A 56,720-nucleotide genomic window follows, 5' to 3' on the forward strand; every position below is an offset into this window, starting at 1 on the left:
AGATCCTTATCCGCGGTGCGCGCGTCCTCGGCGGCGACCCTCAGGACGTCCTGGTCGACGGCGGGACGATCGCCGAGGTGGGCGCCGGCGTCGAGGCCCCCGACGCCACCGTGATCGAGGCCGCCGGCCAGGTCCTGCTGCCCGGACTGGTCGACCTGCACACCCACCTGCGCGAGCCCGGCCGCGAGGACTCCGAGACCGTTCTCACCGGCACCCGCGCCGCCGCGGCCGGCGGTTTCACCGCCGTGCACGCCATGGCCAACACCTTCCCGGTGGCCGACACCGCGGGCGTCGTCGAGCAGGTCTGGCGGCTCGGCCGGGAGTCCGGCTACTGCGACGTGCAGCCCGTCGGCGCCGTCACCGTCGGCCTGGAGGGCAAACAGCTCGCCGAGCTCGGCGCGATGCACGACTCCGCCGCCGGGGTGAAGGTCTTCTCCGACGACGGCAAGTGCGTCGACGACGCGGTGATCATGCGTCGCGCCCTCGAGTACGTGAAGGCGTTCGACGGCGTCGTCGCCCAGCACGCCCAGGAGCCCCGCCTCACCGAGGGTGCGCAGATGAACGAGGGCGCCGTCTCCGCGGAACTGGGCCTCGGGGGCTGGCCCGCCGTCGCGGAGGAGTCGATCATCGCCCGCGACGTCCTCCTCGCCGCCCACGTCGGCTCCCGCGTCCACATCTGCCACCTCTCCACCGCCGGCTCCGTGGAGATCGTCCGCTGGGCCAAGTCCAAGGGCTGGAACGTCACCGCAGAGGTCACCCCGCACCACCTGCTCCTCACCGACGAGCTGGTCCGCTCCTACAACCCGGTCTACAAGGTGAACCCGCCGCTGCGCACGGAGGCCGACGTGATGGCCCTGCGCGAGGCGCTCGCCGACGGCACCATCGACTGCGTCGCCACCGACCACGCCCCCCACCCGCACGAGGACAAGGACTGCGAGTGGGCCGCGGCCGCCATGGGCATGGTGGGCCTGGAGACCGCGCTCTCGGTCGTCCAGCAGACCATGGTGGAGACCGGGCTGATCGACTGGGCGGGCGTCGCCGACCGCATGTCCTTCCGCCCCGCGGCCATCGGCCGACTCGAAGGACACGGCCGCCCCGTCTCGGCGGGTGAGCCCGCCAACCTCACGCTGGTCGATCCGGCATACCGTGGAGCAGTGGACCCCGCGGGCTTCGCGTCCCGCAGCCGCAACACCCCCTACGAGGGCCGTGAGCTGCCGGGCCGCGTCACCCACACCTTCCTGCGGGGCCGTGCCACGGTCGTCGACGGGAAGCTCGCGTGACAACTCTGACCCCCCTGTACCACCTGGCCGCCGAGCAGAAGTCGGCGGAAGTGACGGACTGGTCCGCCCGCATCAGCTGGGTGATCGGCCTCCTGGTCTTCATCGCCCTCGTCTACTGGCTGATGCGCCAGGGCTGGAAATGGCGCGGCAGCCTCCAATCCGGCCTGCCGGAACTCGCGACGACCCCCGAGGGCTTCGCCGCCGACGAGGCGCTGCTGAGGCTGGAGGGGCGCTACCACGCCTCCACCACCGCCGGGCAGTGGCTCGACCGGATCGTCGCCCACGGCCTCGGCGCCCGCAGCCGCGCCGAGCTCACGCTCACCGCCCGGGGCCTGGAGGTCGTACGCCCCGGAGCGGCCGACTTCTTCATCCCGGCCGCCGCCCTGCGCGAGGCCCGTCTCGACCAGGCGCTCGCGGGCAAGGTCCTCCCCGAGGGCGGCCTGCTGGTCATCACCTGGGCCCACGGCGAGACGCTGATCGACTCCGGCTTCCGCTCCGACCACGCGGCCGAGCACCAGGCCTGGGTCGACGCCGTCTCCCGCCTCGTCGGCGCCACCGCCGACGACGACCTCACCAGTACCTCTACGGAAGGCACCGCACGATGACGATCTCCACCCGGGGGGCCCAGGCTCCCGCCGTACTCGTCCTGGAGGACGGCCGCATCTTCCGCGGCCGTGCCTACGGGGCCCTGGGGGAGACCTTCGGCGAGGCGGTGTTCTCCACCGGCATGACCGGCTACCAGGAAACCCTCACCGACCCCTCGTACCACCGCCAGGTCGTCGTCATGACGGCCCCGCACGTCGGCAACACCGGCGTGAACGACGAGGACCCCGAGTCGCGGCGGATCTGGGTCTCCGGCTACGTCGTCCGCGACCCCGCCCGCAAGCCCTCCAACTGGCGCTCGCAGCGCTCACTGGACGAGGAACTGGAGCGCCAGGGGGTCGTCGGCATCAGCGGCGTCGACACCCGCGCCCTCACCCGCCACCTGCGCGAGCGCGGCGCGATGCGCGTCGGGATCTTCTCCGGGAACGCCGTGGAGGACGAGGGCACGCTGCTCGCCAAGGTCCGCCAGGCCCCCGAGATGAGCGGCGCCGACCTCTCCGCCGAGGTCGCCACCGGCGAGAGCTACGTCGTCCCGGCCATCGGCGACAAGAAGTTCACCGTCGCCGCGGTCGACCTCGGCATCAAGGGCATGACCCCGCACCGGATGGCCGAGCGGGGCGTCGAGGTCCACGTACTGCCCGCCACCGCCACCCTGGAGGAGGTGTACGCCGTCAACCCCGACGGCGTCTTCTTCTCCAACGGCCCCGGCGACCCGTCCACCGCCGACCACCCGGTCGCCCTCATGCGGGGCGTGCTGGAGCGGTCCACCCCGCTCTTCGGCATCTGCTTCGGCAACCAGATCCTCGGCCGCGCCCTCGGCTTCGGCACCTACAAGCTGAAGTACGGCCACCGCGGCATCAACCAGCCGGTGCAGGACCGGACCACGGGCAAGGTCGAGGTCACCGCGCACAACCACGGCTTCGCCGTCGACGCGCCGCTCGACCAGGTCTCCGAGACCGCCTTCGGGCGGGCCGAGGTCTCCCACGTCTGCCTGAACGACCAGGTCGTCGAGGGGCTCCAGCTCCTGGACCGGCCCGCCTTCAGCGTCCAGTACCACCCAGAGGCGGCCGCCGGCCCGCACGACGCCGCCTACCTCTTCGACCGCTTCGTTTCCCTGATGGAGGGCCAGCGTGCCTAAGCGCTCCGATATCCAGTCCGTCCTGGTCATCGGCTCCGGTCCGATCGTCATCGGACAGGCGGCCGAGTTCGACTACTCCGGCACCCAGGCCTGCCGCGTCCTCAAGGCCGAGGGCCTGCGCGTCATCCTGGTGAACTCCAACCCGGCGACGATCATGACCGACCCGGAGATCGCCGACGCCACCTACGTCGAGCCGATCACCCCGGAGTTCGTCGAGAAGATCATCGCCAAGGAGCGCCCCGACGCGCTCCTGCCGACCCTCGGCGGCCAGACCGCGCTGAACACCGCCATCTCCATGCACGACAACGGCGTCCTGGAGAAGTACGGCGTCGAGCTGATCGGCGCCAACGTCGAGGCCATCAACAAGGGCGAGGACCGCGACCTGTTCAAGGGCGTCGTCGAGGCCGTCAAGGCGAAGATCGGATACGGCGAGTCCGCCCGCTCCGTCATCTGCCACTCGATGGACGACGTCCTCGCGGGCGTCGACACCCTCGGCGGATACCCCGTCGTCGTCCGGCCCTCCTTCACCATGGGCGGCGCCGGCTCCGGCTTCGCCCACGACGAGGAGGAGCTGCGCCGCATCGCCGGCCAGGGCCTCACGCTCTCCCCGACCACCGAGGTGCTCCTGGAGGAGTCCATCCTCGGCTGGAAGGAGTACGAGCTGGAGCTGATGCGCGACAAGAACGACAACGTCGTGGTCGTCTGCTCCATCGAGAACTTCGACCCGATGGGCGTCCACACCGGCGACTCCATCACCGTCGCCCCGGCGATGACCCTCACCGACCGCGAGTACCAGCGGCTGCGCGACGTCGGCATCGCGATCATCCGCGAGGTCGGCGTCGACACCGGCGGCTGCAACATCCAGTTCGCCATCGACCCCGCCGACGGCCGGGTCATCGTGATCGAGATGAACCCGCGCGTCTCCCGCTCCTCTGCGCTCGCCTCCAAGGCCACCGGCTTCCCGATCGCCAAGATCGCGGCGAAGCTGGCCGTGGGCTACACGCTCGACGAGATCCCCAACGACATCACCGAGAAGACCCCGGCCTCCTTCGAGCCGACCCTCGACTACGTCGTCGTCAAGGCCCCGCGCTTCGCCTTCGAGAAGTTCCCCTCCGCCGACTCCACCCTCACCACCACGATGAAGTCGGTGGGCGAGGCCATGGCGATCGGCCGCAACTTCACCGAGGCGCTCCAGAAGGCCCTGCGCTCCCTGGAGAAGAAGGGCTCGCAGTTCACCTTCGCCGGCGAGAGCGGCGACAAGGACGCCCTGCTCGCGGAGGCGGTCCGGCCGACCGACGGCCGTATCAACACGGTCATGGGGGCCATCCGGGCCGGAGCCACTCCGGAGGAGGTCTTCGAGGCGACGAAGATCGACCCCTGGTTCGTCGACCAGCTCTTCCTGATCAAGGAGATCGCCGACGAGCTGGCCGCCGCCGACCGACTGGACGCCGACCTGATCGGCCAGGCCAAGCGGCACGGCTTCTCCGACGCCCAGATCGGGGAGATCCGGGGCCTGCGCGAGGACGTCGTGCGGGAGGTCCGGCATGCGCTGGGCATCCGCCCGGTCTACAAGACGGTCGACACCTGCGCCGCCGAGTTCGCCGCGAACACGCCGTACTTCTACTCCAGTTACGACGAGGAGAACGAGGTCGCCGGCCGTACCAGGCCCGCGGTGATCATCCTCGGCTCCGGGCCCAACCGCATCGGCCAGGGCATCGAGTTCGACTACTCCTGCGTGCACGCCTCCTTCGCGCTGAGCGACGCCGGCTACGAGACCGTCATGGTCAACTGCAACCCGGAGACCGTCTCCACCGACTACGACACCTCCGACCGGCTCTACTTCGAGCCGCTCACCCTGGAGGACGTCCTGGAGGTCGTCCACGCCGAGTCGCTGGCGGGCCCGATCGCCGGAGTCATCGTCCAGCTCGGCGGCCAGACCCCGCTGGGCCTCGCGCAGGCGCTCAAGGACAACGGCGTGCCGATCGTCGGCACGCCCCCGGAGGCGATCCACGCCGCGGAGGACCGCGGCGCCTTCGGCCGCGTCCTCGCCGAGGCCGGGCTGCCCGCGCCCAAGCACGGCACCGCCACTGCCTTCGGCGAGGCCAAGACCATCGCCGATGAGATCGGCTACCCGGTCCTGGTGCGCCCGAGCTACGTGCTCGGCGGGCGCGGCATGGAGATCGTGTACGACGAGACGCGCCTCGCCTCGTACATCGCCGAGTCCACCGAGATCAGCCCCACCCGGCCGGTCCTGGTCGACCGCTTCCTCGACGACGCCATCGAGATCGACGTGGACGCCCTCTACGACGGCGCCGAGCTTTACCTCGGCGGCGTCATGGAGCACATCGAGGAGGCCGGCATCCACTCCGGCGACTCGGCCTGCGCCCTGCCCCCGATCACGCTCGGCGGCTTCGACATCAAGCGGCTGCGCGCCTCCACCGAGGGCATCGCCAAGGGCGTCGGCGTCCGCGGACTGATCAACATCCAGTTCGCGCTCTCCGGCGACATCCTCTACGTCCTCGAAGCCAACCCGCGCGCCTCCCGCACGGTCCCCTTCACCTCGAAGGCGACCGCGGTACCGCTGGCCAAGGCCGCCGCCCGCATCTCGCTGGGGGCGACCATCGCCGAGCTGCGCGAGGAGGGCCTGCTGCCGAAGACCGGGGACGGCGGCACGCTGCCGCTGGACGCGCCGATCTCCGTCAAGGAGGCCGTGATGCCGTGGTCGCGCTTCCGCGACATCCACGGCCGGGGCGTCGACACGGTCCTCGGCCCGGAGATGCGCTCCACCGGAGAGGTCATGGGCATCGACTCGGTCTTCGGCACGGCGTACGCCAAGTCGCAGGCCGGCGCCTACGGCCCGCTGCCCACCACGGGCCGCGCGTTCATCTCGGTCGCCAACCGGGACAAGCGCTCGATGATCTTCCCGGCCCGCGAGCTGGTCGCCCATGGCTTCGAGCTGATGGCCACCTCCGGCACCGCCGAGGTCCTCAAGCGCAACGGCATCAACGCCACCGTCGTCCGCAAGCAGTCCGAGGGCCCCGGCCCGAACGGTGAGAAGACGATCGTCCAGCTCATCCACGACGGCGAGGTCGACCTCATCGTCAACACGCCTTACGGCACCGGCGGCCGGCTCGACGGCTACGAGATCCGCACGGCCGCGGTCGCCCGCTCCGTACCGTGCCTGACCACGGTCCAGGCGCTCGCCGCCGCCGTCCAGGGCATCGACGCGCTCCACCACGGCGACGTGGGCGTGCGTTCCCTCCAGGAGCACGCGGAACACCTGACCGCGGCCCGCGACTGAGCGGGCGCCCGGCAGCCCGGGAGGGGGACACCGGAAACGGTGTCCCCCTCCCGTCTGCCGCGCCCGGCGCCCTGAGCCCCTGAGCACCTGAGGACACTTCTCCATGTACACGTTCTTCTTCCGGTTGGTCTTCTCCCGGATGGACCCCGAGCGGGCCCACTACGCCGCCTTCCGCTGGCTCCGCCTCGCCGCCCGCGTCCCCGTCCTGCGGACCTTCGCCGCCGCCCTCCTCGCCCCCCGCCACAAGGAGCTGCGGACCGAGGCGCTCGGCCTGCGGATGCACGGCCCCTTCGGGCTCGCCGCCGGCTTCGACAAGAACGCGGTCGCGATCGACGGCATGGCGATGCTCGGCTTCGACCACGTCGAGATCGGCACCGTCACCGGAGAACCGCAGCCGGGCAACCCCAAGAAGCGCCTCTTCCGCCTCGTCGCGGACCGCGCGCTCATCAACCGCATGGGCTTCAACAACGAGGGCTCCGCCGCCGTCGCCGCACGCCTCGCCGCCCGAAAGCCCGTCTTCCGCACCACGGTCGGCGTCAACATCGGCAAGACCAAGGTCGTCCCGGAGGCCGAGGCCGCCGCCGACTACGTGAAGTCCACCGAGGCCCTCGCCGCCCACGCCGACTACCTGATCGTCAACGTCTCCTCGCCCAACACCCCCGGCCTGCGCAACCTCCAGGCCACCGCGTCGCTGCGCCCGCTGCTCAGCGCCGTCCGCGAGGCCGCCGACCGCACCGTCACCGCCCGACGGGTCCCCCTGCTGGTCAAGATCGCCCCGGACCTCGCGGACGAGGACGTCGACGCGGTCGCCGACCTCGCCGTCGAGCTGGGTCTAGACGGCATCATCGCGACCAACACCACCATCGCCCGCGAGGGTCTCGGCCTGAAGTCCGCCCCGGACCTGGCGGGGGAGACCGGAGGCCTCTCCGGCGCCCCCCTCAAGGAGCGCTCCCTGGAGGTCCTGAGCCGCCTGTACGCCCGGGTGGGCGACCGGATCACCCTGGTGGGCGTCGGGGGCGTCGAAAACGCCGAGGACGCCTGGCAGCGCATCCTGGCCGGCGCGACCCTCGTCCAGGGCTACAGCGCCTTCGTCTACGAGGGGCCCTTCTACGCCCGCCGCATCCACCAGGGCCTCGCCGCCCGGCTGGCCGCGTCGCCGTACGCCACCCTCGCCGAGGCCGTCGGCGCCGAGACCCGGAAGAAGGGGGCCCTGTGAAGCCCGAGCCCTTCGGCGCCCGCCTGCGCCGCTCCATGGACGCCCGCGGTCCGCTCTGCGTCGGCATCGACCCGCACGCCTCGCTGCTGACCTCCTGGGGGCTGAACGACGACATCGCGGGCCTGGAGCGCTTCACCCGCACCGTCGTCGAGGCGCTGGCCGACCGGGTCGCCGTGCTCAAGCCGCAGTCCGCGTTCTTCGAGCGCTTCGGCTCGCGCGGCCTCGCCGTTCTGGAGAAGGCCGTCGCTGAGGCGCGGGCAGCCGGCGCGCTGGTGCTGATGGACGCCAAGCGCGGCGACATCGGTTCCACCATGGCCGCCTACGCGGCGACCTACCTGGACCCGGAATCCCCGCTCTTCTCCGACGCGGTCACCGTCTCCCCGTACCTGGGCTTCGGCTCGCTGCGACCGGCTCTGGACGCGGCCGCGGCGTCCGGAGCGGGCGTCTTCGTCCTCGCCCTCACCTCCAACCCGGAAGGGGCGGAGGTCCAGCGGGCCACGGCGGCCGACGGCCGTTCGCTCGCGCAGCTCATGCTCGACCACATGGCGGCGGAGAACGCCGGAGCCGTCCCGCTCGGCTCGGTCGGCGCGGTGGTCGGCGCCACGCTCGGCGACGCGGGGGTCGACCTGGCGATCAACGGGCCGCTCCTGGCCCCCGGCATCGGCGCGCAGGGCGCGACCCCCGCGGACCTGCCGGCGGTGTTCGGCGACGCGGTGGGCAACGTGGTCCCGAGCGTGAGCCGGGGCGTGCTGAGCCATGGGCCTAACGCGTCCGGGCTGCGCGAAGCCGCGGAGCGGTTCGCCGACGAGGTCCGCCGCGCCGTCTCCGGCAACTGACCCTGGCACGTTCACAGCGTGTTGACGAATTACTGACCGGAAACCTGGTCGATATGTCGGGAAAGTCCTGGTCGGCCACAGCTGACCAGGACTTTTCGTCTGTTCTCGCTGACTACAGCGGTCCAGGCCGCTAGTCTCCGTCGAGAGCAGCCGAGCACTCCGTGCCCGGCGCTCACCGGGTGGGTGGCGTCCAGCTTCCCCGCCGGTCCGTATCCGACAGATCGACATCCGAGGTGACGTAGGCGTGGCTCTTCCGCCCCTTACCCCTGAACAGCGCGCAGCCGCGCTCGAAAAGGCCGCCGCGGCTCGCCGGGAGCGGGCCGAGGTCAAGAATCGACTCAAGCACTCCGGCGCCTCCCTCCACGAGGTCATCAAGCAGGGCCAGGAGAACGACGTCATCGGGAAGATGAAGGTCTCCGCGCTCCTGGAATCCCTGCCGGGCGTCGGCAAGGTCCGCGCCAAGCAGATCATGGAGCGTCTCGGCATCTCCGAGAGCCGCCGGGTCAGGGGACTTGGCTCCAACCAGATCGCATCCCTGGAGCGTGAGTTCGGCGGTGGCGCCGCCTGACGTTCTCAGGCACTCCTGAGAACCTGGATAATCGCCCCATGGCTGCAACATCCCGGGGGACGACCCCCGTACCCCCGGACGTACGTCCGCGGCTGACCGTGCTCTCCGGCCCCTCGGGCGTCGGCAAGAGCACGGTCGTCGCTCATATGCGCACCGTGCACCCCGAGGTCTGGCTCTCCGTGTCGGCCACGACGCGCAAGCCGCGCCCCGGGGAGCGCAACGGTGTCCACTACTTCTTCGTGGACGACGAGGAGTTCGACAAGCTCGTCGCCAACGGCGAACTGCTGGAGTGGGCCGAGTTCGCGGGCAACCGCTACGGCACGCCGCGCCGGGCCGTGGTGGACCGGCTGGAGGCCGGTGAGCCGGTCCTGCTGGAGATCGACCTCCAGGGCGCCCGGCTGGTCCGCCAGTCCATGCCGGAGGCGCGCCTGGTCTTCCTGGCTCCGCCGAGCTGGGACGAGCTGGTGCGGCGGCTCACCGGACGGGGCACAGAGGCGCCCGACGTCATCGAGCGACGGCTCTCCGCGGCCAGGGTCGAGCTGGCCGCGGAGGCGGAGTTCGACACGACCCTCGTCAACACCTCCGTCGAGGACGTCGCCCGTGAGCTGCTAACGTTGATGCTGCAGGCTTCCGACCACCCTGACAGCAGCGGCTGAACGTCCGTCGCTGCCGGCCCCGGGTCCGACGCACCGTCCGACTCACCGGAATCCGCACTATCAAAGATTTCTTTGATCTTTACCCCCTTCGGAAGGCAGAGAGTGTCCTCTTCCATCACCACGCCCGAGGGCATCATCAACCCGCCGATTGATGAGCTCCTCGAGGCCACCGACTCGAAGTACAGCCTGGTGATCTACGCGGCCAAGCGCGCCCGCCAGATCAACGCGTACTACTCGCAGCTCGGCGAAGGCCTCCTTGAGTACGTCGGTCCGCTCGTCGACACCCACGTGCACGAGAAGCCGCTGTCGATCGCGCTCCGCGAGATCAACGCGGGCCTGTTGACCTCCGAGGCCATCGAGGGCCCCGCGCAGTAACGCAGGAGAAAGCACCCTCACTCTCAGGCCCGGCGGCCCGCCCGCCGGGCCTGAGGTGCGTCCGGGGCCGGGTGAACGCGCCCGGCGCGGTGAGGCAGCATGGGGCGGACACGTTGTCGATACGTTGCCGAGTGCGGGGAGACGCAGTGCACAAGCCGAAGGTGGTCCTGGGGGTCAGCGGGGGCATCGCCGCCTACAAGGCGTGCGAGCTGCTGCGCAGGCTGACCGAGTCCGGCCACGACGTACGGGTCGTCCCGACCGCCTCCTCGCTGCACTTCGTGGGCGCCGCCACCTGGTCGGCGCTCTCCGGCCACCCCGTCTCCGACGAGGTCTGGCAGGACGTGCACGAGGTCCCCCACGTACGGATCGGGCAGGGCGCCGACCTCGTGGTGGTCGCCCCGGCCACCGCGGACATGCTGGCCAGGGCCGCGCACGGGCTCGCCGACGACCTGCTCACCAACACCCTGCTGACGGCCCGCTGCCCGGTGGTCTTCGCCCCGGCCATGCACACCGAGATGTGGGAGCACCCGGCCACCCAGGAGAACGTCGCCACCCTGCGCCGACGCGGGGCGGTCGTCATCGAGCCCGCCGTCGGCCGGCTCACCGGCGTCGACACCGGCAAGGGCCGGCTGCCGGACCCGGGTGAGATCTTCGAGGTCTGTCGACGGGTGCTCGCGCGCGGCGTCACCGGACCGGACCTGGCGGGCCGCCATGTGGTGATCAGCGCCGGCGGCACCCGCGAGCCCCTCGACCCCGTGCGCTTCCTGGGCAACCGCTCGTCCGGCAAGCAGGGGTACGCGCTGGCGCGGACCGCGGTCGCCCGTGGCGCGCGGGTCACCCTGATCGAGGCCAACACCGGCCTGCCCGACCCGGCCGGGGCCGACGTCCTGCGGGTCGGCACCGCCGTGCAACTGCGGGAGGCCGTCATCGAGGCCGCCGCCGACGCGGACGTGGTGGTGATGGCGGCCGCGGTGGCTGACTTCCGCCCCTCCGACTACGCCCCGGGCAAGATCAAGAAGAAGGACGGCCAGGACGCTCCCGTCGTCTCCCTCGTCCGGAACCCCGACATCCTCGCCGAGGTCGCCGCCGAGCGCTCCCGGCCGGGCCAGATCGTCGTGGGCTTCGCAGCCGAGACCGACGACGTGCTGGTCAACGGCCGGGAGAAGCTCCGTCGCAAGGGCTGCGACCTGCTCGTGGTGAACGAGGTGGGCGAGCGCAAGACCTTCGGCTCCGAGGAGAACGAAGCGGTCGTCCTCGCCGCCGACGGCCAGGAGACACCCGTGCCGTACGGCCCCAAGGAGGCGCTCGCCGACACGGTTTGGGACCTGGTCTCCGGACGGTTCCAGCCGAATTCATCATCAGCCCACCGAGCGAACAAAACCGACCATAAGGACTAAATCGGCAACCGCGGAGGGTGGATTGTCCTACTGGTTCCCCCTGTGGCGCAGGTCACGGGGCCGCCAAAGGGCGAGACACCTGACCCGGCCGCCGCACGCGACCGATAAACTGGCCGACGGTACGTGCCGAGCGCAGCTCTCGGCTGTGCCACCCATGATCAGCCAGCAGCCGCTGCAACCCCAGGGAGCGATGTGTCCCGCCGTCTCTTCACCTCGGAATCCGTCACCGAGGGTCACCCCGACAAGATCGCTGACCAGATCAGCGACACGATTCTCGACGCCCTTCTGCGTGAGGACCCCACCTCGCGCGTCGCCGTCGAGACCTTGATCACGACTGGTCTGGTGCATGTCGCGGGCGAGGTCACCACCAAGGCCTACGCCGACATTCCCAACATCGTGCGCAACAAGGTCCTGGAGATCGGCTACGACTCCTCCAAGAAGGGCTTCGACGGTGCTTCCTGCGGCGTCTCGGTCTCCATCGGAGCGCAGTCCCCGGACATCGCGCAGGGCGTCGACACCGCGTACGAGAAGCGGGTCGAGGGCGATGAGGACGAGCTCGACAAGCAGGGCGCGGGCGACCAGGGCCTGATGTTCGGCTACGCCTGCGACGAGACCCCCGAGCTGATGCCGCTCCCCATCCACCTCGCCCACCGCCTCTCCCGGCGGCTGTCCGAGGTGCGCAAGAACGGGACCATCCCCTACCTGCGCCCCGACGGCAAGACCCAGGTCACCATCGAGTACGACGGTGACAAGGCGGTCCGGCTGGACACGGTGGTCGTCTCCTCGCAGCACGCGAGCGACATCGACCTCGACTCGCTGCTCGCGCCCGACATCCGCGAGTTCGTCGTCGAGCACGTGCTCGGACAGCTCGTGGAGGACGGCATCAAGCTCGACACCGGGGGGTACCGTCTCCTGGTGAACCCCACCGGTCGTTTCGAGATCGGCGGGCCGATGGGCGACGCCGGCCTGACGGGCCGCAAGATCATCATCGACACCTACGGCGGCATGGCCCGCCACGGCGGTGGCGCCTTCTCGGGCAAGGACCCGTCCAAGGTGGACCGCTCCGCGGCGTACGCGATGCGCTGGGTCGCCAAGAACGTGGTGGCGGCCGGTCTCGCGACGCGCTGCGAGGTCCAGGTCGCGTACGCGATCGGCAAGGCCGAGCCCGTCGGACTCTTCGTCGAGACCTTCGGCACCGCGGCCGTCGAGACCGAGAAGATCGAGAACGCCATCGGCGAGGTCTTCGACCTCCGCCCGGCCGCGATCATCCGCGACCTCGACCTGCTCCGCCCGATCTACGCCCAGACCGCCGCCTACGGCCACTTCGGCCGCGAGCTCCCCGACTTCACCTGGGAGCGCACCGACCGCGTGGACGCGCTGCGCGCGGCCGCCGGTCTGTAGAAATCCCGGCCCCGGGGCGGGCCGGACCCCGCCGCGGACACGGCAGGGCACGAGGCTCCACGGGTACGACCACGGGGCGGGGCCGCCCCGCTGCCGTGCCCCCGCCGCTGTCAGTGGTCTCTGGTAGGAATTCAGCTGTGAGCAGCGACGACGAGCAGTCCGCCGAGCCCGGCGCCGGGGCGCCGGAACAGCTTGCGCTGATCCGGGAGACGGTGCGCAGGGCGAAGATCCCGCGCGCCAAGCCACGGACCTGGCGCGGCGCCGCGCTCGCCGAGGAGCTGCCCGTCGCCCGCGTACTGGTGAACAAGGGCGTCCTCCACCTCGACCAGTACTTCGACTACGCGGTCCCCGAGGAGCTCGACGCCGACGCGCAGCCGGGCGTGCGGGTGCGGGTGCGCTTCGGAGCCGGTGGGCGCAACGTCCAGAGCGGACGGCGCGAGGGCGGCGGACTGATCGACGGCTTCATCGTCGAGCGCCGCGCCGACTCCGACTACCAGGGCGCGCTCGCCGCCCTGGCCTACGTCGTCTCCCCGGAGCCGGTGCTCGGCCCCGAGCTGCTCGCCCTCTCCCGTGCCGTCGCCGACCGGTACGCCGGCAGCCTCGCCGACGTCCTCCAGCTCGCCGTCCCGCCGCGCAACGGCCGCGCCGAGTCCAAGCCCTCCCCGGAGCCGTTGCCGCCGCCCCCGCCGCCCGGCCCGGGCACCTGGGAGCGGTACGGCCAGGGGCCGGCCTTCCTGCGCGCCCTGGCCGAGGGCGGCGCACCCCGCGCGGTGTGGACGGCCCTGCCCGGCCCGCACTGGCCCGCCGAGATCGCCAGGGCCGTGGCGGCGGCGCTCTCCTCCGGGCGCGGCGCGCTCGTCGTCGTCCCGGACGGCCGGGCCGCCGGACGGGTCGACGCCGCACTGACCGAGGTGCTCGGCGCGGGCCGGCACGCCGTGCTGACCGCCGACTCCGGCCCGGAGAAGCGCTATCGCCAGTGGCTGGCCGTGCGCCGGGGCTCGGTCCGGGCGGTGGTGGGCACCCGCGCCGCCATGTTCGCCCCGGTGCAGGACCTCGGGCTGGTCGCCGTCTGGGACGACGGCGACTCCAGCCACAGCGACGAGAACGCCCCCTTCCCGCATGTCCGCGAGGTCCTGGAGCTGCGGGCCGCCCAGGGACGCTGCGGTTTCCTGCTCGGCTCGACGAGCTGCACCGTGGAGGCCGCCCAGCTCGTCGAGAGCGGCTGGGCGCTGCCGCTGACCGCCGACCGGGAACAGCTGCGCCGGGCCGCGCCCCTCATCCGGACGGTCGGCGACGGAGAGCTGGCCCGGGACGGCGCCGCCCGGTCGGCCCGGCTGCCCAGTCTGGCCTGGCAGACCGTGCGCGACGGGCTGCGCAGCGGCCCGGTGCTGGTCCAGGTGCCCCGCCGGGGGTACGCCCCCCGCCTGGCCTGCGAACGCTGCCGCGCCCCCGCCCGCTGCCGGCAGTGCGCGGGGCCCCTCCAGGCGCCGAACCAGCAGGACCTGGACTGCGCCTGGTGCGGGCGGACCGAGCGGGCCTGGCACTGCGCGGAGTGCGGCGGGCCCCGGTTGCGTGCCCAGATCGTCGGTGCGCGCCGCACCGCAGAGGAGCTGGGCCGGGCCTTCCCCGCCGTGCCGGTCCGCGCCTCGGGGCGCGACCACGTCCTGGACGCGGTGCCCAACGCCCCCGCCCTGGTGGTCAGCACGCCCGGCGCGGAGCCCGTCGCCGAGGGCGGGTACGCGGCGGCGCTGCTGCTGGACGGCTGGGCCATGCTCGGCCGGCCCGACCTGCGGGCGGGGGAGGAGGCCCTGCGCCGCTGGACGGCCGCGGGCGCGCTGGTGCGGGGCCAGGACGAGGGGGGCACGGTGGTGATCGTGGCCGAGCCGACGCTGCGGGCGGTACAGGCGCTGGTCCGCTGGGACCCGGCGGGTTTCGCCCGGCGGGAGCTGTCGGAGCGGGCAGAGCTGGGATTCCCGCCGGTCTCCCGGATGGCTTCGGTGACGGGGCCGGCCCAGGCCCTGGCGGAGTTCCTGCCGACCGCGGACCTGCCGCCGGAGGCCGAGATCCTGGGGCCGCTGCCTGTCCCGCCGGCCGAGCCCGGAAGGCCCCGCAGGCCTGGTGACGCGCCCCCGGGCGAGACCTGGGAGCGGGCCCTGATCCGGGTGGTTCCGGGACGCGGCGCCGCACTGGCCCGCGCCCTGAAGACAGCGCGGGCGGCGCGTACGGCCAAGGGCGGGGGCGACCAGGTGCGCATCCGGATCGATCCCCCGGACATCGGCTGAGGCGGCAGGGGCACGCGGGGGCCGGGCGCCTCAGTGAGGCGGGCCGGTGCGGCTGCCGTCGCGAACTGACCGCGGCCCAGCCGCCGAGCCGGAGCAGCCGGAGACGGGCCTGCCCCGCCGTGCCGCCGCACGGTGGGGCAGAGAGGGCGGTCGTGCGTCAGCCGTTGCGGGGGCCGGGGAACGCGCCGGGGCGAAGGTCCTCGCGGGTCGGCTGCTGGCCCGCGGAGGGCTGCGGGGGCATGGAGCGGGCCGCGGGGACCTTCGCCGCGGGCGAGCTCGCGGCGGGTGACGCGGCCAGCCCGGTGCCCACGGGCACCGGGCGCGACACGGCCGTTTTCTCTGCGCCCGCTTCCGCGGTCGGCTGGGGGGCGGCCCGGCGCGTTCCGTAGCGGCGGTGCACGGCCTGCTTGGTGACGCCGAGGGCGGAGCCCACCGCGTCCCAGGAGAAGCCCAGCGAGCGGTCGAAGTCCACCGCGGCCGTGACCAGGGTCTCGACGCTGTCCCGCAGCTCCTGGGCGAGGCGGACGGTGGGGGCCGGGGCCCTGCCGTAGACGACGAAGCCCGCGGAGGGGCCGGAGCGGCGTGGACGGTAGACGTTGCCCAGCTGGGCGGTGAGGGTGCGCAGCGCGTCCACCTGCCGCCGGACCCGCTCGATGTCCCGCACCAGAAGATGCAGGCTGGCCCGCGCTTGGGCGTCGTGGGTTGCGTGGTCGGCCATGAAGAAGCCTCTCGAACCGGCGTTGAAAGGGATCGGGCCGCATCGGGGCGGCCCGCTTCGGTCAATCTCCTTTGACCAACGCCCGAGCCGGGTATGTGGTCACGCTGTCCGGGCGTATGTGCCGGGGCACGGGGCGTGCGCGGCGCACGCCCCGTGCGCCGCGCGCCGGGCGGGCGGCGGGGAGCGTCCGTGAGCCGGGGCGTGAGGAGGGCGCGTGGACGGCCCTGTCCGGGCGTCACGGGCCGGGCGGCGACGCTCCCTCCCGGGCGGGCACCGCCGGACACGGCCTAGACTGGTGTGCTGCTCGTCACCGTACGTCTTGGCCCGAGAGGCAGTCAGCCACCCATGAAGCTCGTCTTCGCCGGCACCCCCGAGGTCGCCGTCCCCGCCCTGGACGCCCTGATCGCCTCCGGCCGCCACGAGGTGGCGGCCGTCGTCACGCGCCCCGACGCTCCCGCCGGGCGGGGCCGCCGGCTCGTCGCGAGCCCGGTGGCGGAACGGGCCCAGGAGGCCGGGATCGAGGTGCTCAAGCCCGCGAAACCCCGGGACGAGGGGTTCCTCGCCCGGCTGCGCGAGATCGCCCCGGACTGCTGCCCGGTCGTCGCCTACGGGGCCCTGCTGCCCAAGGCCGCCCTCGACGTGCCCGCCCGGGGCTGGGTCAACCTGCACTTCTCCCTGCTGCCCGCCTGGCGCGGCGCCGCGCCGGTCCAGCACGCCGTGATGGCCGGGGACGAGGTGACCGGCGCGTCGACCTTCCTCATCGAGGAGGGCCTGGACTCCGGCCCGGTCTACGGGGTCCTCACCGAGGAGGTCCGTCCCGGCGACACCAGCGGCGACCTGCTCACCCGGCTGGCCTTCGCCGGCGCGGGACTGCTCGCCGCGACCATGGACGGCATCGAGGACGGCACGCTGCACGCCGTGCCGCAGCCGGCCGAAGGCGTCACCCTCGCCCCGAAGCTCACGGTCGAGGACGCCCAGGTCCAGTGGTCCGCCCCCGCCCTGCGGGTCGACCGCGTGGTGCGCGGCTGCACCCCCGCGCCCGGAGCCTGGACGCTGTTCCGCGGCGAGCGCCTCAAGCTGATCCAGACCGCCCCCGTCCCCGACCGCACGGACCTCGCCCCCGGAGAGCCGGCGGTGGCCAAGAACAACGTGTATGTGGGCACCGGCTCGCACGCCGTCGAGCTGATCTGGGTCCAGCCGCAGGGCAAGAAGCCGATGCGGGCGGCCGACTGGGCGCGAGGCGTCCGGGTCGCCCGGGGGGAGCTGCTGGGACGGTAGCCGGCCCGGGCCGCCGTCCGGGGGCCCGGGGGCGGCGACGTACGCTGGGAGGGTTCGTCCCCTCACCATCAGCGGAGCACCTTTCACGTGAACGACCAGCCGCGTCGCCGTCCCGCCAGGCCCCACCGCCGCCCCCAGAAGGACCCGGTCCGCTTTCTCGCCTTCGAGGCGCTCAGGGCGGTCGACGAACGCGACGCGTACGCCAACCTCGTGCTGCCACCCTTGCTGAAGAAGGCCCGCGCCAAGGGCGACTTCGACGGCCGGGACGCTGCGCTGGCGACCGAGCTGGTCTACGGGACGCTGCGCCGCCAGGGTACGTACGACGCGATCGTGGCGGCCTGCATCGACCGTCCGCTGCGCGAGGTCGACCCGCCGGTGCTCGACGTCCTGAACATGGGCGTGCACCAGCTGCTCGGCACCCGCATCCCCACCCACGCGGCCGTCTCCGCCAGTGTGGAGCTGGCCCGCGTGGTGCTGGGGGAGGGGCGTGCGAAGTTCGTCAACGCGGTGCTGCGCAAGGTGACCGCGCACGACCTCGACGCGTGGGTGGAGCGGGTCGCCCCCTCCTACGAGGAGGACGCCGAGGACCACCTCTCCGTCGTGCACTCCCACCCCCGCTGGATCGTCTCGGCTCTCTGGGACGCGCTGGGCGGCGGCCGCGCCGGCATCGAGGACCTGCTCGAAGCGGACAACGAGCGGCCCGAGGTGACCTTGGCGGCCCGCCCCGGCCGCTCCACCACACAGGAGCTGGTCGCCGCCCTGGGCGAGGACAGCGCGCTGCCCGGCCGGTGGTCCCCCTACGCGGTCCGGATGGCGGAGGGCGGCGAGCCCGGCGCGCTGGCAGCCGTCCAGGAGGGCCGGGCGGGCGTCCAGGACGAGGGCAGCCAGCTCGTCGCCGCCGCGCTGGCCGCCGCCCCCGTGGAGGGCCGCGACACCCGCTGGCTGGACGGCTGCGCGGGCCCCGGCGGCAAAGCCGCCCTGCTGGCCGCTCTCGCCGCCGGGCGGGGCGCGAGCCTGCTCGCCGCGGAGAAGCAGCCACACCGCGCCCGGCTGGTCGAGCGGGCCCTCGCCGGCAACCCCGGCCCCTATCAGGTGGTCACCGCCGACGGCACCCGGCCGCCCTGGCTGCCCGGGAGCTTCGACCGCGTCCTGATGGACGTTCCCTGCTCGGGCCTGGGGGCGCTGCGCCGTCGTCCGGAGTCCCGCTGGCGGCGGCGGGCCGAGGACCTGGAGGGCTTCGCCCCGCTCCAACGCGGGCTGCTCCGCGAGGCGTTGAAGGCCGTGCGGGTCGGCGGCGCAGTCGGTTACGCCACCTGTTCGCCGCACCTGGCCGAGACCCGGGTGGTCGTCGAGGACGTGCTGAAGGGCCGCGGCGGCGAACCGGTGGAGGCGGAGTGGATCGACGCCCGGCCGCTGATGCACGGGGTGCCCGCACTGGGCGAGGGGCCCGACGTCCAGCTCTGGCCGCATCTGCACGGCACGGACGCGATGTACCTGGCGCTGCTGCGGCGTACCGCCTGAGCGGGCCGTCCTTCCGGGCGGGAGGGGCCCGGCGTTCGCAGCGGCCGGATATCGCCCCGGCCGACGGCAAAGGAACGGCAAAGTACCGGCAAAATGACCAGAATGGGCAAACTGTGATGACCGTGTGAGGCTTCGGGGGCGACCGAGGCGGGGAACCGGCGCGGAACATGGCACGCTTGGGTCATGGCGCAGATCAACCCCAGCATCCTGTCCGCCGATTTCGCGCGACTCGCCGAGGAGGCGAAGGCCGTGGAGGGCGCGGACTGGCTCCACGTCGACGTGATGGACAACCACTTCGTGCCCAATCTGACGCTCGGCGTGCCGATCGTCGAGGCGCTGAGCAAGGCCACGGACACCCCGCTGGACTGCCACCTCATGATCGAGGACGCGGACCGCTGGGCCCCGCAGTACGTCGAGGCCGGGGCCGGGTCCGTGACCTTCCACGCGGAAGCCGCCGCGGCGCCGGTGCGCCTCGCGCGGGAGATCCGGGCGAAGGGGGCGCGGGCCTCGATGGCCCTCAAGCCCGCGACGCCCATCGAGCCGTACGAGGACCTGCTGCCTGAGCTCGACATGCTGCTGATCATGACGGTCGAGCCGGGTTTCGGCGGGCAGGCGTTCCTGGACATCATGCTCCCCAAGATCCGCCGCACCCGTGAGCTGATCAGCAAGCACGGCCTCGAACTGTGGCTCCAGGTCGACGGCGGGGTCTCGGCCGCCACCATCGAGCGCTGCGCTGACGCCGGCGCCGATGTCTTCGTCGCCGGATCGGCGGTGTACGGGGCGAAGGACCCGGCGGCGGCCGTGCGGGAGCTGCGGGCCCAGGCGGACGCGGTCACGGCCGTGGCCCCCTGGGCGTGCGACCACTGAGCCAAGGGCAGATGAACGCGGCCCGACAGGGCCGATCAAGGATCGTCGCATCTGACAGGATGAACGGCGTATCGGCGTGTGAACAGCAGTGAGGAGATCGCGGTGTCTGGCATCTCGGCGGGTCGGTCAGCCATGCGGATGGGACCCGCGGAGCTGGTGCAGGCGGCGGCCATGGCCCGTCGGTTCTACCTGGAGGGCAAGTCCAAGATCCAGATCGCGGAGGAGTTCGGCGTCAGCCGCTTCAAGGTGGCCCGGGTCCTGGAGACCGCCCTCGAACGTGATCTCGTGCGCATCGAGATCCGGGTCCCGGCCGAGCTGGACGCCGAACGCTCCGACGCGCTGCGGGCCCGCTTCGGACTGCGGCACGCCGTCGTCGTCGAGTCCCCTGCCGAGGAACCGGAGGACGCCCCCGACCCGGAGAACCTGGGCGAGGTCGCGGCCGATCTCCTGGGAGAGCTGGTGGCAGAGGGCGATGTGCTCGGGCTGGCCTGGGGCCGCTCCACCATCCACATGGCGGCGGCCCTCGACCGGCTGCCGCCCTGCACGGTCGTCCAGCTGACCGGCGTGTACGACGCGGGCACCGCGGAGCGCGGCTCGGTCGAGGCCGTCCGCCGGGCCGCGCAGGTCTCCGGCGGCGAGGCCCACCCCATCTACGCTCCGATGCTGCTGCCCGACCCGGCGACGGCCGCGGCGCTGCGGGAGCAGACGGGCATCGCCCGCGCCTTCGAGTACTTCGACAAGGTGACGGTCGCCGCAGTCTCCATCGGCTCCTGGGAACCGGGCATCTCCACGGTCCACGACATGCTCTCCGACGCCGAGCGCGCCCACTACGCGTCGCTCGGAGTCGCCGCCGAGATGTCGGCCCACCTCTTCGACTCCGCGGGCCGCCGGGTCGGCCGCGACCTGGGGGAGCGCTGCATCACCGTCGAGGCGGACCGGCTGCGCCGGATTCCCGAGGTGGTCGCCATCGCGGGGGGACGGCGCAAGGCGGCGGCGATCGGCGCGGTGCTCCGTTCCGGCCTGGTCACCAGTCTGGTGACGGACACCGCCGCGGCCGACTACCTGCTCAGCGAGGCCCCGGCCGGCCCCCGCCCGGCGCTGGAGCGGGCCGACCCGGACGGCGAGTGACCGCGGTCCGGCCGCGGCCGGACCTGCCGAAGGCCGTGCACCGCTCGCGGTGCACGGCCTTCGGCGCGCGGCGCGGGGATCAGCCCGCCGGCCGGGCCGTGGGGGTGCGTGAGACGGCCTCGGCCCGGGCGGGCGGGATGCCCAGCACGGCCTCCTCCAGATACGCGTCGGGCTCCTCGTACTGGCCCACGTCGGCGGGGTTGTACCGCGGGGTCTGGCGCGACCAGTCCAGATTGCCGCGCATCCAGCTGCGCATCCCGTTGAGGTAGGGCACCAGCAGCCCCGTCAGCTCCGGATGGATCTCCAGCAGCTCGTCCTCCGCGGTCATGAACCGCTCGGTCTCCCTGGCTATCCGTTCCGCGACGTGGTTCAGCGCCTCCTGCTCGTCGAAGCCCCGGTGATGGCGGACCAGGTGCACCAGATTGTGGATCTCGCCGAGCACCTGCTCCTTCTCGAAGGAGTAGACGTCGTTGGCCCAGCACACGACGTTGCACGAGGCTTCCAGCGCGGTGATGAAGCGGGGGTCGTTGTGGAGCGACTCCGGGGCCTCGATGCCCGCCACGATCTCTATGAGGTCCATGCAGACGTGGATGGCCCCGGTGTGGCGCCGTTTGGCGATGTACGTCTCCTCCGACGGCACCACGTCCTCTGCCCGGTTCTGGGCCTCCCAGGTCGTGGCCGTCGTCAGGTAGGCCATCAGGTGCCAGGCGAACCGGGTCCGCCAGTGGGGGGCCGCGTCGGGCGTCGTACGTTTCCACAGATCGGCGAGGGCGATCACGGCGGCGGGGAGGTCCTCTCCCGGCAACGGGTCGGGGGCCGTGCCGTCGACCACCGCACGCATCCGTTCGACGACGCTCCGCACCCGGTCCGGTGAGCGGCCCAGATGGCCGTCGTCGAGCTGGTCGTCGACCAGGAAGAGCCAGACGAACCAGTCGGCCGCCAGATCGAGGAGTTCGGCGTCGGCCGTCGGGTAGACCATGCCGACGAAGGCGCCGAAGTCGGCTTGCTCGAAGCGGTTCCTGGCGGACTCGCGGTGCACCAGGCCTGTCGTGCGGGTCCAGGCGTCCAGATGCTCCCGGGTGTGGCTCACGTGCGGGTTGGTCCGCTGGGGGAACGGGCAGTAGATGTCCGGCAGTTCGCTGTCCACGGGCGGACCTGCATCCTCTCCGGTCGAACGGTGTGCCCAGGGCTGGCGATGCTGCCGAGCGGCGCTTCGGACACCCCCGAGACCTGCGGCTTTGAAGCTACCCGACCCCTCGTCACGCGGTCCAGGGATGGTGATCACGAATGCTTCGAATCGTGTTCGGGTAGGGTCCGTGGGCAAGGCAGGTTCCACTTGCCCCGGAGCCCCCGGCGGCCTCTTCGGAGGAACCGACGAACGCGGGGGTCTTTTGTTGTGTCTTCGTGGAAACGACCTGCACCGTTTCGTATGAAAAAATGAGTGTTATGCGCTTTCTTGAGCCGGGCACCGGTCGCTACACAGAGTCCCCCGCGGTCCCGTACGACCTCACCTACGACGACGTCTTCATGGTCCCGCGCCGCTCCGCGGTCGGCTCCCGGCAAGGCGTGGACCTCTCCTCGCCCGACGGCACCGGAACCACGATCCCGCTCGTCGTCGCCAACATGACCGCCATCGCCGGCCGCAGAATGGCCGAAACCATCGCCCGTCGCGGCGGCCTGGTCGTCATCCCCCAGGACATCCCGATCGAGGTGGTCGCCGACGTCGTCTCCTGGGTCAAGTCGCGCCACCTCGTCCTGGACACCCCGATCGAGCTGGCCCCCGGCCAGACCGTCGCCGACGCGCTGTCCCTGCTGCCCAAGCGTGCCCACGGCGCGGGCGTCGTCGTCGACGCCGACCGGCGCCCCGTCGGCGTCGTCACCGACCACGACCTGACGGGCGTCGACCGGTTCACCCAGCTCTCCGAGGTCATGACCAAGGACCTGGTCCTGCTGGACGCGGACATCGACCCGCGCGAGGCGTTCACCAAGCTCGACGGCGCCAACCGCAAGCTCGCTCCCGCGGTCGACGCACAGGGCCGCCTCGTCGGCATCCTCACCCGCAAGGCCGCCCTGCGCGCCACGCTCTACACCCCCGCGACCGACGCCCGCGGCAGGCTGCGCATCGCCGCCGCCGTCGGCATCAACGGCGATGTGGCGGGCAAGGCCAAGCAGTTGCTGGACGCGGGGATCGACACCCTCGTCGTGGACACCGCCCACGGGCACCAGGAGTCCATGATCAGCGCCGTCCGCGCGGTCCGGGCGCTGGACCCGCAGGTGCCGATCGTGGCGGGCAACATCGTCGCCGCCGACGGAGTGCGCGACCTGATCGAGGCCGGAGCCGACATCATCAAGGTCGGCGTCGGCCCCGGCGCCATGTGCACCACCCGGATGATGACCGGCGTCGGCCGCCCGCAGTTCTCCGCCGTCCTGGAGTGCGCCGCCGAAGCCAAAAAGCACGGCAAGCACGTCTGGGCGGACGGCGGCGTCCGGCACCCGCGCGATGTCGCGATGGCGCTCGCCGCCGGCGCGTCCAACGTGATGATCGGCTCGTGGTTCGCCGGCACGTACGAGTCGCCGGGCGACCTCCAGCAGTCCGCCGACGGCCGCTTCTACAAGGAGTCCTTCGGCATGGCTTCGGCCCGCGCCGTCAAGAACCGCACCTCGGAGGAGTCCGCGTACGACCGGGCCCGCAAGAGCCTCTTCGAGGAGGGCATCTCCACCTCACGGATGTTCCTGGACCCGACCCGGCCCGGCGTCGAGGACCTGGTCGACTCGATCATCGCGGGCGTCCGCTCCTCCTGCACCTACGCGGGCGCGGCCACCCTGGAGGAGTTCGCGGAGAAGGCGGTCGTCGGCGTGCAGAGCGCCGCCGGGTACGCCGAGGGCAAGCCGCTGCACGCCAGTTGGAGCTGACACCCCGCACTTCCCGCCACCCCCGCCCCTTCCGGCCCTGCGCGCCGGGAGGGGCGGAGCCGTTTCCGCCGCCGCCGAAACGGGCTCGGGGCCGCGCTTCAACTCCGTTGAAGCGTCAGTAATATGAAGCGCACTCAGCAGCCCGCCTCTTAGCGGTAAGGGATCTCATGTCCTTCTTCACTGACCTGGCCCACCAGTACATCGACGGCGAGTGGAGGCCGGGGAAGGGGTCCTGGGACATCATCGACTTCAACCCCTTCGACGGGGAGAAGCTCGCCTCGATCCCCGTCGCCACCGCCGAGGAGGTCGACCAGGCCTACCGGGCCGCCGAGCGCGCCCAGCAGGCGTGGGCGGAGACCAACCCGTACAGCAGGCGGGCGGTCCTGGAGAAGGCGCTGCGGATCGTCGAGGAGCGCGAGGCGGAGATCGGCGACGCGATCGTCGCCGAACTCGGCGGCACCCGGCTGAAGGCCGCCTTCGAACTGCACCTGGCCAAGGAGTTCCTCCGCGAGGCCGTCCAACTCGCCCTGCGCCCCACCGGGCAGATCCTCCCCTCCCCGACCGAGGGCAAGGAGAACCGCGTCTACCGCGTGCCCGTCGGCGTCGTCGGAGTCATCAGCCCCTTCAACTTCCCCTTCCTGCTCTCCCTCAAGTCCGTCGCCCCCGCCCTGGCCCTCGGCAACGCCGTCGTCCTCAAGCCGCACCAGAACACCCCGGTGTGCGGCGGCACGCTGCTGGCCAAGGTCTTCGAGGACGCGGGACTGCCCGCCGGGCTGCTGAACGTCGTGGTCACCGACATCGCGGAGATCGGCGACACCCTGCTGGAGCACCCGGTGCCGCAGGTCATCTCCTTCACCGGATCGGACAAGGTCGGCCGGCACGTCGCGACCGTCTGCGCCGCCAACCTCAAGCACGCCGTCCTCGAACTGGGCGGCAACAGCGCCCTGATCGTGCTGGACGACGCGGACGTGGACTACGCGGTCGACGCGGCGGTCTTCAGTCGGTACGTCCACCAGGGCCAGATCTGCATGGCCGCCAACCGCATCCTGGTGGACCGCTCCGTCGAGCGGGAGTTCACCGAGAAGTTCGTCGCCAAGGTCGCCTCGCTCACCGTCGGCGACCCCGCCGACCCGGCCACCCAGATCGGCCCGCTGATCAACTCCTCGCAGGCCGAGTCCGTCTCCAAGCTCGTCGACCAGACCGTCGCGGCCGGCGCGACGGCCCTGCTGCACGGCCGCGCCGACGGCAACCTGGTCAGCCCCTCCGTGCTGACGGGCCTCGCCGCCGACTCGCCCGTCCTGCACCAGGAGATCTTCGGCCCCGTCGCCCTGCTCATCCCCTTCGACGGCGAGGACGAGGCCGTCCGCATCGCCAACGACACCCCCTACGGACTCAGCGGCGCCGTCCACACGGGCGACATCGAGCGCGGTGTGCGGGTCGGCGGACGCATCCACACCGGCATGATCCACATCAACGACGGGACCGTCCACGACGAGCCCATCGTCCCCTTCGGCGGCGAGAAGAGCTCGGGCCTCGGCAGGCTCAACGGAGACTCGATGATCGAGGCCTTCACCACCCAGAAGTGGATCTCGATCCAGCACGGCCGCTCCCGGTTCCCCTTCTGACCGGATCGTCCCGCTGCGCCGAGCGCGCCCCTCGAGGGCGGCTCATGGTCTACTGCGACTACCGCGGGAGGCGGCGCCGCCTCCCGCGGGGGACCCGGGAGCGGTGATCGCCGCCTCCCGCAGCCGACCCATCGCAGAGAAGTGAACCGCCCGACGTGCGCCTGAACGACCTCGACGAACGCATCGTCCACGCCCTCGCCGAAGACGCCCGGCGCTCCTATGCCGACATCGGCGCGCTCATCGGCCTCTCCGCCCCCGCCGTCAAACGCCGGGTGGACCGGCTGCGCGCCGAGGGGGCGATCACCGGCTTCACCGTGCGCGTCGACCCGGCGGCGCTCGGCTGGGAGACCGAGGGGTTCATCGAGATCTACTGCAGCCGCAACACCTCCCCCCAGGCCATCAAGCGAGGCCTCGCCCGCTACCCGGAGGTCGCCTCTGCGTCGACGGTGACGGGTGAGGCGGACGCCGTCGTGCAGGTCTTCGCCGCGGACATGCGCCACTTCGAGCAGGTCCTGGAGCGCATCGCGGGGGAGCCGTACATCGAGCGGACGAAGTCCGTCCTGGTGCTCTCGCCGCTGCTGAGGCGCTACTCCTCCGGGGCTCCGCCGGCCTGAAGCAGTGGCCGAGATCACCCCGGTGACCTGCGGCGATGCCGAACGCAACGATTCGCCGCCGCAGGGCCCGGCCGCGCAACGAATCAACGGTCGACGCGCAACACTCGCGCCTTGTCCGGGCGGAACGGGCCCACGTACCTTCGAGACGTCTGTCCACACCCCCCGCCCCGCCGAGGTCAGCCATGCCGTCGTTGCGCACCGCCCTGCTCCAGAGTTCCGGTCGGCCCGGCGCCGTCGCCGAGAACCTTAAGGCGCTGGACGAGGCCGCCGCCCGCGGCGCCGCCGCGGGCGCCCGGCTGCTCGTCGCCCCCGAGCTGTTCCTGACCGGGTACGCCATCGGCGACGCCGTGCCCGAGCTGGCCGAGCCCGCCGACGGCCCCGGCCCCCGGTCCGTCGCCGAGATCGCCGTACGCCACGGCCTCGCCGTCCTGTTCGGCTACCCGGAACGCGACGGCGACCAGGTCTTCAACGCCTCGCAGCTCGTCGGCCCCGACGGCACACGGCTCGCCGACTACCGCAAGACCCACCTCTTCGGCTGCTTCGAGCAGGAGTGGTTCACCCCCGGCGAGCAGACCGTCGTCCAAGCCGAACTGGACGGCGTCCGCATCGGCCTGCTGATCTGCTACGACGTCGAGTTCCCGGAGAACGTCCGCGCGCACGCCCTGGCCGGCACCGATCTCCTGCTGGTGCCCACCGCGCAGATGCACCCCTACCAGTTCGTCGCCGAGTCCGTGATCCCGGTTCGGGCCTTCGAGAACCAGATGTACGTGGCGTACGTCAACCGCACCGGCCCGGAAGGCGAGTTCGAGTTCGTCGGGCTCAGCTGCCTGGCGGGGCCCGACGGCACCGTCCGCACCCGCGCCGGACGGGGCGAGGAACTCGTCGTCGGCGAGGTGGACGTGGAGCTCCTCGCCGCCTCGCGCGCCGCCAACCCGTATCTGCACGACCGCCGTCCCGGCCTCTACGGCTCCCTCGCCTGAGCCCGCCCCGCCCCCTCTCCCCGTACTCGCGCAAGGAGTCCCCGCCCCATGACGTCCACGGTGCCCAACGCCGTCCAGCACACCGACGCGGCGGCCCCGCCGATCACCATGTTCGGGCCGGACTTCCCGTACGCCTACGACGACTTCCTCGCCCACCCGGCGGGGCTGGGGCAGATACCGGCCACCGAGCACGGCAGCGAGGTCGCCGTCATCGGCGGCGGGCTCTCGGGGATCATCGCCGCCTACGAGCTGATGAAGATGGGTCTCAAGCCCGTCGTCTACGAGGCCGACCGGATCGGGGGCCGACTGCGCACCGTCGGCTTCGACGGCTGCGACCCCGCGCTCACCGCCGAGATGGGCGCGATGCGCTTCCCGCCGTCCTCCACGGCGCTCCAGCACTACATCGACCTCGTCGGCCTGGAGACCCGGCCCTTCCCCAACCCGCTCTCCCCGGCCACGCCCTCGACCGTCGTGGACCTCAAGGGAGAGTCGCACTACGCGAAGACCATCGACGACCTGCCCCAGGTCTACCGCGACGTGGCCGAGGCCTGGAACGCCTGTCTGGAGGAGGGCGCCGACTTCTCCGACATGAACCGGGCGCTGCGCGAGCGCGACGTACCGCGCATCCGGGAGATCTGGGGGCAGCTCGTCGAGCGGCTGGACAACCAGACCTTCTACGGCTTCCTCTGCGAGTCGCGGGCCTTCGCCTCGTTCCGGCACCGCGAGATCTTCGGCCAGGTCGGCTTCGGCACGGGCGGCTGGGACACCGACTTCCCCAACTCCATCCTGGAGATCCTGCGGGTCGTCTACACCGAGGCCGACGACCACCACCGCGGCATCGTCGGCGGCAGCCAGCAGCTCCCGCTGCGCCTGTGGGACCGGGAGCCGCAGAAGATCGTCCACTGGCCGCTCGGCACCTCGCTCTCCTCCCTGCACGACGGCGGACCCCGGCCCGCCGTGACCCGCCTGAACCGCACCGCGGGCAACCGGATCACGGTCACCGACGCCACCGGCGACATCCGCACCTTCCCGGCCGCGGTCTTCACCGGCCAGTCCTGGCTGCTGCTCTCCAAGATCGACTGTGACGACGCGCTCTTCCCGATCGACCACTGGACGGCGATGGAGCGCACCCACTACATGGAGTCGTCCAAGCTGTTCGTGCCGGTCGACCGTCCGTTCTGGCTCGACAAGGACGAGACCACCGGCCGCGACACCATGTCGATGACGCTCACCGACCGCATGACCCGGGGCACGTACCTCCTGGACGACGGGCCGGACAGGCCCGCCGTCATCTGTCTCTCCTACACGTGGTGCGACGACAGCCTGAAGTGGCTGCCGCTCTCCTCGAAGGAGCGCATGGAGGTGATGCTCAAGTCGCTCGGGGAGATCTATCCGAACGTCGACATCCGCAGCCACGTCATCGGCAACCCGGTGACCGTCTCCTGGGAGAACGAGCCCTACTTCATGGGCGCGTTCAAGGCGAACCTGCCCGGCCACTACCGCTACCAGCGGCGGCTGTTCACCCACTTCATGCAGGACCGGCTGCCCGCCGACAAGCGGGGGCTGTTCCTGGCGGGCGACGACATCTCCTGGACGGCGGGGTGGGCCGAGGGGGCTGTGCAGACCGCGCTCAACGCGGTGTGGGGCGTCATGCACCAGTTCGGCGGGGCGACCGACCCCACGAACCCCGGCCCCGGCGACGTCTTCGACTCCATCGCCCCGGTGGAGCTTCCGGAGGACTGAGCCGACCGAGTGCCCCGGTCCGCTCGGCGGGCCGGGGCACTCGGCCTCTCGGGGCGGGCGGCAGGCGCGCCCCCGGCCCCGCGGGGTTCAGAGCCTGTCGGGCCCGGACTCCTCGTCGTACGCCGAGGTGCCCGCGTCCAGCAGCGGCTCCTGGGACTTGAGGTGGGCCGGGGCGAAGGCGCGCAGCACGTGGTAGCCGGTGATCACGACGATGGTGCCGAGCGCGATGCCGCTCAGCTCGAAGTTGTCGGTGATCTTCAGGCTGACTCCGCCGACGCCGATGATGATGCCCGCGGCGGCCGGGACGAGGTTGAGCGGGTTGCGCAGGTCCACCCGGCCGTTGAGCCAGATCTGCGCCCCCAGCAGGCCGATCATCCCGTACAGGATCACGGTGATCCCGCCGAGCACTCCGCCCGGGATCGCGGCGACGACCGCGCCGAACTTGGGGCACAGACCGAAGAGCAGGGCGAAGCAGGCCGCCGCCCAGTACGCGGCGGTCGAGTAGACGCGGGTCGCGGCCATGACTCCGATGTTCTCGGAGTACGTGGTGTTGGGCGGGCCGCCGACGGCGGTGGAGAGCATCGACGCCGCGCCGTCCGCCGCGATGGCGGTGCCGAGCTTGTCGTCCAGGGGATCGCCGGTCATCTCGCCGACGGCCTTCACGTGCCCGGCGTTCTCCGCCACCAGCGCGATCACCACGGGCAGCGCGACCAGGATCGCGGACCACTCGAAGCTGGGCGCGTGGAAGGACGGCAGCCCGATCCAGTCGGCCGATCCGACGGCCGACAGGTCCAGACGCCAGTGGTCGACGGCCTCGGCGCCGCCGGCCGGGGAGTGGATCTGGCCGAAGACCAGATCCAGGGCCCAGGACAGCGCGTACCCGAAGACCAGCCCGAGGAAGATCGCGATGCGGGAGAGGAAACCTCGCAGACACACCACGGCGAGGCCGGTGAAGAGCATCACCGCGAGGGCCGTCCACTGGTCCTGCGGCCAGTACGTCGAGGCGGTCACCGGCGCCAGGTTGAAACCGATCAGCATCACCACCGCGCCCGTCACCACCGGCGGCATCGCCGCGTGGATGATCCGCGCGCCGAACCGCTGCACCGCGAGGCCCACCAGGAACAGCGCCGCACCGACCACCAGCACCGCGCCGGTCACCGTGGCGCTGCTGCCGCCGCTCGCCCGGATCGTGGCCGCCACCCCGACGAAGGAGAGCGAGCAGCCCAGATAGCTGGGCACCCGGCCCTTGGTCGCCAGCAGGAAGATCGCGGTCGCGACGCCGGACATCATGATCGCGAGGTTGGGGTCGAGCCCCATCAGGACCGGTGCGACGAACGACGCCCCGAACATGGCCACCACGTGCTGGGCGCCCAGTCCGAACGTACGGGGCCAGGAGAGCCGCTCGTCGGGGCGCACCACCGCCCCGGGCACGGGTGTCTTCCCGTCGCCGTGCAAGGTCCAGCGCACGCCGAGGCTCATGGTTGCTCCCTGAAGGTCTGCTCGGTGCGCCGGCCGGTCTGCGACCCGGTATGCGGTGTTCACCTGCGGAAAAGATCAGCGCCATGGTAATGCTGAGGCCGGCGCAGGCCGCGACGAGGGCCGCCGGGACCGGCAGCCGGGGGCGGCGGGAGGCGCGGTTCAGCCCCCTGCCGGACTCCCTTTGGACGCCGTGGCGCCGCCGGCCGCCGAACCCGTCACCGTGCGGTCGCCCGACCGCAGGACGCCGGCCCCCAGCACCAGGCCGAAGGCCAGCGCCGTCACCACGCCGAAGGACACCACCAGCGAGGTGGCCTCGGCCAGCGAGCCGATCGCGGAAGGGGCGATCAGCCCGGAGGTGTAGGTGATGGTGGCGACGCCCGCGATGGCCTGGCTCGGGTTCGGACCGCTGCGTCCGGCAGCGGCGAAGGCCAGGGGCACCACCACCGCGACGCCCAGCCCCAGCAGCCCGAAGCCGCACAGCGCGGCCGCCGGAGTGGGCGAGACGACCACCAGCAGCCCGCCCGCCGTGGCCAGCAGCCCGCCGGTCCGTACGGTGCGCACCGCGCCGAACCGGTCGACGATGCGGTCGCCGGCGATCCGCGCCACCGCCATCGTCAGGGCGAACGCCGTGGTGGACGCCGCCGCGAGACCGGCGGAGCTGCCCAGGACGTCCCGCAGGTAGACCGCCGACCAGTCCAAACTGGCCCCCTCCGCGAACACCGCGCAGAACCCCACGGCCCCGATGATCAAGGCCGACTTCGGCGGCAGCGTGAAACGCGGCGGCGGCTCCGCGTCGGGCTCGACGCGCAGGTCGAGGACGCCCCGGCAGGCGAGCAGGCCCAGGACGGTCAGGAGCAGGGCGGCGAGGGCGTGGTGGAGCCGGGCGTCGGTCCCGACGTGGGCGGCGACGGTGCCCGCCGCAGAGCCGGCCAGCGTGCCCACGCTCCACATGCCGTGCAGCCCCGACATGATCGACTTGTCGAGGCGGTTCTCCACCTCGACGCCCAGGGCGTTCATCGCCACGTCCGACATGCCCGCCGTCGCGCCGTAGACGAACAGCGCCGCGCACAGGACGGGCAGATTCGGGGCGAGGGCGGGCAGGGCCAGCGCCAGGGTCCACAGCGCGAGCAGCCCCCGCAGGGCGTCGCGCGCTCCGAACCGGTGGCTGATCCGGCCGGCCAGCGGCATCGCGACCGACGCGCCGATCGCAGGGAAGGCCAGGGCGAGGCCGAGCTGTCCCGCGCTCACCCCGGCGTGGTCCTGGAGCCACGGCACCCGGGTGGCGAAGCTGCCGGTCACCGCCCCGTGCACCGCGAAGACCGCGGCCACCGCGACCCGCGCCCGGCGTACCTGTTCCTTGCTGTGGACCGTGACGGTCGAGTCGTCCTTCATGCCGTCGTGCCCCCTCCTGGGAATTTTGGGCAGCCGGGGGTCCCGGCGCTCCCGCGCGACGAGGCCGTAAACTATCAGGAACCCTGCCTGATAAATAGTCGCCGAAAAGCTTCAGGAGACAGGAAGGCCGAGGCGGGGCCGGAGAGGGGCGGGCTGCCGATCTGGAAGGATCTTTGTATGCCCGCATCACCGAGCACGGCTCGTGCCCTCAACGACCGGCTCGCCCTGCGACTGCTCCAGCAGGACGGACCGTTGACGGCCGCGCAGCTCAAGACGCTGACCGGTCTCTCCCGTCCCACGGTCGCCGACCTCGTCGAACGCCTCCAGGACGCCGGCCTGATCCGGGTCGTCGGGGAGTCCGGGGCCGCCCGCCGCGGTCCCAACGCCCGGCTCTACGGCATCGTCGCCGACCGGGCCCACCTCGCCGCGCTCGACGTGCGCACCGGAAGCGTCAGCGTGGTCGTCACCGACCTGCTGGGCGCCACGCTCGCCGAGGGGGCGCTGCCCATCGGCGCTGACACGGGCACGGAACCGGCGGTCGAGCGGGCCGCCGGGCTCCTGGAGCGCACCGCCCGCGCGGCGGGGCCCGCACCGCTGCACAGCGTCGGTGTCGGCGCTCCCGGGCTGATCGACCCCGCCACCGGCGAACTGCGAGACAGCTCCGGGCTGCCCGCCTGGCACCGGGGCCTCGTCCGGGTGCTCCAGGAGCGGCTGGAGGCCGCCGTCCTGGTGGAGAACGAGACCAACCTGGCGGCGGTGGCGGAGCACCGTGCGGGCGCGGCCCGCGACCGGGAGACCTTCGTCATGTTCTGGCTCGGTCAGGGCGTGGGCGCCGCGGTGATGCTGGACGGCAGGCTGCGCCAGGGCGCGTCCGGCGGCGCCGGGGAGATCGGGTTCCTGCCCGTCCCCGGGGTGAGCGGCCCTCCCTCCGCGGTCAACTGCGACGGCGGCTTCCACTCGTTGGTGGGCTCCGTCGCCCTGTGCGAACTGGCTGCCCGGCACGGTCTTGTGGCCCCCGGCGCGGCGGCCCGGGGCAGGGAGGAGGAGATCGCGGTGCGAACGGTGCGGACCGCGCTGGCGGCGGGGCGGGCCGGCGAGCCGTTCCTGGACGAGCTGGCCGGCCGGCTGGCGCTGGGGGCCGCCGCCGTCGCCTCGGTGCTCGACCCCGGCTGCGTGCTCCTGGCGGGGGCCGTCGGCCACGCGGGCGGGGCCGGGCTCGCCGCCCGGGTCGAGGAGCGGCTGGCCGCGGTCTCCCCGCTGCGCACGGAGGTCCGTGCCGGTTCGCTGGGCGACGGGGCCGTGTTGCGGGGAGCGCTGATCACCGCCCGGGACGCGGCGCAGGACGCGCTGTTTCCTCCCGGCTGACCGGCGGCCTGCCTGCCCCCCGGGGGCCGTGAGGCCCGGTGACCGGCGCGGTCGCCCAGGACGCACCGCGCCCGCGCCGCGGCTCCGGCAGGACGCGCCCGGCCCCGGCGGTGGACGCCGGGGCCGGGCGGTGCGAGGAGGGGGCCGGCGGTGAACAAGGGGCGCTCACCGCCGGACGGCGGAGGGGCTCAGCAGGCGCCGAGGTCCTTCCAGACGCCCCACTGGCCGGTGGAGCCGGGCGTCTCGCCCTTCGTCCACCACTGGGCCTTCCACTGGCGGCCGTCGTGGCTGACGGTGGACCCGCCGCCGTACGCGGTGGACGCGTCCCAGGCCGCGGCGGAGCAGTCGCCGCCCGGCTCGGACGGGGTCGGCGTCGGGGTCGGGCCGGTCGGGTCCGGCGTCGGCGTGGGGTCGGTGCCGGCGCCGGGCTCGACCAGGGTGGTGCCGCGGGCCAGGTCACCGGCGAGGGAGTAGGTCTTCCCGCCGAAGGCGACGGTCCAGTTCGACGGGGTGGACGTCGGCAGGTAGTAGACGAAGTCCAGCTCCACCGAGGCTCCGGGCGCCAGGGTCTGCCAGGCGGGCAGCTTCAGCGAGACGCGGTTGTACTCGCCCTTGAGGCCGCCGATGTTGTTGGACGCCGTGTGGTCGCTGCGGATGATCGTCGTGCCGAAGCCGGACTGGTCCTTGGCGTTGGCCGGGGCCGAGGTGGAGTAGTCGAACTGGAACTCCGTGCCGCCGGGCAGCGTGGCCTCGGTCCGGTTGGTGATCTTCAGCTTGGGGCTGATCGGGTAGTTGGAGTCGCCCAGGGCGAACTGGCCGAAGGACACGTCGATGTTCACGGCCTCGGTGGGCAGGTCGATGGTGGAGCGCTTCGCGCCGTACGGGGTCGCCGACTTAAACGCGTCGTACATCGCGGTGGTCAGCGTGGAGCCGGTCTCGTACTGGCCCTTGGCGGCGTTCCACTGGTAGTCGCCCGCCAGCTCCCAGATCATCGTTCCGCCGATGCCCTTGTCCACCACGTAGTCGGCCTTGGCCTTCACCGACTGCTCGTCCTCAGTGGAGAGGAACACCTTCTTCTGGGCGTTCCACAGCCACGGCGCGACCAGCGTGGAGTCGTACTTGCGGACGTAGGAGCCCGTCAGCCGGGTGTCCTCGGGGAAGCCGTAGTCGGTGACGTAGTCGCCGACGATGCCCTTCTCCAGGTTCTTCGCGTGCCACATGGGGTTGGAGCCGGCCGGCGACTCCTTGCCGTCGGCGTCCTTGTCGTGCCACAGGTTGTCGATGCCGACCGCGCCGTCACCGCACTTGGTCAGGCCCGCGCCCGCCGGGCAGTCGGTCGTGGCGGCCTTGCCCCACAAGCCGTCGGTGCCGCCCTGCACGTTCTTGAAGCCGCGGGTGTAGTACGGCAGGCCGATGTTGATGCGGCCGGCCGGCATGGAGCCGCGGAAGTAGTGGTACGCCCAGTCGGTGTTCAGGTAGCCGGTGCCGCCGTACTGCGAGGTGGAGTACACGCTCGCCTGGGCCAGCTCCGCGTCCTTGCCGTCGTCGAAGAGCGAGGCGTTCGGGCCGACGTACTCGTTCCAGGCGCCGTGCAGGTCGTAGGACATGATGTTGACGTAGTCCAGGTACTTCTGCATCTGGTACGTCTCCATGCCCCGCAGCAGGTAGCCGGAGGACGGGGCGGCGACGGTCAGGAGGTAGTGCTTCCCGTCGGCGGCGCCCGCGCGGTCGAGCTTCTCGCGCAGGGTCTTCATCAGGGCGTCGTAGCCCTTGACCAGCCCGGCGCGACGGCCGTTGGCGAGCGCGTGGTCCAGCGGGTTGCCCGCGTCCTTCATGCTGGTCGCGTACTCGTAGTCGATGTCGACGCCGTTGAAGCCGTACTTCTTGATGAAGGCCACGGTCGAGTCGGCGAAGGTGTTGATGCCCGCCTGGTTGACCGAGCCGTCGGCGTTGGTGGCCATCGAGTAGAAGCCGCCGGAGTCGACGCGCTCGCCGTCGGGGCCGAAGTAGCCACCGGTCTCGGCCCAACCGCCGACGGAGACCATGGTCTTCACGTTCGGGTACTGCTTCTTGTACTTCGTCAGCAGGTTGAAGTGCCCCTTGTAAGGGAGCTCCGGGTCCATCTCCGCGCCCGCCACGCCCGGCCAGGTCATGCCGGTGGAGGCGTTGTCGGCGCTGTCGGGACCGACGGAGAGCTTGTTGGCGCTGTCGACGTGCGCGAAGGCGTAGTTGAGGTGCGTGACCTTGTCCCAGGGGATGTCCGGGACCAGGTAGGCGTCCTTGCCGTCCTTGCCGGTGCGCCAGTTGGTGAAGTAGCCGATCACGCGGCGCTGATGGTCCTCGCCCATCTTCTCGCGTCCGTCGGCGTCGTAGACGGAACAGTAGGGGACGTCGACGCCGGGCGTCTTGTAGAGCCCGTCGGGACGACAGGACTCCTGGTCGGTGGCGGCCGCGGAAGGGCTGGCTGCGAGGGAGCTCATCAGCAGCCCGGCGACGGCGGCGCCGGCGGCGAGCAGCGTGGCTCTCGCTCGGGTGGGGGACAGCATGTGGTCGTTCCTCCTGGGGAGGTCGGCAGAACACAACTGGCAAAGGGGGTGGGGCGCGTCGGGGTCCTTGGTGTGCGCACACCGCCGGACCGAACCTCGGAGGTGACGCAGAGATTAAGAGGACTAGACCAGTGCGTCAATAGGTCTGGACCTTAGGCGGGCATCTTTTCTGTCGATTTCTCGCCGCCGGTAATGCGCCAGCGCCCCTGTGATCCAGCCCACAGCGCTCACCCGCATGGCCGACGGTCGTCCATGGCAGACTGGTTGCGTACCAGTAGCAGCGCACTCCGGGGTCGGTGCAATTCCGAACCGGCGGTTACAGTCCGCGACCCGTCCGCAGCCAGCGGCCGGTTGACCAGGTGAAATTCCTGGACCGACGGTTAAAGTCCGGATGGGAGGCAGTGCGCGGCGGGTTGTCATCGGTACGCCGCCGTCGGCGGACGCATGGCCCGGATCATCCGGAAGCCTTGCGTTCTCGTCCTCGGTATTCGGCGTTCTCGCTGGTCACCCGCTCTCTGTCGTCATCGACAGGCCCCGGAGTCCGTGCCCGAAGAGGCAGGAGGACCCGGTGGCCACCGCAGCCGACATCACCGCCATGCGCCGAGCCATCACGCTCGCAGCGCGCGGTCTCGGCTCCACCAGCCCCAATCCGGTCGTCGGATGCGTGATCACCGACGCCGCCGGAGCCACGGCCGGCGAAGGCTTCCACCAGCGCGCCGGAGGCCCGCACGCCGAGGTCCACGCCCTGCGCGAGGCCGGCGGGCGGGCCCGCGGCGGCACCGCCTACGTCACGCTGGAACCCTGCGACCACACGGGCCGCACCGGCCCCTGCGCCCAAGCCCTCCTGGAAGCCGGGATCAGCCGCGTCGTGTACGCGGTCGGGGACCCGGACCCCCGGGCCGCCGGCGGCGGCGCGACCCTGCGCCAGGCCGGGGTCGGGGTCGAGCAGGGCCTCCTCGCCGAGGAGGCGGAGGAGGGGAACGCGGCCTGGCTGACCTCGGTGCGCCTGGGCCGCCCGCACGTCCTGTGGAAGTACGCCGCCACGCTCGACGGCCGCGTCGCCGCCGCCGACGCCACCAGCCGCTGGATCACCTCGCCCGAGGCCCGCGCCGACGTCCACCGGCTCCGTGCCGAGGCCGACGCCGTGGTCGTGGGCTCCGGCACCGCCCGCGCCGACGACCCCCACCTGGCGGTACGCGCCCTCGACGGCGCCACCCAGCCCCTGCGGGTCGTCGTCGACACCGAGGCCACCGCCGTCCGACCCGGCGCACGCGTCCTGGACGACGCCGCGCCCACCCTGGTCGCGGTCGCGGAGGGCGCCCCGGCCGGGCACCTCCCCGAGACCGCCGTACTGCGCCTGCCCCGCGCCGCGACGGGCCCCGGCCTGGACGTCGGGGCCCTCCTCACCGCCCTGCACACCCGCGGCGTCCGCTCCGTACTCCTCGAAGGCGGGCCCACCCTGGCCGGAGCCTTCGTCGCCGCGGGCGCGGTCGACAAGGTCGTCGGCTATCTCGCCCCCGTCCTGCTCGGCGCGGGCCCCGCGGCCCTCGCCGACGCCGGGATCTCCACCCTCTCCCAGGCGTTGCGCCTGGAGGTGACCGAGACCGTCCGCATCGGCCCCGATCTGCGCGTCACCGCCGTCCCCGCCCCCGCTCGGAAGGGAAACTGAGTGTTCACCGGAATCGTCGAAGAACTGGGTGAGGTCACCGCGGTCGAGCGGCTGGAGGACGCCTCCCGCTTCCGGCTGCGCGGCCCCGTCGTCACCGAGGGCGCCGTTCACGGCGACTCCATCGCGGTGAACGGCGTCTGCCTCACCGTCGTGGACACCGAGGACGGCGAGTTCACCGCCGACGTGATGGCCGAGACCCTGGAACGCTCCAGCCTCGGCGCGCTCACCGTCGGCTCCCGGGTCAACCTGGAGCGCCCCATGGCCCTCGGCGGCCGGCTCGGCGGGCACCTCGTCCAGGGGCACGTGGACGGCGCCGGCGCCATCGTCGAGCGCACCGCCTCGGAGAACTGGGAGATCGTCAAGGTCTCGCTGCCGGCCGGGCTCAGCCGGTACGTCGTGGAGAAGGGCTCCATCACCGTCGACGGCGTGAGCCTCACCGTCGTCGACGCCGGGGACGACTACTTCACCGTCAGCCTCATCCCCACCACCCTCGCCCTGACCACGCTCGGCCGCAAGCAGGCCGGGGACCTGGTCAACCTGGAGGTGGACGTCCTCGCCAAGTACGTCGAACGACTGCTCGGCGACCGGGCCGCACAGGACCGGCGATGAACCTCACGAGCTGGCTCAACTCCGAGGCCTTCACCGTGTTGGGCCAGCACATCAAGTGGTCCGACATGATCGGCAACGTCGTCGGCCTGACCGCCCTCGCGCTCGGCTGGCGGCGCTCCATCTGGACCTGGCCGGCCCAGCTGCTCTCCGGCGTGATCCTGCTGACCGCCTTCGCCTCCGCGCACCTGTCCGGCAGCGCGGGCAAGCAACTGGTCGTCATCGTCGTCGCCCTGTGGGGCTGGTGGTCATGGAGCCGGGGCAGGCGGCAGGCGCAGGACGGCTCCATCGCCGTCCGCTTCGCCACCTGGCGCGAGCGCGGCGCGCTGATCGGCGCCGCGGCGCTGGGGACCCTCGCGGTCGGCGGCCTGTTCACCGCCTTCCCGTCGCTGTCCTGGGACCCGTGGCCGGACGCGTACATCTTCGTCGGCACCATCGTCGCGATGTACGCCCAGGCCCGAGGCATGGTCGAGTTCTGGTTCGCCTGGCTGCTGGTCGACCTGGTCGGCGTCCCGCTGAACTTCGCCAACGGGTTCGCCTTCTCCGGATTCGTCTACGTCATCTACGGCGCCCTCGTCCTGTGGGGGATGCGCGACTGGTGGCTGCGTACGCGGACACCCGCTCTGGAAGGAGCCACGGCATGAGCGATCTGCCCGGCCGACTGCACCCCGCCCACGACCCGCTCGCCGCGGTCCTCGCCCTCGACCCCGTCGAGCGGGCCGTCCGCGACATCGCGGCGGGCCGGCCCGTCGTCGTCGTGGACGACGAGGACCGCGAGAACGAGGGGGACCTCGTCATCGCCGCGGAGAAGGCCACCCCCGAGATCATCGCGTTCATGATGACCGAGTGCCGTGGGCTGATCTGCGCGCCCATGGAGAGCGCCGAGCTGGAACGCCTCGAACTGCCGCAGATGGTCGAGCACAACACCGAGTCGATGCGGACCGCCTTCACCGTATCCGTCGACGCCTCCGCGGCCCACGGCGTCACCACCGGCATCTCCGCCGCCGACCGGGCCGCCACTCTGCGGCTGCTCGCCGGCGGCGCGGCGGGCCCCGGCGACTTCGTCCGCCCCGGCCACATCTTCCCGCTGCGCGCCCGCAGCGGCGGCGTCCTCGTCCGCAACGGCCACACCGAGGCCGCCGTCGACCTCGCCCGGCTCGCCGGCCTGCGTCCCGCCGGGGCCATCGTGGAGATCGCGGGCGAGGACGGCGTGATGCTCCGGCTGCCCGAGCTGGTCCCCTTCGCCCGCAAGCACGGCCTGACGATCATCTCCATCGAGGACCTGGTCGCCTACCGCCGCAGCAGCGAACCGACCGTCCGGCGCGAGGCGCAGACCCGGCTGCCCACCGCGTTCGGCACGTTCACCGCGTACGGCTACCGCTCCACCGTCGACGGCGTCGAGCACGTCGCCCTGGTCCACGGAGACGTCGGCGGCGGAGAGGACGTCCTGGTCCGGATTCACTCCGAGTGCCTGACCGGTGACGTCTTCCACTCCCAGCGCTGCGACTGCGGCCCCCAGCTGCACGCCTCCATGCGGCGCGTCACCGAGGAGGGGCGCGGCGTCGTCGTCTATCTGCGGGGCCACGAGGGCCGCGGCATCGGGCTGCTCTCCAAACTGCGCGCCTACGAACTCCAGGAGGACGGCGTGGACACCCTCGACGCCAACCTGGAGCTCGGCCTGCCCGCCGACGCCCGGGACTACTCGGCAGGCGCCCAGATCCTCAAGGACCTCGGCGTCGGGAGCCTGCGCCTGATGACCAACAACCCCGACAAGACCGCGGCCGTCCTGCGCCACGGCCTCACCGTCACCGGACGGGAGCCCATGCCCGTCCAGGCGGGCGAGCACAACCTGCGCTACCTGCGCACCAAACGCGACCGCATGGGCCACGACCTGCCCTGGCTCGACGGCGCCCCCGCGTCGCCGTGCGCCAACCAGTGACCCGGCCCACCACGGCCTCCGTCACTGCCATCCCCGTCGCCACGCGACGAACGACACGATCACCAGGAGAGACATGAGCGGCAAGGGTGCACCCGAACTGTCCGTACGCAACTGCGCCGACCTGCGGGTGGCCGTGATCGCGGCCCAGTGGCACGAGCAGGTCATGAACGGCCTAGTCGACGGCGCCCTGCGCGCCCTGCACGAGCTGGGCATCGACGAGCCGACCCTGCTCCGCGTCCCCGGCAGCTTCGAGCTCCCCGTCGTCGCCAAGGTGCTCGCCGGACGCGGCTACGACGCGATCGTCGCCCTCGGCGTGGTCATCCGGGGCGGCACCCCCCACTTCGAGTATGTGTCCCAGGGCGTCACCCTCGGCCTCACCCAGGTCACCGTCGACACCGGAGTCCCCGTGGGCTTCGGCGTGCTGACCTGCGACACCGAGGAGCAGGCGCTGGACCGGGCCGGGCTCGAAGGGTCCAACGAGGACAAGGGGCACGAAGCGGTCACGGCCGCGGTCGCCACGGCGGCCACGCTGCGGACCGTCAGCGAACCCTGGCGCTGAGCGCCGCACGGAGACCCCGTATTCTGAGGACCATCATGGCGAACAAAACCTTCGAAGAGCTCTTCACCGAGCTCCAGCTCAAGGCCGCCGAGGGCGACCCCTCCACCTCGCGCACCGCCGAACTGGTGGACAAGGGCGTGCACGCCATCGGCAAGAAGGTCGTCGAGGAGGCGGCCGAGGTCTGGATGGCCGCCGAGTACGAGGGCAAGGAAGCCGCCGCGGAGGAGATCTCCCAGCTGCTGTACCACGTCCAGGTGATGATGGTCGCCCGTGGCATCTCGCTCGACGACGTCTACGCCCACCTCTGAGCCTTCCCCGCACACACAACCACGCCGTCCGCACGACTCCCTCCGCACAAAGGAACCTGACCTCATGCTGCGCATCGCCGTCCCCAACAAGGGTTCACTCTCCGGGCCTGCGATGGCGATGCTCCATGAGGCCGGCTACCAGCAGCGCAAGGAGTCCAAGGAACTGGTCCTGGTCGACCCTGCCAACGAGGTGGAGTTCTTCTACCTCCGCCCGCGTGACATCGCGATCTACGTCAGCTCCGGCAAGCTCGACATCGGCATCACCGGCCGCGATCTGCTCCAGGACTCGGGCGCCGACGCCGAGGAGATCCTCCAGCTCGGCTTCGCCCGCTCCACCTTCCGCTACGCCACGAAGCCGGGCACGGCCGCCGGCCCGCAGGACTTCGACGGCATGACGATCGCCACCTCCTACGAGGGCATCGTCGCCGCCCACCTCGCCGAGGCCGGCGTCAAGGCCTCCGTCGTCCACCTCGACGGCGCGGTCGAGACCGCCATCGAACTCGGCGTCGCCCAGATCATCGCCGACGTCGTGGAGACCGGCACCAGCCTGCGCAACGCGGGACTCGAAGTGATCGGCGAGCCGATCATGACCTCGGAGGCCGTCGTCGTCCGGCGCAACGGGGCCCCGCACGACGACCCCAAGGTGCAGCAGTTCCTGCGCCGCCTCCAGGGCGTCCTGGTCGCCCGGTCCTACGTGATGATGGACTACGACTGCCGCGTCGAGCACCTGGAGCGCGCCGTCGCCCTCACGCCGGGCCTGGAGTCGCCGACCATCTCCCCGCTGCACCACGAGGGCTGGGTCGCCGTCCGTTCCATGGTCGCCGCCAAGGAGGCCCAGCGGATCATGGACGACCTGTACGAACTCGGCGCCCGCGCCATCCTGACCACGGCCATCCACGCCTGCCGCCTCTGACGGGCCGGGCGTCCGCCCCGGCGCCCAGGCCACCGCACACCCCGACGGAGAAGACCCATGTCCGCGCCCAGGCCCGAACTCCCCACCCTGCCGGCCACCTTCCGGCCCACCCTCACCCGGGTGGTCCTGCTGAGCGTGGGCCTGGCGATGTTCGTGGTCCTCACGGCCATCGCGCTGATCCTGGAGCGGCTCACCCCGGGGGAGCGGGCCAGCTTCGTCTTCGTCGCCGCGCTCTTCCTCGGCGTCCTCGCCCTGCTCAGCAGGCCCCGGGTCGCGGCCGACGAGAGCGGGGTGACCGTCGTCAACATCACCCGTACCCGCAGGCTGGCGTGGGAGGAGATCCTCCGCGTCAACCTGCGGTCCGGCGACCCCTGGGTCTTCCTCGACCTCAGCGACGGCACCAGCCTGCCCGCCCTCGGCATCCAGCCCGGTATGGCCAAGCAGCAGGCCATCCGCGACGCCCGCGCCCTGCGCGCCCTCGTCGAGTCCCGCGGCGCCGGCGGCGCCGACGCCCCCCTCGGCGGCTGAGCTCCCGCGCAGAAGAGGGCCGTGTCGTCCACCCCGGTGGGCGGCGGCGACCCGAGCGCCCCGCACTCCGACGGGCTCATCGGGCCCGCGGGCCTTCCTGCGAGCCGCAAAGGGGCCCGCGCCGCCGCCCACTTGGCCCAGGCGACTGACGGGTCGGGGCCGCGTCCTCGGTCTCCTCGCGGTGGAGGACGTCCTGGAGACACCGGTGGGAGAGGCCCGCGACCCGGCCCACCGGGACGGGCCGCCGCGCCGTGCGCCTACCGGAGCCGGGGCGCCCGGCGACCCCGGGTCCTCGTGCACTGACCGCGCGCCGTCGGGCGAGGCAGGGCACGCCCGACGGCGTCACACCCCGCCGGGCTCCTGTCTGCCCCGGCCCACCGCCCCGCGCCCCGACAGCACCTCGCCGTACGCCTGCATCAGGTCCGGCAGCCGCAGCGTGGACAGGTCCTCCCGCGTCAGCTCGCCCGAGTAGCCGGAGAGCCGCAGATCGCGGTACGCGCAGCTCTTTTCGTACAGCGTCCGCAGGAAGCGCCCGTTGCCCAACTCGTCGATCCAGCCCTGGTCCACCACATGGCCGCTGATGCTGCGCAGCTCGTCCTTGGCCTCTTCGTCCCACACGTCGTCGTTCTCGGCGGCCAGCACGCCGCCGATCGCGGTGAGTTCGAGCGGCCGGTAACTGGGGAAGTCGACACGGCTGGTGAACCGGGAGGACAGGCCGGGGTTGGCGGCGAGCAGCCGATCCATACCCTCTGGATAACCCGCGAGGATGACGACGAGATGGTCCCGGTTGTCCTCGGCGCGCTTGAGGAGGACCTGGAGCGCCTCGTCGCCATAGGCGTCTCCCTTGCTGTAACCCGAGTTGGCCAGGCTGTACGCCTCGTCGACGAAGAGCACCCCGCCCAGTGCCGAGTCGATCAGCTCGTTGGCCTTCACCGCTGTCTGCCCCAGGAACTCGCCGACCAGATCGGAGCGTTGCGCCTCGACCAGATGGTCGCCGCCGAGCAGTCCGAGCGCGTAGAAGACCCGGCCCAGGATGCGCGCCACCGTGGTCTTGCCGGTGCCGGAGGGGCCGGAGAAGACGAAGTGGCGCTTCGGCGGCTGCACGGGGAGCCCCTGCTCGGCCCGCAGCCGGGCCATGTTCAACTGCGCCGACAACGCCTTCACCTGGCGCTTGACCGGTTGGAGCCCGACCATGCGCTCCAGCTGGGCCAGTGCGTCGGCCAGCAGCGCGGGATCGCTGGGCCCGGCGGGGAAAGCGGCCGGTTTCCCGGCCCCTTTGCGGCGGGCGCCCTCGATGGGGGCGGACGTAGCGGGCGCCGGATCGTCGGGCAGCACCGACTCGCCGGCCGGCCACGACTCCCGCCCGTCCACCGGGTCGGGGCCGAGCGGCGCGTCGCCCTCCGGCTGCGCCGCCGCCCCGGAGCCGAAACCGCTCAGCGTGACGGCGGCCAGGTCCGCCTGCTCGTCATAGCCGTCGCCCTCGGAGATCGCGGCGAGCCGGGCGGAGGTGTCCATGAAGGCCGGGTCCACCCGGTGCACCGCCCGGTACAGCGGCAGGGCGGCCGCGCTGCGCCCGGTGCCCTCGTGGGCCCGCGCCAGCCAGTAGCGCAGCTCCTTGCGCTGCGGCTGCTCGCTGCGGCAGCGCATCAACGCGGCGGACAGCAGAGGCTCCGCCTGCCCGTACATCTCCAGTCGCACCCGCGCCATGCCGCCGAAGAGGCCCGCCTCGATGCCGAGCATCGGATCGTCGACGAGCTTCTCGGTACACCGCACCAACTGCTCCCAGTCCTTGACCAGATAGGAGCGGCAGGCGTGCAGGAACCGCACCTGCGGGTCCGCGTCCACCGGCGGCAGTCCGGCCAGCGCCCGGTCCAGCTCCGGCACATGGCGGCCGTCCAGCCAGTGCGAGGCGTGGGCGAGCAGCAGGTCGCGCGGGCTCTCCAGCACCGGCTGCACCCACCAGCCCAGCCAGTACCAGGAGTTGAGCGTTCGGCGGTGGCGGGCGCGCTGTTCGCCGAAGCGTTCGCGATGCCGGTACATGCGTAACAGCGCCGTGGCGGTGTCGATGCGCAGCGCATGGAGACCGAGCCAGCCGTCCGCCATGCCCGGATCGAACCGCACCGCGGCCCTGAACTCCTCCTCGGCCTGTGGGTACGCGCCCATGGTGTAGGCGTCCATGCCGCGCAGCCAGGCGAGGTCGGCGGGGGCCTGTGCGCCCTGTCTGCCGATGTCCATCAGGTCCCCCACAAACCGTTCCCCCAGGATGTTCCGCCCGCACAGCATGCCCACCCCGGCGGGTCGAATCACTGCGCGGAGGAAGGGAATTGACCACACCGAGGGGCATCGTACCCACGTCCGGGGGCTGTTCGCCGGATGACCGACCCGCAAGGGGAGTGACCCAGGGTGAGCGTATTGCTCTCCGTGGTCGTAGAGAGAGGGGGCGCGCACAGGACGAAGCCCCCGATCACGGGGGAACAACCGGGGGCTTCGTGTCTGTGGGGGCTCCGAAAAGCCGCACAATGAGAACGTAAGACCAGTAAGGCTCGCCGGTCAAGCGGAGTTGGAGCACTTCCCGGCCGATTTCCGGCGGCTCAGCACGGTGCGGCCCCGCCGCTACGGTGTGTGATACCGCGGTGCGGTCCCGCCGCCGCGCGAGGCCCCGCGGACCAGGCGTACCCCCGCGGCCGCTGGTGGACCAGCACGTCGGCGTACGGGCGTGAGGGATCGCCCGCGAAGTGCCGCTCCTCGGCGGCGGTCCACCCGTCCCAGAACTCCGTGAGCCCGGCGCCGTCACGTCGTCTGCCCCGCTCCCAGGAGGTCTCCCGGTCCAGCTCCATCCAGCACAGCGCCGCCAGCCACGGGCGCACCTCACGCCGCCCCGCCCCGACGCCCTCCACCAGTATCACCGGAGCCGGCTCCAGGGTCCGTGCCGGACCGAAGCGCCGACGGGTCCAGTCGTAGGGGAGATACCGCCCCGCCGCGCCGCGCGCCAGCGGCAGGAGCACCTGATCCCGCAGCCGACCCGTCCAGGCGAACAGCTCCTCGTGGGTGGCCAGATCGTCGAGACGCAGAACGGGCGCGCCGCCGAGCGCCGTCGCCAGCCGAGCGGCGAAGGTGCTCTTGCCCGACCCGGCGTGCCCGTCGACCCCGACGAGCCGCACCGGTCCGCAGGAGGGAGGGAGCAAGCGCAGGTCATCGGCGTGGCGGGCCAGGTCGTCCATGGCCCCAGGGTACGGTCCCGCTCGGAGGCGGCCGGGACCCGCCGCAGGTCACGCCAGTGGTCCAGACCCATATTCGTGCCGCGACGCATGTCGAACCGCTGGCCCGATCCCGCCCGGAATTGGGATAGTTGGCGCACCGATCGGCTTCCGCCACCCCACTCGCACCCATGAACCGGGGGTCTCGCCCATGACCAGTCCCACGTCCCGCAGAACCGTCCTCGGCGCCGCGCTCGCGGCAGCGGCGGCGACCGGTGTCGCGACCACCGCCCCGGCCGCGGCCGCCGCCCCCGCCACCCCTTCCGGTCCTCCCGCCCCTCCCCGGACGCCGCTCGTGGACAACCGCTTCTGGCACACCTACACCGACTGGCGCTTCGGCTCGGGCGACGGAACCCGCGTGCTGCCCGGCGTCCGCCCCGGGCTGGTGATCGACGCCCCGGCCGGCCGCACCGACCACACCGACCCGCACACCGGGCGGACCGACGCCTGGGACTACGCCACCTGGACCTCGCCCGTCCATCGCTCCGCCGTCCCCGCCACCGAGGTGGTCGCCTCCTGGAACGCCCGCACCCCGGCCGGCACCTGGATCGGGATCGAGCTGAGCGGCACGTACGCCGACGGCACCACGACCCCGTGGTTCGTCATGGGCCGATGGGCGGCGGGCGACGGCGACATCAGGCGCACGTCCGTCGACGGCCAGGGGGACCCGCACAGCTCCGTGTGGACGGACACCTTCTCGGTGGACGACCCGGCGAGCGGGATGCGCCTGGCCTCCTACCGTCTGCGCCTCACCCTCTACCGGGCCCCGGGCAGCCGCCTCAGCCCCACCGTCTGGCGGGTCGGCGCGATGGCCTCCGACGTGCCGGACCGCTTCACCGTGCCCGCCGCCCCCGCGACCTTCGCCCGTGAACTGGACGTTCCCCGCTACTCGCAGAACGTCCACATCGGCCAGTACCCGGAGTACGACAACGGTGGCGAGGCCTGGTGCAGCCCCACCTCCTCGCAGATGATCATCGAGTACTGGGGCCGAGGGCCGACCGCGGAGGACCTCGCCTGGGTCCGGCCCGGCCTGCCCGACCCCCAGGTCTGCCACGCCGCCCGATACACGTTCGACTACCAGTACGCGGGTTGCGGCAACTGGCCCTTCAACGCCGCCTACGCCGCCACGTACCGCGACATGAACGCCGTCATCACCCGGCTCGGCTCGCTCACCGACCTGGAACGGCTGATCCATGCCGGGATTCCCGTCATCACCTCGCAGTCCTTCCGGGAGGAGGAGCTCACCGGCGCCGGATACGGAACGGCCGGGCACCTGATGACGGTGATCGGGTTCACGGCGGACGGCGACGTGATCGCCAACGACCCGGCGTCCCCCGACAACGACGCCGTCCGCCGCGTGTACCGGCGGCGCGAGTGGGAGAACATCTGGCTCCGTACGAAGCGCTACGACGCGAACGGCCGGGTCAGGGGCGGTACGGGCGGTGTGTGCTACGTCTACTGGCCGACGCGGCCGGCGCCCTCCCAGCAGCGGGTTCTGAGGTCGCTCGGCCTGCTCTGAGCGCGCGGCGCCGCGCCCGCCCCGCCCGGCGGCTGCCTTTCCGCACGTCCCGGGCGAGGCGGCCGCCCCGGCCCCGGGCTCGGTCCGGGGGCCCGCCGTCGCTCGATGATCTCAGGCTCCCGGCGCACTCCGGCCACGTCGGCGAGAGGCCCACGGGCGCGCCCCGTAGGAGGGCCCCGGGGCCGCCCCACCGCACGACGCCGCCGGAAGAAGTGATGCCGCCGCCAGGGCGCCGGCGCCCGCCCTGGCGAGGAGTGCTGCTGCCGCGATGTGCGCGGCCATCATGCGCCGTGATGCGCGCGGGGGGCGTGCGCCCCCACCCTCCGAATGGGTGATTAACAGGACGCTTCGGGAGGGGCAAGATCGCAGGCGAAGTTCTCGCTCGGAGGTTCCTCCGTCCGTTACTCCACGCGCGCGTGGAGCACGGGGCGCTGTGAGGGAACGCGACGCCGGGCCACCCGCCGCCGCACTGAGGGCCGCTCCGCGGCGAGGCGACGCCCGTGCGGGAAGCGTTCGCTCCCGCCACGCGGGCTTTTACCCCGGACTATCGAGGAGAATCGCTATGGCATTGACCTTGGCAACGGCTGCGGCCGAGCTGGAGGCCGCGAACAAGGCCGGGGACCCCAAGGCCGACACGCTCGTGTCCGACCTGATCGAGAACGAGGAAGTCGACGGCGTCAACGCCCTGTTCCGTGCCATCGGCACCCTCAAGCCCGACTCGGACCTCTCTGCCCTTCCCGAACGGCTGGCCGAGTTCCTGCGGGAGGCCGCCGCTCCGCCGCCGGACTGGAGCGAGGCGGACGTCAAGGCGGCGGAGGGCTTCTTCGCCCACCACCACGGCACCGCGTCGATGCTTCAGGGCACGGTGGGGCTCATCGGCACCTATCTCTCCCCCACGGGGGCGTTCACCTTGCGCTCCACCGGCAGGCTGGGCGGCGTGGAGGGGCCGGGCCGCCGGCTCTCGCAGTCCTCACGGCTGTTCATCGACATGGGTGACAAGAACGCCATGCGGAACGGGACGCTGGCCGCCAACGTCACCAAGGTGCGCCTGGTGCACGCCTCGGTGAGGCAGCTGCACAAGAAGAGCGGCCAGTGGGACTACGCCAAGTGGGGCGAGCCGGTCTCCCAGAAATACACCACGGGCGCGGCCTGCGTCTTCAGCACCCAGATCCTCCAGGGCATGAGGAGGCTGGGCATCCACGTCTCCGACGAGGACGCGCACGGCTTCATGTGCGCGTGGCACTACGTCAACCACTACCTCGGCACCGACGAGAGGTGGTTGCTGCCGAAGGACGCCGACGAGGTCGAGCGGGTGTGGAACCAGGAGCGGGACAAGGAGTGGCAGAAGTCCGACGACGGCGTGTTCATGACGGCGCAGGCCATCAAGTTCTACCGGGACCTGCTGAAGCCCGGGGCCAGTGACGCGTACATCGCCCTGACCCGGGTGGCGCTGACCGATGAGTACGCCGACATGGCCGGCGTTCCCAAGAGCCCCCTCGACCTGGCGGGCAAGCCCCTCGCCGCAGGTCACGGCCTCGTGAGCGGTGCAGCGGGCGGCCTGTTCGGCGGAGCGGCCGAGAAGACCGTCGGCGTCAACCCCTACAAGGACGTCCTCGGCGTCGCTTCGAAGGCGTTCAACGAGATCGAGCAGTACGCGCTGACGCACGACCAGGACGACCAGCCCCAGATGCACCAGGAGCTCGACGACAACCGCTGAAGCCTCCCGCGTCACCCGTACGGCCCTGCGCCCCGCCGAGGTGGGGCGCACGGCCGACGAGCACGGGAGGGGCTCTGGCGAAAGCCCCACGCACGGACGCGGCCCGCACCGGTACCCGGGCCGCGTCCCCTCTCCGGGTCGCCGCCCCGGCCGCTTCGAGGCAGCCTGGAGGCGTATTCGCCGACCGGCTCCGGGCATGGCCGTGCGGCCCGGTCGGAAAGAGCCCGCAGCCGGAGGTGTCCCGAGATGGGTCTGCGTACCTGGATCACGGATTGGCCCGTCTACCGGCAGCTCACCGGCGACGACCCGCTCGGCAGAGGACAGGCCGTCCGCTCCGCGCACACGGAGGCGATCCGCCCCCGGACGGACTTTGCGGAGCGGGTGGTGCGGTCGGTGTGCCCGTACTGCGCGGTCGGCTGCGGCCAGCAGGTCTACATCCAAGGCGACCGGGTCGTGCAGATCGAGGGCGATCCCAGCTCGCCCATCAGCCGCGGCCGGCTCTGCCCCAAGGGTTCCGCCAGCCTTCAGCTGACCACCGGCTCCGGCCGTCGCCACCAGGTGCTGTACCGCCGCCCGCACAGCGCCGAGTGGGAGCCACTGGATCTGGAGACGGCCATGGACATGGTGGCCGAGCGGGTCGTGAACACCCGCGCGCGGACCTGGGAGTGGGAGCACGAGGGACTGCGCACCGCTCGCACGATGGGCATCGCCAGCCTCGGGGGAGCGACCCTGGACAACGAGGAGAACTACCTCATCAAGAAGCTCCTGACCGGCCTGGGCATCGTCCAGATCGAGAACCAGGCGCGGGTCTGCCACAGCTCCACCGTCACCGGGCTCGGCACCTCCTTCGGACGCGGCGGGGCCACGACCTTCATGCAGGACCTCCAGCACGCCGACTGCATCGTGATCCAGGGCTCCAACTACGCGGAGGCGCACCCCGTCGGCTTCCAGTGGGTCATGGAGGCGAAGGCGCGAGGCGCGAAGATCATCCACGTCGACCCCCGCTTCACCCGCACGAGCGCGCTCGCCGACCTGCACGTGCCGATCCGCGCGGGCAGCGACATCGTCTTCCTCGGCGCCCTCGTCAACCACGTCCTGACGGAGGGCAAGGACTTCCGTGAGTACGTGCTGCACTACACCAACGCCGCGACCCTGGTCTCCGAGGACTTCCGGGACACCGAGGACCTCGACGGCGTCTTCTCCGGCTTCGACCCCGAGACCGGCGCCTACGACCCGGTGAGCTGGCAGTACGAGGACACCGACGTGCAGGCCCCCGCCGGGGACCGCGACCAGCGCTACGAGGAGCGGGCCGCGGAAGCCGGCGGCCCCGAGACCCATGGCTCCGGCGGCCCCCAGGCGAAGGGGCGGCCACCCCGTGACGAGACGCTGCGCCACCCCCGCTGCGTCTACCAGGTCCTCAAACGCCACTACGCGCGCTACACGCCGGAACTGGTCGAGGAGACCTGCGGCATCCCGCGGGAGACCTTCGCGGAGGTGTGCGAGGCCCTCACGGCCAACTCCGGCCGCGAACGCACCAGCGCCTTCTGCTACGCCGTCGGCTGGACCCAGCACACCGTGGGCTCGCAGTACATCCGCGCGGCCTGCGTCCTCCAGCTCCTGCTCGGCAACATCGGCCGCCCCGGCGGCGGCATCCAGGCCCTGCGCGGCCACGCCTCCATCCAGGGCTCCAGCGACATCCCCACCCTCTTCAACCTGCTGCCCGGATACCTCCCCATGCCGTACGCCCACGCCCACGAGGACCTCGACGCCCTCATCACGTCGAGCCGCACGGAGAAGGGCTTCTGGGGCGAGATGCGGGCCTACTTCGTGAGCCTCCTCAAGGCCTACTACGGCGACGCCGCCACACCCGAGAACGACTTCTGCTTCGACCACCTGCCGCGCCTCACCGGCTCGCACAGCACATACGAGACGGTCATGGCCCAGCTGGACGGCGTGTGCAAGGGCTACTTCCTGATGGGCGAGAACCCTGCGGTGGGCTCCGCCAACACCCGTCTCCAGCGCCTGGGCATGGCCGAACTGGAGTGGCTCGTGGTCCGCGACTTCTCCCTCATCGAATCGGCGACCTGGTGGCAGGACGGCCCGGAGATCGCCACCGGGGAGCTGCGCACCGAGGACATCGGCACCGAGGTGTTCTTCTTCCCCGCCGCCGCGCACACCGAGAAGTCGGGCTCCTTCACCAACACCAACCGCTGGGTCCAGTGGCACGAGGCAGCCGTCGAACCAGGCGGCGACGCGCGCAGCGACCTGTGGTTCATGTACCACCTCGGCCGCCGGATCAAGGAGCGCCTCAAGGACTCCGCAGACCCCAGGGACCGGCCCGTGCAGGACCTGACCTGGGACTACCCGGTCGAGGGCCCGCTGCGTGAACCGGTCGCCGCCGCCGTCCTCGCCGAGATCAACGGCCACGGACCGGATGGCGCGCCCCTGGCCGCGTACACCCAGCTCAAGGACGACGGCTCCACCCGGTGCGGCTGCTGGATCTACTGCGGCGTCTACGCCGACGGCGTCAACCAGGCCGGCCGCCGCACGCCCCACACCGAGCAGAGCTGGACGGCCCTCGAATGGGCCTGGGCCTGGCCCGCCAACCGGCGCATCCTCTACAACCGGGCGTCCGCCGACCCGGCGGGCCGGCCGTGGAGCGATCGCAAGGCGTACGTGTGGTGGGACGCCGAGGCCCGCCGCTGGACCGGCCACGACGTCCCCGACTTCATCCCCGACCTGGACCCCGCCCACGTCCCCAAGACGGGCGCCACCGGCCCCGACGCGCTGCGCGGCGACGACCCGTTCATCATGCAGGCCGACGGCAAGGGCTGGCTCTACGTCCCCGCGGGCCTGGAGGACGGGCCGCTGCCCACCCACTACGAGCCGCAGGACTCGCCCTTCCCCAACCTGCTGTACCCGGCGGTCCCGCGCTCCCCGGCCCGCAAGCTCCTGCCGCGCGAGGGCAACCGCTACCACCCGAGCGGCGACGAACCGGGGGCCGAGGTCTACCCGTACATCGTCACCACCCACCGCCTCACCGAGCACTTCACCGCCGGCGGGATGAGCCGCTGGTCGCCCTACCTGAGTGAGCTGCAACCGGAGTTCTTCTGCGAACTGTCCCCGCAGCTCGCCGCCGAACGCGGTCTGGAGCACGGCGGCTGGGCCACCGTCATCACCGCCCGCAACGCCGTGGAGGCACGGGTCCTGGTCACCGACCGGCTCAAGCCCCTGACCGTGCACGGCCGGACCGTCCACCAGATCGGCATGCCGTTCCACTGGGGGCCCAACGGGGTCGTGACCGGCGACGCGGCCAACGAACTCGTGGCGATCTCCATGGACCCCAACGCCCACATCCAGGAGGACAAGGCGCTCACCGCCGACATCCGGCCCGGCCGCAGGCCGCGCGGACCGGCCCTGCCCGAACTCGTCGCCGCCTACCGCCGCCGCGCGGGCATCACCGAGCACACCGGAACGGAGGGGCCGAAATGAGCACCGACCACACGTCCGGCGCACGGCCGGAGCACACGGGACGGGCCGGCTCCGACGTGCCGGACCCGGCCGTCGACGCCGGCTACCCCGACGCCCCCGCCCGCGTCGGCTTCTTCACCGACACCTCGGTCTGCATCGGCTGCAAGGCCTGCGAAGTGGCCTGCAAGGAATGGAACGCCGTCCCCGAGGACGGCCTGTCCCTCACCGGCATGTCGTACGACAACACCCAGGGCCTCGGAGCCTCCACCTGGCGTCACGTCGCCTTCATCGAACAGCAGAAACCGGTGAGCAGCGGCCCCCCGGCCCCCGAGGGCCGCACACAGCTGCCGCTCGCCGCCGGCACGGGCACGCAGGAGACCGCCGCGGAACCCGGCTCGATGCGCTGGCTCATGTCCTCCGACGTCTGCAAACACTGCACCCACGCCGCCTGCCTCGACGTCTGCCCCACCGGCTCCCTCTTCCGCACCGAGTTCGGGACCGTCGTGGTCCAGGAAGACGTCTGCAACGGCTGCGGCTACTGTGTTCCCGCCTGCCCCTACGGGGTGATCGAACAACGCCCCGAGGACGGCCGCGCCTTCAAGTGCACGATGTGCTACGACCGGCTCGGAGCGGGCCAGGAGCCGGCCTGTGCGAAGGCCTGCCCCACCGAGTCCATCCAGTTCGGCCCGTTGGAGGAACTGCGCGAACGGGCCGCCCTGCGGGTCGAACAGCTCCACGCGTCAGGCGTCCCCGAGGCCCGCCTCTACGGACACGACCCCGACGACGGAGTCGGCGGCGACGGGGCCTTCTTCCTGCTGCTGGACGACCCCGAGGTCTACGGGCTGCCGCCGGCGCCCGTCGTCACCACCCGCGACCTGCCCGCCATGTGGCGGCACGCCGGAGCCGCCGCCCTGTCCCTCCTCGCCGCCGCGGGCGCCGCACACGCCCTGCCCGCCCTCTTTCGGCGCATGCCCGGACGCCTCGGGAAAGGAATCCGATGACCGCCTCCTTTGACAGCCGGGAACCGCGCCGCAGGGGCGGCCGCAAACGCGGGGGTGAGGAACTCATGGTGCCTCGCGCCGAGTTCCGCTCCTACTACGGCAGGCCCGTCATCAAGGCGCCCTCCTGGGCCGCCCGCGACATCGCCGGCTACTTCTTCCTCGGCGGACTCGCCGGAGCCGGCTCCGCACTCGCCGCGGGCGCCCACGCGACCGGCCGCACCACGACCGCGACCGCCCTCAAGGTCTCCTCGCTCGGAGCCGTCGGCCTCTCCGTCGCCGCTCTCGTCCACGACCTCGGACGCCCCGCCCGCTTCACGAACATGCTCCGGGTCTTCAAGCCGACCTCCCCGATGAGCGTCGGCTCCTGGCTGCTCGGTCTCTACGGTCCGGCCGCCGGGCTGGCCGCCGCCACGGCCGTCAGCGGGCGCTTTCCCCGGGCCGGGGCCGCCGCCACCGCCGCCGCCGCGCTCACCGGGCCGGCCGTCGCCACGTACACCGCGGTGCTCGCCGCCGATACCGCCGTCCCGGCCTGGCACGAAGCCCACCGCGAGCTGCCCTACCTGTTCGCCGCCTCGGCCACCGCCGCCGCGGCGGGCATGGCCCTGGCAGTCGGCCCGGCCCGGGAGGCCGGCCCGGCGCGCTGCGCCGCGGTCCTCGCGGCGGCGGGCGACCTCGCCGCGAGCGCCGCGGCGGAACACCGCATGGGCCAGGTCGCCGAGACATGGCGGGAGGGCCGGGCCGGGAGGCTGCTGCGCGCCGCCCGGGTGCTAACGGTCGCGGGGGCGGCCGGCGCGGCCGCCTCCGCGTACGGCGGCCGGGCCGCCCGGCCCGTGGCGGCGCTCGCCGGAGCGGCTCTGCTGACCGGGTCCGCCTGTACCCGCTTCGGCGTCTTCGCGGCGGGCATCGCCTCCGCAGAAGACCCCCGGTACACCGTGCTGCCGCAGCGCGCACGCCTCGACGCGGCGAGTCGCGAGCAGGAGCGCCGGGAGGCCGCCCCGCGCGGCTGACCCGCCCTCTCAGCCGGCCCCCCTCCTCCTGCGCCGAGCGGCGAGCGCTCCGAGGGCCGCGCCGACGGCCAGCACCACCGCCCCCCGCAGCCACACCGCGCCTTCCACCCGCGTGGCCAGCAGGACGCAGGAAGCGGCGCCGAGGACGGGGATCACGGCGGGCACCCGGAAGTGGGCGCCGTCCGGCCGCTCCCGACGCAGCGCCAGGGCGGCGGTGTTGACGATGAAGAACACCACGAGCAGCAGCAGCACCAGCGTCGAGGCGAGCGTCGAGACGTCACCGGTCACGGCGAGCACCAGGGCGAGGGCGGTGGTCGTGGCGATGGCGCTGACGGGGGTACGACGGCCGGGCAGGACCCTGGTGAGGAACGGGGGCAACAGCCCGTCCCGCGCCATGCCGTAGGCGAGCCGGGACGCCATGATGCCGGTGAGCAGCGCGCCGTTGGCCACAGCCACGAGGGCGATGACGCTGAAGAGCGCCGGAGGCACCCCGCCGGCCTCCCGGACCACCTCCAGGAGCGGCCCGCTGGACTCCGCGAGGGCCCTGGCGGGCAGCGCGGCCGAGGCCGCGACGCCCACCAGCACGTACACGGCCCCGGCCGTGATCAGGGCTCCGAAGAGCGCCCGCGGGTAGGAACGGCGAGGGTCACGCGTCTCCTCCGCGACGTTCACCGAGGTCTCGAACCCGACGAAGGAGTAGTAGGCCAGGACCGCTCCGCTCAGCACGGCGGCGCCGCCGCCCCCGCCCGCGGCGCCCAGGTCCGTCAGCCGCCCGAGGTCCGCGTCGCCGCGCAGGACGATCCAGGCCCCGAGCACGACGACGAGGAGGAGCCCGCCCACCTCGACGAGCGTGGCGGCGACGTTGGCCCGGGTCGACTCCCTGATCCCCCGCGCGTTGAGCAGGGCGAGCGCGGCGAGGAAGAGCGGGGCCACGAGGAGGACGGGGAGGGACACGAACTCGGCCAGGTAGTCGCCCGCGAAACCGCGGGTGAGCGCGGCCACCGAGACGATCCCCGCCGTGAGCATGCAGTAACCGGCGAGGAAGCCCGCGAACGGGCCGTACGCCAGGGTGGCGTAGTGCGAGGCCCCGCCGGCCCGGGGGTACTTCGTGGCCAGCTCGGCGTAGGACCCGGCGGTCAGCAGAGCCAGGCACAGCGCTGTGCCCAGCGGCGCCCACACCGCGCCCCCCGACTCGGCGGCGACCTGGCCGACCAGGACGTACACCCCCGCGCCCAGCACGTCCCCGAGGATGAAGAAGTAGAGCAGGGGAGTGGTCAGGGTCTTCTTGAGGGCGGCGGGGGCGTCGGCTGTTCGGGACAAGGCGCTGGACCGGTTCACGGTCATCCCCGTACCCCTTTCCGTGCCCGGCAGGCGGGCCTCTTTCGCATGAGGCCCGTGGGCGGCCCACGCCGGCGGCGAACGCGGGCGCGAGCCGCCCCGTAGGGCCTGGGCCTACCGTTCGGTGAGCATCCCCCGGCGCAGCTTCGCCAGCGTGCGCGACAGCAGCCGGGACACGTGCATCTGCGAGATGCCGAGTTCCGCGCCGATCCGGGCCTGGGTCATCTCCCGGCCGAAACGCATCTCCAGAATGTCGCGCTCCCGGTCGTCGAGCTCGGCCAGCAGCGGGGCGAGGGAGTGGAGGTCCTCCACGAGCTCCAGAGCCGGATCACGGTCGCCCACGAAGTCGGCGAGGGTGCTCTGCTCCTTGTCGCGGGCGTGGCGGCCGGTGCTCGTCGGCACGTCGAGAGAGCCGGCGGTGTACGCGTTGGCTGCTATCAGCCCCTCGATGACCTGCTCCTCCTCCAGACCCAGCTCCGCAGCGATGTCGCCGACCGTGGGGTCGCGGTCCAGGCGCAGGCTCAGGCGCTCCTTCGCCTTCCCGATCTCCACCCGCCTCTCCTGCAGCGCGCGCGGCACATGGACGGCCCAGGTCGTGTCGCGGAAGAAGCGCTTGATCTCCCCGACGATGTACGGCACGGCGAAGGAGGTGAACTCGACGCCCCGGGTCAGGTCGAAGCGGTCGATCGCCTTGATCAGGCCGATGGTCCCGACCTGGATGATGTCCTCCATCTCGCCGCTGCCGCGGTTGCGGAACCGCTGCGCCGCGAACTGCACGAGGGACAGGTTCATCTCGATCAGGGTGTTGCGCGCGTACTGGTAGGCGTGGGTGCCCTCCTCAAGGGACCGCAGACGCTCGAAGAAGATCTTCGAGAGCTCTCGTGCGTCCCGAGGGGCGATCTTGCCCGCGTCGTCGATCCACGGCAGGTCCTCGCCGGTGCGCTCCTCGCCGGGTGACGCCGCGGGGGCGAGAGCGGCGGCCGATGGGCGGAGCGCGGACGCGTTGGGCACGGACATCAGTGCATTCCCTCTCCGATAGGCGACGGGCCGACGCCCGCGTGCCCTTCGGTTCCGCTTTCAAACTCCGCCGAACGCGATCGGTGAGCCTGATCGCCGCTCCCGCCCGCCCGTGCGGTGTGGTGTCGGCCACAGCCGTCCCCTCCGGGCCTCCGGGCCCGCGGGCCCGGAGGCCGTGGCGCGTCGGGGCCGGGGATGCCGCCCGCCCCCGGACGGCCGACCGGCCGTGACCGGGATCTCGTTCTGCGCGACCCGGTCTGCTGGCACTCTGGTCGGGTCACGGGGGACCCCGACCGCAGCCGGACGAACAGCGAGACGCCATGACCGCCGCCACCGCCGCAGACCACGCCCACTACAGCCGCCGAGCCCGCCGGGCCCGCACCGGAGGCCCCGAGGACGGCTCGAAGCTGCTGGAACACATCGCCGGCTGGACGTTCGTGGTCGTGTTCGCGATGCTCGTCACCCAGGTCGGCCTGCTCTGACCGAGCGCCCCCGGGCGGCGAACGGCGGGGCGCTGCCGGACACCCGCCGTCGCCGCCCGTGAGCCCCGACGGGTCGTTCGGATCGCGCACGTGCCGATCGCGCCGGGAGCATGTGTCCGGCACGTGCGTCCGCCTCGAAGTCCCGTCCACCGTCGTCGCGCCGACGG

45 protein-coding genes and 1 riboswitch (1 of these 46 only partly in view) are annotated in these 56,720 nt (G+C 72.3%); of the genes, 36 read left to right on the forward strand and 9 right to left on the reverse strand.

Annotated elements, in window-relative coordinates; genetic code table 11:
- From V9U70_RS14335 to V9U70_RS14390, 12 genes are all read left to right on the forward strand, one after another.
- Positions 1 to 1,280, forward strand: partial view of a dihydroorotase gene (locus V9U70_RS14335; protein ID WP_336675322.1) — the 3' portion only. Its footprint begins 7 nt before the window's first position; 1,280 of the gene's 1,287 nt are visible here — the last part of the coding sequence; the start codon falls outside the window, past its left edge; it ends in the stop codon at positions 1,278 to 1,280.
- A complete protein-coding gene (locus V9U70_RS14340) occupies positions 1,277 to 1,885 on the forward strand; it encodes a PH-like domain-containing protein (RefSeq protein WP_336675324.1) in 609 nt (202 codons plus the stop codon). Before V9U70_RS14335 ends, V9U70_RS14340 begins: the two co-directional genes overlap by 4 nt.
- Entirely contained in the window at positions 1,882 to 3,021 is a 1,140-nt protein-coding gene (gene carA / locus V9U70_RS14345) for a glutamine-hydrolyzing carbamoyl-phosphate synthase small subunit (RefSeq protein ID WP_336675326.1), read from the forward strand. The genes V9U70_RS14340 and carA overlap by 4 nt, the downstream gene beginning before the upstream one ends.
- Positions 3,014 to 6,322 carry a carbamoyl-phosphate synthase large subunit gene (gene carB / locus V9U70_RS14350; RefSeq protein WP_336675328.1) on the forward strand — a complete coding sequence of 1,103 codons (3,309 nt, stop codon included), beginning with the start codon at positions 3,014 to 3,016 and terminating at the stop codon, positions 6,320 to 6,322. The genes carA and carB overlap by 8 nt, the downstream gene beginning before the upstream one ends.
- Before the next feature lie 103 nt (positions 6,323 to 6,425).
- Positions 6,426 to 7,538, forward strand: a complete 1,113-nt coding sequence (locus tag V9U70_RS14355) for a quinone-dependent dihydroorotate dehydrogenase (protein ID WP_336675330.1) — start codon at positions 6,426 to 6,428, stop codon at positions 7,536 to 7,538.
- Positions 7,535 to 8,374 (forward strand): orotidine-5'-phosphate decarboxylase, encoded by an 840-nt coding sequence (pyrF, locus tag V9U70_RS14360; RefSeq protein WP_336675331.1) that lies wholly within the window; start codon positions 7,535 to 7,537, stop codon positions 8,372 to 8,374. The genes V9U70_RS14355 and pyrF overlap by 4 nt, the downstream gene beginning before the upstream one ends.
- Before the next feature lie 244 nt (positions 8,375 to 8,618).
- Positions 8,619 to 8,942 (forward strand): integration host factor, encoded by a 324-nt coding sequence (locus V9U70_RS14365; protein WP_005319887.1) that lies wholly within the window; start codon positions 8,619 to 8,621, stop codon positions 8,940 to 8,942.
- Positions 8,943 to 8,980: 38 nt separating this feature from the next.
- Entirely contained in the window at positions 8,981 to 9,598 is a 618-nt protein-coding gene (gene gmk, locus V9U70_RS14370; RefSeq protein WP_336675333.1) for a guanylate kinase, read from the forward strand.
- 102 nt (positions 9,599 to 9,700) lie between these two features.
- Complete coding sequence (rpoZ, locus tag V9U70_RS14375; RefSeq protein WP_003970369.1) at positions 9,701 to 9,973, forward strand: DNA-directed RNA polymerase subunit omega; 273 nt, start codon at positions 9,701 to 9,703, stop codon at positions 9,971 to 9,973.
- Between the two features lie 146 nt (positions 9,974 to 10,119).
- Positions 10,120 to 11,370: a bifunctional phosphopantothenoylcysteine decarboxylase/phosphopantothenate--cysteine ligase CoaBC gene (coaBC, locus tag V9U70_RS14380; protein ID WP_336675336.1), complete on the forward strand. Its 1,251-nt coding sequence runs from the start codon at positions 10,120 to 10,122 to the stop codon at positions 11,368 to 11,370.
- A gap of 192 nt (positions 11,371 to 11,562) precedes the next feature.
- Complete coding sequence (gene metK / locus V9U70_RS14385; RefSeq protein ID WP_336675338.1) at positions 11,563 to 12,771, forward strand: methionine adenosyltransferase; 1,209 nt, start codon at positions 11,563 to 11,565, stop codon at positions 12,769 to 12,771.
- 137 nt (positions 12,772 to 12,908) lie between these two features.
- Positions 12,909 to 15,053, forward strand: a complete 2,145-nt coding sequence (locus tag V9U70_RS14390) for a primosomal protein N' (RefSeq protein WP_336675340.1) — start codon at positions 12,909 to 12,911, stop codon at positions 15,051 to 15,053.
- Between the two features lie 157 nt (positions 15,054 to 15,210).
- On the opposite strand, the gene V9U70_RS14395 is transcribed toward V9U70_RS14390, so the two are convergent.
- Positions 15,211 to 15,771: a hypothetical protein gene (locus tag V9U70_RS14395; protein ID WP_336675342.1), complete on the reverse strand. Its 561-nt coding sequence runs from the start codon at positions 15,769 to 15,771 to the stop codon at positions 15,211 to 15,213.
- A gap of 345 nt (positions 15,772 to 16,116) precedes the next feature.
- Between V9U70_RS14395 and fmt the strand changes: the two genes are divergently transcribed.
- From fmt to V9U70_RS14415, 4 genes are all read left to right on the forward strand, one after another.
- The gene (gene fmt / locus V9U70_RS14400) at positions 16,117 to 17,049 is read left to right on the forward strand and encodes a methionyl-tRNA formyltransferase (protein ID WP_336675344.1); all 933 of its coding nucleotides are present in this window, start codon (positions 16,117 to 16,119) and stop codon (positions 17,047 to 17,049) included.
- A gap of 87 nt (positions 17,050 to 17,136) precedes the next feature.
- Positions 17,137 to 18,570, forward strand: a complete 1,434-nt coding sequence (locus V9U70_RS14405; protein ID WP_336675346.1) for an RsmB/NOP family class I SAM-dependent RNA methyltransferase — start codon at positions 17,137 to 17,139, stop codon at positions 18,568 to 18,570.
- A gap of 183 nt (positions 18,571 to 18,753) precedes the next feature.
- The gene (gene rpe, locus V9U70_RS14410; RefSeq protein WP_336675348.1) at positions 18,754 to 19,437 is read left to right on the forward strand and encodes a ribulose-phosphate 3-epimerase; all 684 of its coding nucleotides are present in this window, start codon (positions 18,754 to 18,756) and stop codon (positions 19,435 to 19,437) included.
- 132 nt (positions 19,438 to 19,569) lie between these two features.
- A complete protein-coding gene (locus V9U70_RS14415) occupies positions 19,570 to 20,565 on the forward strand; it encodes a sugar-binding transcriptional regulator (RefSeq protein WP_336675349.1) in 996 nt (331 codons plus the stop codon).
- Positions 20,566 to 20,644: 79 nt separating this feature from the next.
- Here the strand turns inward: V9U70_RS14415 and V9U70_RS14420 are convergent, their stop codons facing one another.
- Positions 20,645 to 21,712: a terpene synthase family protein gene (locus V9U70_RS14420; protein WP_336675351.1), complete on the reverse strand. Its 1,068-nt coding sequence runs from the start codon at positions 21,710 to 21,712 to the stop codon at positions 20,645 to 20,647.
- A 299-nt stretch (positions 21,713 to 22,011) separates the two neighbouring features.
- On the opposite strand from V9U70_RS14420, the gene V9U70_RS14425 reads away from it, so the two are divergent.
- The 5 genes from V9U70_RS14425 (at position 22,012) to V9U70_RS14445 (ending at position 28,440) form a co-directional block, all read left to right on the forward strand.
- Positions 22,012 to 23,478, forward strand: coding sequence for a GuaB1 family IMP dehydrogenase-related protein (locus V9U70_RS14425; protein ID WP_336675353.1), 1,467 nt, complete (start codon positions 22,012 to 22,014; stop codon positions 23,476 to 23,478).
- Between the two features lie 167 nt (positions 23,479 to 23,645).
- The gene (locus V9U70_RS14430) at positions 23,646 to 25,103 is read left to right on the forward strand and encodes an aldehyde dehydrogenase family protein (protein ID WP_336675355.1); all 1,458 of its coding nucleotides are present in this window, start codon (positions 23,646 to 23,648) and stop codon (positions 25,101 to 25,103) included.
- 155 nt (positions 25,104 to 25,258) lie between these two features.
- Positions 25,259 to 25,717 carry an Lrp/AsnC family transcriptional regulator gene (locus tag V9U70_RS14435; protein ID WP_336675357.1) on the forward strand — a complete coding sequence of 153 codons (459 nt, stop codon included), beginning with the start codon at positions 25,259 to 25,261 and terminating at the stop codon, positions 25,715 to 25,717.
- 182 nt (positions 25,718 to 25,899) lie between these two features.
- On the forward strand, positions 25,900 to 26,697 hold the full coding sequence (locus V9U70_RS14440) for a carbon-nitrogen hydrolase family protein (protein ID WP_336675358.1): 798 nt from the start codon (positions 25,900 to 25,902) through the stop codon (positions 26,695 to 26,697).
- Between the two features lie 48 nt (positions 26,698 to 26,745).
- The gene (locus tag V9U70_RS14445; RefSeq protein WP_336675359.1) at positions 26,746 to 28,440 is read left to right on the forward strand and encodes a flavin monoamine oxidase family protein; all 1,695 of its coding nucleotides are present in this window, start codon (positions 26,746 to 26,748) and stop codon (positions 28,438 to 28,440) included.
- 87 nt (positions 28,441 to 28,527) lie between these two features.
- Here V9U70_RS14445 and V9U70_RS14450 read toward each other — a convergent pair whose 3' ends face one another.
- On the reverse strand, positions 28,528 to 29,919 hold the full coding sequence (locus V9U70_RS14450) for a uracil-xanthine permease family protein (RefSeq protein ID WP_336675361.1): 1,392 nt from the start codon (positions 29,917 to 29,919) through the stop codon (positions 28,528 to 28,530).
- Between the two features lie 159 nt (positions 29,920 to 30,078).
- Entirely contained in the window at positions 30,079 to 31,311 is a 1,233-nt protein-coding gene (locus V9U70_RS14455; RefSeq protein ID WP_336675363.1) for an MFS transporter, read from the reverse strand.
- Positions 31,312 to 31,488: 177 nt separating this feature from the next.
- Between V9U70_RS14455 and V9U70_RS14460 the strand changes: the two genes are divergently transcribed.
- Positions 31,489 to 32,676 (forward strand): ROK family transcriptional regulator, encoded by a 1,188-nt coding sequence (locus V9U70_RS14460; RefSeq protein WP_336675365.1) that lies wholly within the window; start codon positions 31,489 to 31,491, stop codon positions 32,674 to 32,676.
- 188 nt (positions 32,677 to 32,864) lie between these two features.
- On the opposite strand, the gene V9U70_RS14465 is transcribed toward V9U70_RS14460, so the two are convergent.
- A complete protein-coding gene (locus V9U70_RS14465; RefSeq protein WP_336675367.1) occupies positions 32,865 to 35,222 on the reverse strand; it encodes a chitinase C-terminal domain-containing protein in 2,358 nt (785 codons plus the stop codon).
- A 278-nt stretch (positions 35,223 to 35,500) separates the two neighbouring features.
- Positions 35,501 to 35,631, forward strand: a riboswitch (FMN riboswitch).
- 159 nt (positions 35,632 to 35,790) lie between these two features.
- Here V9U70_RS14465 and ribD point away from each other — a divergent pair.
- From ribD to V9U70_RS14505, 8 genes are all read left to right on the forward strand, one after another.
- Positions 35,791 to 36,891: a bifunctional diaminohydroxyphosphoribosylaminopyrimidine deaminase/5-amino-6-(5-phosphoribosylamino)uracil reductase RibD gene (gene ribD / locus V9U70_RS14470; RefSeq protein WP_336675369.1), complete on the forward strand. Its 1,101-nt coding sequence runs from the start codon at positions 35,791 to 35,793 to the stop codon at positions 36,889 to 36,891.
- A complete protein-coding gene (locus V9U70_RS14475; RefSeq protein ID WP_336675371.1) occupies positions 36,892 to 37,500 on the forward strand; it encodes a riboflavin synthase in 609 nt (202 codons plus the stop codon).
- Positions 37,497 to 38,141, forward strand: coding sequence for a nicotinamide mononucleotide transporter family protein (locus tag V9U70_RS14480; RefSeq protein WP_336675373.1), 645 nt, complete (start codon positions 37,497 to 37,499; stop codon positions 38,139 to 38,141). The genes V9U70_RS14475 and V9U70_RS14480 overlap by 4 nt, the downstream gene beginning before the upstream one ends.
- Positions 38,138 to 39,436: a bifunctional 3,4-dihydroxy-2-butanone-4-phosphate synthase/GTP cyclohydrolase II gene (locus tag V9U70_RS14485; protein WP_336675375.1), complete on the forward strand. Its 1,299-nt coding sequence runs from the start codon at positions 38,138 to 38,140 to the stop codon at positions 39,434 to 39,436. The genes V9U70_RS14480 and V9U70_RS14485 overlap by 4 nt, the downstream gene beginning before the upstream one ends.
- 73 nt (positions 39,437 to 39,509) lie before the next feature.
- On the forward strand, positions 39,510 to 39,995 hold the full coding sequence (gene ribH / locus V9U70_RS14490) for a 6,7-dimethyl-8-ribityllumazine synthase (RefSeq protein ID WP_336675376.1): 486 nt from the start codon (positions 39,510 to 39,512) through the stop codon (positions 39,993 to 39,995).
- Between the two features lie 35 nt (positions 39,996 to 40,030).
- Positions 40,031 to 40,303: a phosphoribosyl-ATP diphosphatase gene (locus V9U70_RS14495; RefSeq protein ID WP_336675378.1), complete on the forward strand. Its 273-nt coding sequence runs from the start codon at positions 40,031 to 40,033 to the stop codon at positions 40,301 to 40,303.
- Positions 40,304 to 40,367: 64 nt separating this feature from the next.
- Positions 40,368 to 41,216: an ATP phosphoribosyltransferase gene (gene hisG / locus V9U70_RS14500; protein ID WP_336675379.1), complete on the forward strand. Its 849-nt coding sequence runs from the start codon at positions 40,368 to 40,370 to the stop codon at positions 41,214 to 41,216.
- Positions 41,217 to 41,273: 57 nt separating this feature from the next.
- Positions 41,274 to 41,744, forward strand: a complete 471-nt coding sequence (locus V9U70_RS14505; RefSeq protein WP_336675381.1) for a PH domain-containing protein — start codon at positions 41,274 to 41,276, stop codon at positions 41,742 to 41,744.
- A 342-nt stretch (positions 41,745 to 42,086) separates the two neighbouring features.
- On the opposite strand, the gene V9U70_RS14510 is transcribed toward V9U70_RS14505, so the two are convergent.
- Entirely contained in the window at positions 42,087 to 43,979 is a 1,893-nt protein-coding gene (locus V9U70_RS14510) for an AAA family ATPase (protein ID WP_336675383.1), read from the reverse strand.
- Positions 43,980 to 44,335: 356 nt separating this feature from the next.
- On the reverse strand, positions 44,336 to 44,965 hold the full coding sequence (locus V9U70_RS14515) for a uridine kinase family protein (RefSeq protein WP_336675385.1): 630 nt from the start codon (positions 44,963 to 44,965) through the stop codon (positions 44,336 to 44,338).
- 187 nt (positions 44,966 to 45,152) lie between these two features.
- On the opposite strand from V9U70_RS14515, the gene V9U70_RS14520 reads away from it, so the two are divergent.
- The 5 genes from V9U70_RS14520 (at position 45,153) to nrfD (ending at position 53,716) form a co-directional block, all read left to right on the forward strand.
- Positions 45,153 to 46,520 (forward strand): peptidase C39 family protein, encoded by a 1,368-nt coding sequence (locus V9U70_RS14520; protein WP_336675387.1) that lies wholly within the window; start codon positions 45,153 to 45,155, stop codon positions 46,518 to 46,520.
- 562 nt (positions 46,521 to 47,082) lie between these two features.
- Complete coding sequence (locus tag V9U70_RS14525) at positions 47,083 to 48,237, forward strand: oxygenase MpaB family protein (protein WP_336675388.1); 1,155 nt, start codon at positions 47,083 to 47,085, stop codon at positions 48,235 to 48,237.
- 246 nt (positions 48,238 to 48,483) lie between these two features.
- Positions 48,484 to 51,729, forward strand: a complete 3,246-nt coding sequence (gene fdh / locus V9U70_RS14530) for a formate dehydrogenase (RefSeq protein ID WP_336675390.1) — start codon at positions 48,484 to 48,486, stop codon at positions 51,727 to 51,729.
- On the forward strand, positions 51,726 to 52,709 hold the full coding sequence (locus V9U70_RS14535; protein WP_336675391.1) for a 4Fe-4S dicluster domain-containing protein: 984 nt from the start codon (positions 51,726 to 51,728) through the stop codon (positions 52,707 to 52,709). The genes fdh and V9U70_RS14535 overlap by 4 nt, the downstream gene beginning before the upstream one ends.
- Before the next feature lie 65 nt (positions 52,710 to 52,774).
- A complete protein-coding gene (gene nrfD / locus V9U70_RS14540) occupies positions 52,775 to 53,716 on the forward strand; it encodes an NrfD/PsrC family molybdoenzyme membrane anchor subunit (RefSeq protein ID WP_419723982.1) in 942 nt (313 codons plus the stop codon).
- A gap of 9 nt (positions 53,717 to 53,725) precedes the next feature.
- Here the strand turns inward: nrfD and V9U70_RS14545 are convergent, their stop codons facing one another.
- Complete coding sequence (locus V9U70_RS14545; RefSeq protein ID WP_336675394.1) at positions 53,726 to 55,060, reverse strand: APC family permease; 1,335 nt, start codon at positions 55,058 to 55,060, stop codon at positions 53,726 to 53,728.
- A gap of 108 nt (positions 55,061 to 55,168) precedes the next feature.
- Positions 55,169 to 56,071, reverse strand: a complete 903-nt coding sequence (locus tag V9U70_RS14550) for an RNA polymerase sigma factor SigF (protein ID WP_336675396.1) — start codon at positions 56,069 to 56,071, stop codon at positions 55,169 to 55,171.
- Positions 56,072 to 56,391: 320 nt separating this feature from the next.
- Here V9U70_RS14550 and V9U70_RS14555 point away from each other — a divergent pair, with 320 nt between their 5' ends.
- Positions 56,392 to 56,553, forward strand: coding sequence for an SCO1431 family membrane protein (locus V9U70_RS14555; protein WP_336675398.1), 162 nt, complete (start codon positions 56,392 to 56,394; stop codon positions 56,551 to 56,553).
- Positions 56,554 to 56,720 lie beyond the last annotated feature (167 nt).

The organism is Streptomyces pratensis, from assembly GCF_037137275.1.
Lineage (GTDB): Bacteria > Actinomycetota > Actinomycetes > Streptomycetales > Streptomycetaceae > Streptomyces > Streptomyces pratensis_B.

Excerpts from the sequence above, each read along its gene's own strand:
- V9U70_RS14440 (WP_336675358.1), top strand. The coding sequence starts at position 25,900 with ATGCCGTCGTTGCGCACCGCCCTGCTCCAGAGTTCCGGTCGGCCCGGC.
- V9U70_RS14415 (WP_336675349.1), top strand. The coding sequence starts at position 19,570 with ATGCGGATGGGACCCGCGGAGCTGGTGCAGGCGGCGGCCATGGCCCGT.
- fmt (WP_336675344.1), top strand. The coding sequence starts at position 16,117 with ATGAAGCTCGTCTTCGCCGGCACCCCCGAGGTCGCCGTCCCCGCCCTG.
- hisG (WP_336675379.1), top strand. The coding sequence starts at position 40,368 with ATGCTGCGCATCGCCGTCCCCAACAAGGGTTCACTCTCCGGGCCTGCG.
- V9U70_RS14480 (WP_336675373.1), top strand. The coding sequence starts at position 37,497 with ATGAACCTCACGAGCTGGCTCAACTCCGAGGCCTTCACCGTGTTGGGC.
- ribH (WP_336675376.1), top strand. The coding sequence starts at position 39,510 with ATGAGCGGCAAGGGTGCACCCGAACTGTCCGTACGCAACTGCGCCGAC.
- V9U70_RS14505 (WP_336675381.1), top strand. The coding sequence starts at position 41,274 with ATGTCCGCGCCCAGGCCCGAACTCCCCACCCTGCCGGCCACCTTCCGG.
- V9U70_RS14545 (WP_336675394.1), bottom strand. The coding sequence starts at position 55,060 with ATGACCGTGAACCGGTCCAGCGCCTTGTCCCGAACAGCCGACGCCCCC.
- V9U70_RS14455 (WP_336675363.1), bottom strand. The coding sequence starts at position 31,311 with ATGAAGGACGACTCGACCGTCACGGTCCACAGCAAGGAACAGGTACGC.
- V9U70_RS14355 (WP_336675330.1), top strand. The coding sequence starts at position 6,426 with ATGTACACGTTCTTCTTCCGGTTGGTCTTCTCCCGGATGGACCCCGAG.
- V9U70_RS14450 (WP_336675361.1), bottom strand. The coding sequence starts at position 29,919 with ATGAGCCTCGGCGTGCGCTGGACCTTGCACGGCGACGGGAAGACACCC.
- nrfD (WP_419723982.1), top strand. The coding sequence starts at position 52,775 with ATGGTGCCTCGCGCCGAGTTCCGCTCCTACTACGGCAGGCCCGTCATC.
- V9U70_RS14445 (WP_336675359.1), top strand. The coding sequence starts at position 26,746 with ATGACGTCCACGGTGCCCAACGCCGTCCAGCACACCGACGCGGCGGCC.
- V9U70_RS14515 (WP_336675385.1), bottom strand. The coding sequence starts at position 44,965 with ATGGACGACCTGGCCCGCCACGCCGATGACCTGCGCTTGCTCCCTCCC.
- V9U70_RS14535 (WP_336675391.1), top strand. The coding sequence starts at position 51,726 with ATGAGCACCGACCACACGTCCGGCGCACGGCCGGAGCACACGGGACGG.
- V9U70_RS14550 (WP_336675396.1), bottom strand. The coding sequence starts at position 56,071 with ATGTCCGTGCCCAACGCGTCCGCGCTCCGCCCATCGGCCGCCGCTCTC.
- V9U70_RS14465 (WP_336675367.1), bottom strand. The coding sequence starts at position 35,222 with ATGCTGTCCCCCACCCGAGCGAGAGCCACGCTGCTCGCCGCCGGCGCC.
- V9U70_RS14520 (WP_336675387.1), top strand. The coding sequence starts at position 45,153 with ATGACCAGTCCCACGTCCCGCAGAACCGTCCTCGGCGCCGCGCTCGCG.
- V9U70_RS14485 (WP_336675375.1), top strand. The coding sequence starts at position 38,138 with ATGAGCGATCTGCCCGGCCGACTGCACCCCGCCCACGACCCGCTCGCC.
- V9U70_RS14555 (WP_336675398.1), top strand. The coding sequence starts at position 56,392 with ATGACCGCCGCCACCGCCGCAGACCACGCCCACTACAGCCGCCGAGCC.
- V9U70_RS14425 (WP_336675353.1), top strand. The coding sequence starts at position 22,012 with ATGCGCTTTCTTGAGCCGGGCACCGGTCGCTACACAGAGTCCCCCGCG.
- fdh (WP_336675390.1), top strand. The coding sequence starts at position 48,484 with ATGGGTCTGCGTACCTGGATCACGGATTGGCCCGTCTACCGGCAGCTC.
- V9U70_RS14430 (WP_336675355.1), top strand. The coding sequence starts at position 23,646 with ATGTCCTTCTTCACTGACCTGGCCCACCAGTACATCGACGGCGAGTGG.
- V9U70_RS14495 (WP_336675378.1), top strand. The coding sequence starts at position 40,031 with ATGGCGAACAAAACCTTCGAAGAGCTCTTCACCGAGCTCCAGCTCAAG.
- V9U70_RS14460 (WP_336675365.1), top strand. The coding sequence starts at position 31,489 with ATGCCCGCATCACCGAGCACGGCTCGTGCCCTCAACGACCGGCTCGCC.
- carA (WP_336675326.1), top strand. The coding sequence starts at position 1,882 with ATGACGATCTCCACCCGGGGGGCCCAGGCTCCCGCCGTACTCGTCCTG.
- V9U70_RS14525 (WP_336675388.1), top strand. The coding sequence starts at position 47,083 with ATGGCATTGACCTTGGCAACGGCTGCGGCCGAGCTGGAGGCCGCGAAC.
- rpe (WP_336675348.1), top strand. The coding sequence starts at position 18,754 with ATGGCGCAGATCAACCCCAGCATCCTGTCCGCCGATTTCGCGCGACTC.
- gmk (WP_336675333.1), top strand. The coding sequence starts at position 8,981 with ATGGCTGCAACATCCCGGGGGACGACCCCCGTACCCCCGGACGTACGT.
- V9U70_RS14510 (WP_336675383.1), bottom strand. The coding sequence starts at position 43,979 with ATGGACATCGGCAGACAGGGCGCACAGGCCCCCGCCGACCTCGCCTGG.
- V9U70_RS14395 (WP_336675342.1), bottom strand. The coding sequence starts at position 15,771 with ATGGCCGACCACGCAACCCACGACGCCCAAGCGCGGGCCAGCCTGCAT.